Source organism: Pedobacter cryoconitis, assembly GCF_014200595.1.
In the GTDB taxonomy this organism is placed as follows: domain Bacteria; phylum Bacteroidota; class Bacteroidia; order Sphingobacteriales; family Sphingobacteriaceae; genus Pedobacter; species Pedobacter cryoconitis_C.
Window position 1 is genome coordinate 1 of record NZ_JACHCG010000001.1, and the last position, 57,671, is coordinate 57,671.

Below are 57,671 nucleotides of genomic sequence, written 5' to 3' on the forward strand. Positions count from 1 at the left end.
AGATCAGTAACTACGATACCCGTACCATCACTCGGGCCATTGTTAGTAGCCACCAGGGTAAACACGACGTTATTTCCAACAGCAGGGGTAGGATTGTCTACCGTTTTCACCAGTGCTAAATTGGTGGTTGCTGTAGGTGTTGGTGTCGAAGTTGAGGTATTGTTACCCGGGGTTGGATCATTCTCGTTACCGGTAATCGTTGCCGTATTGGCATAAGAACCAGCTGCATTTACCGTAGCGGTAATGGTCAGTGTCGAAGTAGCTGTGTTAACCAGTGTACCAATTGTCCATAGTCCGGTTGCAGGAGCGTAAGTCGTACCCGCTGGTGGCGTAGAACTTACGTAAGTATAACCAGCAGGAAGCAGGTCAGTAACCACGATACCTGTACCATCACTCGGGCCATTGTTAGTCGCAACGAGTGTAAAGACTACGTTGTTTCCAACAGCAGGGGTAGGATTGTCTACCGTTTTCACCAGTGCTAAATTGGTGGTTGCTGTAGGTACCGGAGTTACTGTAGCCGTATTATTTCCGGCAACAGGATCACTTTCTGTTCCTGTGATTGTTGCAGTATTTACATACGGTCCGGCAGCATTAACTGTAGCCGTAATCATCATGCTTTTTCCTGTACCTGTTGGCAGTGTACCAATAGTCCATAAACCAGTTCCAGGAGCATAAGTTGTACCTGCTGGCGGAGTTGAACTCACATAAGTATAACCTGCCGGAAGCAGATCTGTAACTGCGATACCTGTACCATCACTTGGCCCTTTGTTGTTGGCAACTAATGTAAAGACTACATTACTACCCACAGCAGGAGCAGAATTATCTACAGTTTTTAAAATTTCAAAATCTGCCTGTTTTCCTACAGAAGTTGAAGCTGTACTCGTATTATTGGCCAGATTGAAATCTACTACTGCACCAGAAGAGGTAACAGTTGCCGTGTTGTTTATTGTTGCTGCACTTGGTGAAGCACTTACAGTTCCATTCACTGTAACCAGAATATAATTTGCAGGATCAGCTGCAATATTTCCAGTTAGCGCGATATTACCCGATCCTGATAAAGGAGGAATAACGGTTGCAGTACCAGCAGTTGTCACAGCCCATGTCGGATTTTGTATATCTGCCGGAATTAAATCATTAATCGTTAATCCATTCACATCTCTCGGCCCGGCATTGCTTACTTTAATCGTGTAAGCAATAGGTGAACCTGCGGTGGCTGTCTGAGGCCCGCTTTTTTCAATAACCAAATCAGTAGACTGGTTAACAGCTGTAGTTACAGAACTTGTAGGTGCAGACGTCGGTGTGGTTACTGTAACCGTATTTGTAAATGAAGGTAACGCAGCTGAATTAACCGTGCCCTGAATAACAAGGGTTAAAGTTCCCGGTACTGGAATGTCTCCTGTAATATTTATAACAGGGCTTGTTCCCATATTCGGGCCCACAAATGTTGCTCCGCCTGCGGCAGTGATTGTCCAGTTGCTTACTGTTACAGAAGTTGGGACATTATCTGTAATCGTAGCACCAGTTATATTTCCCGCACCGCCATTGGAAACTACAATAGTATAAGTGATCGGATCACCAATATTAACAGTAGTGGGGCCATTTTTAGAGACCCTTACATCTGCTGAGTTGTTGACTGTTGTACCAACTGAACTGACATTTGAACTTCCGTCAGGATCGGTAACAGGGCTGCCCGCAGGGAAAACTGCGGTAGCTGTATTGGAGAACGTGGCCCCATCTGCTATGGCAGGGTTAACCGTTCCGCTAACCACAATATCAATGACACCAGTTCCAGATGGGATATCTCCGGTAATATTAATATTACCTGATCCGCTTGGAGCACTTACAGTAGCCAGATTTTGTGTAGTTGCTGTCCAGGTTGGCGTTAAGATTTGCGTAGGAATTACGTCTTGAATAATTACTCCCGGTGCATCACTCGGGCCATCATTGATAATATGCAACGTATAAGAAATGGCCTGACCAGCTGCAATATTTGCAGGGCCGGATTTAGTAATACGAACATTGGCCTGTCTGGAAACCGTTGAGGTAACCGTACTTGTTGCTGGTACTGGATTATTAACCCCAGGCTCAGGAGTTGCCGTTGCCGTATTGACCAGTGTAGTTCCAGTATAGGTAGAACTAAGCACACCAGTCACCGCTACCTGAACAGCAGCTGTTCCCGAAGGGATCTGGGCAAACAGATTCACATTTCCTGTTCCAGAAGCAGCACCATTAATTACCGCTCCGTTTGATACGGTGGCTGTCCAGGTTACGCCATTTAAGCCAGCCGGGATATTGTCAATGATATTGACATTGCTGACATCCGAAGGTCCGGTATTCGTTACATTAAGCAGGTAACTCACATTATTTCCTGCGGTTAACGTTGCAGGGCCTGTTTTTTGGATTTGTACATTAGCATCCTTAGTGATTGTGGTTGTTACCGTATTGGAATTGATAACAGGGCTTCCAGCAGTATTTACACTTGCCGTATTAGCTACCGAGGTTGCTGTAGATGAAGACAGGACAGTTCCTGTAATATTGATACGGATCTGGTTGCCGCCGCCAGCAGGGATATTACCTGTTACAGCGACATTGTTACTTGAGCCTGTTGCACCTGTAATTACAGTCGCAGCGCCCATTCCAGTCGCCGTCCAGCTTACACCTGTCAGCGTAGCTGATACATTATCAATAATAGATTGTGTCAATGCATCTCCCGTACCATTATTGCTCACAGTAACAACATAATTAACTACACCTCCTGCACTTACTGTGGCAGGTCCTGTTTTTGCAATTTGAAGACTTACCGGAGTTGTAATGGCAGTAGAAGTATTATTTCCTGTTACAGGATCACTCTGTCCACCGGTTATAGTTGCCGTATTCGCATAGTTTCCTGTTGGATTTACAGTAGCTGTAATCGCCAGAGAAGCATTGCCGCCATTGGCTAAATTACCAATATTCCATACCCCGGTTCCACTGTTATAGGTTCCGGTTGACGGAGCAGCAGAGACAAAAGTATATCCTGAAGGTACCAGGTCGTTAACAGTAACTCCTGTTGCATTACTTGGCCCTGCATTACTTGCTGCTAAAGTGAAAATAACCTGGTTTCCGGCATAAGGAGAAGGATTATTCACAGTTTTAACAATACTCAGGTTAGTAGTTGCAATTGGAACTGGTGTTACCGTTGCAATATTATTTCCGGGAACCCCATCAATTTCAAGACCAGTGATGACCGCAGTATTGCCGTAAGGACCAAACGGATTTACGGTAGCAGTAATAGTCATGGTCGCAGAGGCCCCACTGGCTAAAGTACCGATTGTCCATGAACCGGTTAGTGGAATATAAGTCGTGCCCGCTGGTGGGGTAGAGCTTACATAAGTATAACCAAGTGGCAGCAGGTCTGTCACTACAGTTGCTGTACTTGGACTTGGGCCATTGTTTGTCGCTACCAATGTAAATACGACATTGCTTCCGACTGCCGGAGCAGGGTTGTTTACTGTTTTAACAATTGATTTGTCCGCGTTCGGAACAGGTATTGGTAAAATTGTAGAAGTATTATTTAATGTAACCGGGTCAGTTTCTGTACCGGTAATGGTAGCCGTATTGGCATAAGGCCCGGTTGCATTCACTGTAGCAGTGATAGTCATTGTCGCATTCGCGCCACTGGCTAAAGCCCCAATTGTCCAGATACCGCTTGCAGGAACATAAGTCGTGCCCACAGGAGGAGTAGAACTCACATAAGTATAGCCTGCCGGAAGTAAATCAGTAACCGTAATTCCTGTACCCGGGCTTAACCCGTTATTAGTGGCAACCAATGTAAACACGACATTGCTGCCTACAGCTGGCGTTAAGTTATCTACTGTTTTAACAATAGCCCTGTCAGTAACAGCTACCGGTACTGGTGTATTTGTTGAAGTATTATTACCCGGAGCCGGATCATTTTCATTTCCTGTAATAGTTGCTGTATTGGCATAAGGGCCAGTCGCATTGACCGTAGCGGTAATTGCTAAGGTCGAACTCAGTCCTGCTGGTAAAGTACCAATTGTCCATAAACCTGTTGCCGGAACATAAGTTGTACCGATAGCAGGAAGAGAACTTACATAAGTATAACCTGCCGGAAGCAGATCAGTAACAGTAATTCCAGTACCAGCACTTGGCCCGTTGTTCGTTGCAACGAGTGTGAACACCACGTTGGTTCCTACTACAGGATTTGGATTGCTCACTGTTTTAACGATCGACCTGTCTGAGGTAGCTACAGGAACAGGGGTACTCGTTGAAGTATTGTTTCCAGGAACCCCATCAATTTCAAGACCAGTGATGACCGCAGTATTGGTATAAGGACCAACCGGGTTTACAGTAGCAGTAATGGTCATGGTAGTTGAAGCTCCACTGGCCAGAGCACCGATTGTCCATGAACCGGTTAGCGGTACATAAGCAGTACCAGCCGGAGGCGTAGAACTCACATAAGTATAACCGATCGGAAGCAGATCAGTAACCACAGTTGCGTTACTGGTACTCGGGCCATTGTTGGTCGCCACCAATGTAAACACGACATTGCTTCCAACTGCCGGAGCAGGGTTATCGACTGTTTTGACAACCGACCTGTCTGTAGTCGGAACAGGTATTGGTAAAATTGTAGACGTATTATTTAGTGTGATAGGATCACTTTCAGTTCCTGTAATGGTCGCTGTATTGGCATAAGGGCCAGTTGGATTAACTGTAGCAGTAATCGTTAAGGTAGAAGTATTACCTGCTGCTAAAGCTCCGATTGTCCATAAACCTGTTGCCGGAACATAAGTTGTACCAGCAGGAGGAGTTGAGCTCACATAGGTATAACCTGCCGGAAGTAAGTCTGTAACTGTGATTCCTGTACCATCACTTAACCCATTGTTTGCGGCAACCAATGTAAATACTACATTACTACCTACAGGAGGGGTTAAGTTGTCAACTGTTTTGACAATTGCTCTGTCTGTAACTGGTAACGGAACAGGGGTGACTGTTGAAATATTGTTTCCAGGAACTCCGTCTATCTCAAGACCTGTGATGACCGCAGTATTGATATAAGGGCCAACCGGGTTTACCGTAGCGGTAATAGTCATGGTCGCAGAAGCTCCGCTGGCCAAAGTACCGATTGCCCATGACCCGGTTAGCGGAACATAAGTTGTACCTGCTGGTGGAGTTGAACTTACATAGGTATAACCTATTGGAAGTAAGTCAGTCACTACAGTTGCTGTACTTGGACTCGGGCCATTATTGGTAGCCACTAATGTAAATACGACATTACTACCTACAGCAGGAGTTGGGTTGTTTACTGTTTTGACAACTGTTCTGTCCGTCGTCGGAACTGGTATTGGTAAAATAGTAGCTGTATTATTCAGTGTAACAGGATCAGTTTCCGTACCAGTAATGGTCGCTGTATTGGCATAAGGGCCTGTTGCATTGACTTTAGCGGTAATGGTCATGGTCGCATTCGCGCCATTTGCCAAAGCCCCGATTGTCCAGGTACCACTTGCAGGAACATAAGTTGTACCTACAGGAGGAGTTGAACTCACATAGGTATAACCTGCCGGAAGCAAATCAGTAACCGTAATTCCTGTACCCGCACTTAACCCGTTGTTGGCTGCAACAAGTGTAAACACCACGTTGCTACCTACTGGTGGCGTTAAATTGTCCACTGTTTTGACAATAGACCTGTCTGTAACAGCTACTGGTACTGGTGTATTTGTCGAGGTATTATTACCAGGAGCCGGGTCATTCTCATTTCCTGTAATGGTTGCTGTATTGGCATAAGGACCAGTTGCATTGACCGTAGCAGTAATCGCTAAGGTCGAACTCAGTCCTGCTGGTAAAGTACCAATTGTCCATAAACCTGTTGCCGGAACATAAGTTGTACCGATAGCAGGAAGAGAACTTACATAAGTATAACCTGCCGGAAGCAAATCAGTCACGGTAATTCCAGTACTGGTACTTGGCCCGTTGTTCGTTGCAATCAGTGTAAATATCACATTGGTTCCTACAACAGGATTTGGATTACTCACTGTTTTAACGATCGACCTGTCTGAGGTCGCTACCGGAACAGGCGTAATGGTTGACGTATTGTTTCCCGGGACCCCGTCAATTTCAAGTCCAGTGATAACCGCGCCATTTGTATAAGGGCCAACCGGGTTTACAGTAGCAGTAATGGTCATGGTAGTTGAAGCTCCACTGGCCAGAGCACCGATTGTCCATGAACCGGTTAGCGGTACATAAGCAGTACCTGCCGGAGGCGTAGAACTCACGTAAGTATATCCAATCGGAAGCAGATCAGTAACCACAGTTGCATTACTGGTACTCGGGCCATTGTTTGTCGCCACGAGCGTAAATACAACATTGCTTCCAACTGCCGGAGCAGGGTTATCGACTGTTTTGACAACTGACCTGTCCGTAGTCGGAACAGGGATTGGTAAAATTGTAGACGTATTATTTAGTGTGATAGGATCACTTTCAGTTCCTGTAATGGTCGCTATATTGGCATAAGGGCCAGTTGGATTAACTGTAGCAGTAATCGTTAAGGTAGAAGTATTACCTGCTGCTAAAGCTCCGATTGTCCATAAACCTGTTGCCGGAACATAAGTTGTACCAGCAGGAGGAGTTGAGCTCACATAGGTATAACCTGCCGGAAGTAAGTCTGTAACTGTGATTCCTGTACCATCACTTAACCCATTGTTTGCGGCAACCAATGTAAATACTACATTACTACCTACAGGAGGGGTTAAGTTGTCAACTGTTTTGACAATTGCTCTGTCTGTAACTGGTAACGGAACAGGGGTTACAGTTGAAATGTTATTTCCGGGAACCCCATCAATTTCAAGACCAGTGATAACCGCGCCATTTGTATAAGGGCCAACCGGATTTACAGTAGCAGTAATAGTCATGGTCGCAGAAGCTCCGCTGGCTAAAGTACCAATTGCCCATGATCCGGTTAGCGGAACATAAGTTGTACCTGCTGGTGGAGTTGAACTTACATAGGTATAACCTATTGGAAGTAAGTCAGTCACTACAGTTGCTGTACTTGGACTCGGGCCATTGTTTGTCGCTACCAATGTAAACACGACATTACTACCTACAGCAGGAGTTGGGTTGTTTACTGTTTTGACAACTGACCTGTCCGTATTAGGAACTGGTACCGGTAAAATTGTAGAAGTATTATTTAATGGAACCGGGTCGGTTTCTGTACCGGTAATGGTAGCTGTATTGGCATAAGGCCCGGTTGCATTCACTTTAGCAGTAATGGTCATGGTCGCATTCGCACCATTCGCCAAAGCCCCGATTGTCCATAAACCTGTACCAGGTGTATAAGTTGTCCCGGCAGGAGGAGTAGAACTCACATAAGTATAACCCGCAGGGAGCAAATCAGTAACCGTAATTCCAGTACCCGCACTTAACCCGTTATTAGCGGCAACCAGTGTAAATACTACGTTGCTGCCTACTGCTGGTGTTAGGTTATCGACAGTTTTGACAATTGCCCTATCGGTAACAGCTACCGGTACTGGTGTACTGGTTGCTGTATTATTACCAGCAGTAGGATCATTTTCATTTCCTGTAATGGTTGCTGTATTGGCATAAGGGCCGGTTGCATTGACCGTAGCGGTAATTGCTAAGGTCGAACTCAGTCCTGCTGGTAAAGTACCAATTGTCCATAAACCTGTTGCCGGAACATAGGTTGTACCGATAGCAGGAAGAGAACTTACATAAGTATAACCTGCCGGAAGCAGATCAGTAACAGTAATTCCAGTACCAGCACTTGGCCCGTTGTTCGTTGCAACGAGTGTGAACACCACGTTGGTTCCTACAACAGGATTTGGATTACTCACTGTTTTAACGATCGACCTGTCTGAGGTAGCTACAGGAACAGGGGTACTCGTTGACGTATTGTTTCCCGGGACCCCGTCAATTTCAAGACCTGTGATGACCGCAGTATTGGCATAAGGGCCAACCGGGTTTACAGTAGCGGTAATGGTCATAGTCGCAGAAGCTCCACTGGCTAAAGTACCGATTGCCCATGAGCCGGTTAGTGGTACATAAGCAGTACCAGCCGGAGGCGTAGAACTCACGTAAGTATATCCAATCGGAAGCAGATCAGTAACTACAGTTGCTGTACTCGGACTCGGGCCATTGTTAGTCGCCACCAATGTAAAGACCACATTGCTACCTACAGCAGGAGCGGGGTTGTTTACCGTTTTGACAATTGACCTGTCCGTAGTCGGAACGGGTACTGGTAAAATTGTAGCCGTATTATTCAGTGTAACCGGGTCAGTTTCCGTACCGGTAATGGTTGCTGTATTGGCATAAGGACCGGTTGGATTGACCGTTGCGGTAATGGTCATTGTCGCATTTGCGCCACTGGCTAAAGCTCCGATAGTCCATAAACCTGTACCAGGGATATAAGTTGTACCTGCTGGCGGAGTTGAACTCACATAGGTATAACCTGCCGGAAGTAAGTCTGTAACTGTAATTCCAGTACCCGGGCTTATCCCGTTATTGGTGGCAACGAGCGTAAACACCACATTACTGCCTACTGGCGGAGTTAAGTTATCCACCGTTTTTACAATTGCCCTGTCTGTAACAGCTACTGGTACTGGTGTACTCGTTGCACTGTTATTACCAGCAACCGGATCGGTTTCGGTTCCTGTAATAGTTGCAGTATTCGCATAAGGGCCAGTCGGATTTACCGTAGCAGTAATCGTGAGTACCGCAATGGCTCCATTGGGTAAAGTACCAATCGTCCATAAACCTGTTGCCGGAACATAAGTTGTTCCAAGGGATGGAAGTGAAGCTACGTAAGTATAACCAGCCGGAAGTAAATCAGTAACTGTAGTCCCTGTACTTGCACTTGGCCCGTTATTGGTCGCTGTCACTGTAAATATAACATTGGTTCCTACCGTTGGAGTTGGGTTACTGACTGTTTTTACTATAGCCCGGTCTGCCACAGCGGCGGGGACTATAGTGACCGAAGAAGTATTATTGGGGACTACAGGATCGGGTTCGACACCCGTAACTACAGCGGTGTTCGTATAAGGCCCCGTTGCATTAACTTTCGCCGTAATAGTCATCGATGCACCTGCCGTACTTGCCAGGTTTCCAATAGCCCATAAACCAGTCAGGTTCACATACGTACCCGCAGTAGGGGTTGTATTGCTGACATAGGTGAAACCTGCCGGAAGCAGATCTGTTACCACAACCCCTGTAGTCGGACTTGGGCCATTATTCAATGCATTTAAAGTGAAAACAACATTGCTGCCTACTGTTGGCGTTAAATTATCTACAGTTTTAGTGATTTGGCGATCCGTTACAAATACTGGTAATGGGTTCACCGTTGATGTATTGTTTGCAGTCACAGGATCATCCTGGTTTCCAGTAATCGTGGCTGTATTTGAATAAGGGCCAGTCAGGTTAACTTTGGCTACAATACTTAAAGTTGCTGTACCCGTACTGGCTGCTAGATTGCCTACATTCCAAACACCAGTGCCGGAATTATAGGTTCCGGCGGATGGTGTTGCACTTACAAACGTATAACCTGCGGGGAGTAAATCATTGACTGTAACTCCCGTTGCATTATTATTTCCCAGATTACTGGCAGTCAATGTGAAAGTCATATTGCTGCCAATTGCAGGTGTTGCACTGCTCTGCGTTTTAACAATAGACAGATCTACCGGTGAATCAAGGGAGACACCCAGTACAGCAGCATCACCCGCACTTTGTGGGTTACCTGCCCATATGACTCCGGGACCTGTTGACCTTAAGAATACCCTTAGAGTGATCGTGGTTATATTTCTACCACTAAATAATACACTTCCGCAGGCTCCTCCAGCCCCACAGGCGGCATTGGGAGCAGTTGAACCATTATTAATCTGATTTCCGCTTACCGTTAATTCTGTTGAGCCAGAAAGTTTAGACATGGTAATACCAGTAGTCAATAAATTATATTCCTGAGTTAGAGAAGTAACAGCAGTACCTGAAGTAACAGACCCTCCCATTCCTCCAATATGTATTACAGGATTACTAACTGGTCTGCTGAATGTAATCGTTAAATCTGCCATCTGAACTCTGCCCGGAACTGCTAAACCAGCATTTCTTATAACAGTGGAAGAAGCAAAAAGCGTTATACCATAGTTATTAGCTGCACTAATACCATTACCCGGTCCGCCAGTATTTAATGGACTTGAAGTAAAAGTGGCATCCGTTGAACCGCCAAAAGCCCCAATGTTCTGAAACAAGGGGCTCGCCGCATATTGGTCACTTCCGGTTGTTGTTGTCCCTCCAAAGAAAAGACCCGGGTTAACCGCTAATGGGACCAGAGGCCAGGATGCAGTGTTAAACTGCTGATTACTGAGACTATAGGTGACCGTGACGGGTGAACCGCCTGCATTATAAGCAGCAGAAGTTGTTCCGGTTGGATTATTCGTGTTTTCTAACAACGTAAACGTTTGTGGGAGAACAGAAGGGCCGGTCGTTGTGGTGCTGCCTGAGCCGGCAAACAACTCAAGTGTCTTCGGATTTTGAGCTAAACTCAAAAATGGGAAGAAGAAAAGAGAGAGCGCAAATAACTTTGCAGACAGAGGTAAGGATAGTAGTCTTTTCATCGCAGAAGAGCTTAAATACTTCTATGGCGGTATTACCATATAGTAATGACTACGCTGAACTTTATATCACCCTCCTGATTTTTAGAGAAAAATCTTCCTTACCGTAAAATTTCTTAACGTAGCTTTTTAATATTTAAAAGGAAATAAATTATGATTTGATGGTCCTGCTTTTTGAAAAAACAGAACTCAGACCTGAGGCAATTCGAATCGCAATCAGTTCATGAACAGTCTTCAGGTTTCTTTTTGGAAAGGAGAGTAGCGTTTTTTCATAGGTTCAGGTTTAAGATTTAATGTTAATACATGACTGTAACTCTAAATTTAGAAATAAATAATTAGTTGATTATCTGATATTTCTGTTCAGTTTGTTCATTATCGTTAATGTAAAACCTGTAGGAGTGAATAAACAAAAAAAGGGTGTCTTAATTTAAATTAAGACACCCTTTTTAAAGGAAGTTTTTTTAATACTATTTCTTAGCGTCAGCCAATAAAGCTGTGTTTAAACGTATGTATTCAGGGTTTTTAATTTCAGTAGCGATTTTAATACCCGCTGCTGCACTTTCCGCTGCACCTTTTTTATCGCCCATTTTAAGCTGAACACGGCCTTTCCATAATTTAATCCATGGACCTTTGCCACCATCGGCTGCGTCCGCTGCATTCATCCATTCCATTGCTTTGTTCAGATCTTTTCCATTTTCCAGATAGTAAATAGCTGACTGGAAGTATGGTTTCTTATCACCTTTCATCGCTTCGTCAATACTTGCCATCACTTTGGCATCAATATCTGTAGTCATATTGATCGGTACTATAACATTATCCCACGTTAATTGCAGCACTGCTTTTGTTGGCATTACCTCAGTAAATCCGATTGTAAATGTTTCCACTTTATCCTTTGCAGTACCTGGTTTAACTTTGAACCTTAAAAAATCTTCAGATTCTTTGTAATCATAAGCACCCCATTGTTTGGTATTTTTGTTTAGAATTACCGTCCATTCAGTTTTGCCTGGAATAGTAAATAAAGCATAGTCACCCGCAGGTACTGCCTGACCTTCTAAAGTCACATTATCAGTGAATGTAATTGTTGTTGCACTGTTTGCGCCAGTACGCCAAACTGATCCATAAGGTTCAAGTTCTCCGAATACTTTACGCCCTTTAGTATTTGGGCGGGAATATTTAACTGTTACTTTTCCAAGGCCGAAATCCTGTATTACAGTCTGACCAGAACTTGGCTGGGGAATATTAATTCCCTGTGCTTTCAGGTCTGCATTTAAGCTGATAGCCAGTGCAACCAAAAGCGTTGTTTTGAGTATTGTGTTCATTAGAATAAGTTTTGTTTACGCGAAATTACAGTTATGTTTTGATTTATAATAGAAACCTTTTCCAGCTATAACTGTTAATTGGTGTAAACAAAACTTATTTTAATAATACGATTATGAAGCAATTAAGTTTATTTGGCTTGTTAGTTATTGGTGCCTGTTCTATTCAGGCCTGTACAAGTCCGGAGAACCGTGGCACTAAAGGCGATTCTACCGCTATGGATTCCAGCAAATCAGATAGCTCGAAAATGGGCTCAAAAATGAGTGGTACAACACCATCCGATCCAACCAATCAATCCAAAGTTGACGGAGATGTAGCCACCTTTATGGAAAAAGCAGCTCTTGGTGGAATGATGGAAGTTGATTTAGGCAAGATTGCTCAGAAATCTACTAATCCGGATGTAAAATCTTTTGCAGAAGAAATGGTTAAAGACCACTCTAAAGCAAATGCAGAACTTAAAACAATAGCAGAAAAAGAGAAAATTATTTTGCCTTCAGCATTTCCGGCAGAAGATAAAGCACATATGGATATGATGAAAACCATGACAGGCTCTGCCTTTGATCATCACTATATTGATATGATGGTTACCGACCATGATAAAACCATTACCTTATTTAAAGGTGCTGCGGCTTCTACTTCAAAAGAAGTCAGTGAGTTTGCTAAAAAGATGCTGCCGATTATTACCGGCCATTATGAAAAAGCAAAAGCTATTCAGGCGAAGCTGAAATAATCCTGTTTAGATCTCTGCTTTGGCGGGATTAAAACAGCCGAAAATAAAAGGGCATTTTGTAATTCAACAAAATGCCCTTTCTTCTTAGCCCTGAACGCTGACAGGGTCAAGTACCTGTGTAATTAATCTTAACTTTTCTTCTGCCTTCTGTAACTGCTGATGCAGTTCTTGTGTGGCTATATCTGTCTGAAGCTTTAATTCTGGAATAAGCTTCTTGTAATAATCAATTCCTTTAAATAATTCTGCGCTGAACTTCTCAAAATACTTAGTCTTTTTCGCATTCAGATCATGCAGTTGCGCAGTCAGATCTTTCTTGAGATAATCAACGTATAAATGCAACTCATTGATAAATAAATTCGGGCGGTTGAATTTAAAAGTAATGGCCTCTCTTCCGTAAATATGACTGATCATTTCTTTCAGTGTATATTGTTTAGAAAAATAAGCAAGATTAGGGCCCGGGCAAATACTCACTGCTTTGTTTTCTCTTGGCTTTAACAAATCATTTTTTAAATAAGCAGAAGCACATAATCCTTCACACAAACATATTTTCTCTGTAATCGCTTCAAACTTCTCTGCAAAAAGTGCAGGATCTGGTTCTGTCGCTTCTAACTGTTTAATTTTCAGTCGCTGATATTCTCTGGATGCAGTACAGATAGGCAGTTCGGTAAACTCTGTATTTGTAGACAGGAACTTTTTGGTACAAGGGCTGCCCGGTCTTCCTTTTGCTATCCGCTGTAAACGCTGCTCTTCAATTGTGCTGTTTTTGAAATTGTTAAACAATACACCCAGAGGTGAAGAGTTGCTCACATAGAAATCATCTTGCTTTGCATTCGCCAGGGCGTCCAAAGTCTGTGCGTCCACATTAGTTGCTTCCGGAACCAGTAAAAACGGGCTTCCCCATCCTGTGGCATCCAATTGATAATAATTAAGCAGGAAATCATTTTCCCCTGCCGTACCAATGCCTCCCTGAGCGGTAAATTTTAATACAGGGGTTTCGGCCATTGAAATCCCTTTAGTCAATAACGCAGCCTGATAAATGCCAGATAATTCTTCACGCAGTTCATTCCGCTTTTGTTTGAATTCTTCTAATATTGGCCCCAATAATAAACCTTCGGTCGCAAAAGCATGACCTCCGCAATTCAAACCAGATTCTACCCGGAATTCCGTTACCCATAATCCTTTTTTGGCCAGCATTTTCGCCTGGATCAGCGCAGACCTGAAATCACTAACTTTCAGGATAATCTTCTTTTTAATCCTGCCGTTTGCATCCGGATAAAAATCAATGCAATTCTCCATATAAGTATATAGTCTTGGGTTCAGTCCCGCCGAGATTACTACAGCAGAAGATAAAGTACTGTTTCCAAAACCACGCATCGCTGCCAGTGCATCTGTATAATCGTTGCCCAGATTTTCCTGGTTAGCTGTGTAATTAGCTTTATCCACCTTTGACATGATATTCACATCAATATTTCCGGCTTTCATTTGCTGACGCAAGTTGTCTTGTAAACTTGCTTTTACTGTACCATCTTCCAACTGAAGCATTTCCAGATACTGACTTTTCAGTACAGAGTTCTCCGGAAGAAGTTCAAAATAAGTATGTATAGCTGCGCCTTCGTTAAAAGGTTCAGTTCTTAAGGTTTCAAACTGTTGCTCAACCAATTTGCCAATCAAATCAAGGTAGGCCGTAACCCGTCTTGCACGCCCATCTTCTTCTTCTTTTTTGATCAGGACATAATCAAGTTTATTTTCTTCGGAATGAAATTTTCTCATTCGCTCTGTCAATTCATCATCAACGATAGAAAGGACTGAAGAAATACCATATTTAGCTACTTTTAAAGGAGTGTCAATGGAGTAACCTAACCCCAGAACGGGTATATGAAAAGTGTGGTGCATGCAATTCTATTTTAGCTGTAGGACGGCAAAATAGCGGAGAAATCCGGGTATAAAATATGACATGGATCATTATTTTTTATGATTTGTAATGGTACCCTGCATGACAAAAGTCATAGATAAGACCAGCAGAGGTATAGATATTTGTGGTAAGAAAAACAACATATTATGGCAACTTTAACCTTAAACACCGCCCCATCTATCAGTCTATGGTCTAAATATTTAAACTTTGCTGATAGTCAGAAACCTAATCACTTAGGCTGGTTTTTAGTCTCTATCGTTTTACACGCTACGATCCTTGTTCCACTAACTTTTGTACTGGTTTATTCTTTAGGTGGCTATGTGATTCCATGTTTAGCAGTGAGTATGCTGATCTTCTTTGCGAACATCGTGGCAAATATGAGCAGTGCAAGCACCAGGGTAACCATAGGTGTATTTTACCTGAGCCTGTTGATCCATGCAGCGATCCTCTTAATTACGGTTGCCGGTCTCTAGCTTTAAATAATCTCTTAATAGATTTTCTATATTTGTAAAAATCGATTATGGAAAAAGCAAGGTTATTAGAGGCGATTATTGAGACAGCCATTGATGGGATTATTACCATTGATGAAAGAGGGAAAATAGAAAGCCTTAACCCTGCGGCACTCCGGCTTTTTGGGTATACCATTGAAGAAGTAATCGGACAAAATATCTCTAAACTCATGCCTGAACCAGATAAAGGCAGGCATGATGGCTATCTGGCCAATTACCATGATACCGGTGAAAAACATATCATTGGTAAAGGGAGAGAAGTTAAAGGATTGCGGAAAGATGGTACTACCTTTCCTTTCAGACTTGCAGTGAGTGAAGTGCAATATGAAAACCGTAAAATATATACCGGGTTCATCCATGATCTTTCCAAAGAAAAAGAAGCGGAAGAACGGTTACAGGAATATGCTGCTGAACTGGAGAACCTGGTAGAGGAACGGACTAAATCATTGAAAAAAACAGTAACTGCTTTAAGAGAAGCAAAAGAAGAGGTCAGCTTGTCGCTTGAAAAAGAAAAAGAGCTGAACCAGATGAAAAGCAGGTTTGTCTCTATGGCATCCCACGAATTCCGTACCCCGCTAAGTTCGGTGCAGCTTTCTGCTTCTCTCATTGAAAAATACGCACAGCCCTTCCAGAATGTAAATATTGAGAAACACGTACATAAAATAAAGAATGCGGTCGGTAACCTGACCACAATCCTCAACGATTTCCTGTCTCTGGAAAGACTGGAAGCCGGCAGGGTAGAACCTGCATTTCAACCCTTTGATCTGGTTAAGTTATCAGAAGAAATTACCGAAGAAATGCAGATGATCGCCAAGCAGGATCAGAATATTATTTATCAGCATACGGGACTTGAAAGTATGGTCTTACTCGACCAGAACCTGTTGAAAAACTGCATGATCAACCTGATCAATAATGCAATCAAGTACTCCGGGGAAAATACTTTTATAGAGTTTAACACGGAGATCAATGAAAATCAGTGTCTGGTTACCCTTAAGGATAACGGTATTGGTATTCCCGATACCGATCAGAGACATTTATTCCAGCCATTTTTCAGAGCACACAACACAGGAAGTATTCCAGGTACGGGCTTAGGCCTTAATATTGTACTCCGGTATGTGGGTTTAATGAATGGTGAGGTACAATTTGAAAGTAAAATCAACGAAGGAACTAAATTCACCCTATCTTTCAACAAATAGGCAGAATTCAAGCAGGATGGAAAATACAAAACAAAAGATATTAATTATTGAAGACAATGATGATATCAGAGAAAGCACAGCGGAAATACTAGAACTGGCCGATTACGAGGTTTTCCAGGCAGACAACGGTAAAACAGGAGTGGAAATGGCACATAGTCATTTGCCAGACCTGATTCTTTGCGATATTATGATGCCAGAACTGGACGGTTACGGTGTACTTTATCTCTTAAATAAAAGCCCGGAAACAGCCGCTACCCCTTTTATTTTCTTAACTGCAAAAGCCGAAAGAATGGACATGCGTAAAGGAATGGAAATGGGCGCAGATGATTACCTGGTGAAACCTTTTGACGATGTTGAATTGCTGAATGCGATAGAAAGCAGGTTTAGCAAAAGAGAAAAACAAGAACTTTATTATAGCAAATCAATTGATAAACTAAATACACTGGTTTCCGCTAGTCAGGGCGTGAAAGAACTTGACAAACTGATGCAGGACCGTAAAGTCCGCACCATTAAAAAGAAGCAGATCATTTATTACGAAGGAGACAATGTTTCGGGGATCTACCTGGTTTTAAGTGGAAAGGTGAAAACCATAAAACTTACCGAAGATGGAAGAGAACTTTTAACAGGAATGTATGGTGCTGATGAATACTTCGGTATCCCAGCTTTACTCTTGAACGAACCTTATGCCGAAACTGCTGAAGCTTTGGAAGATACAACGGTCTGCCAGCTTCCAAAAGAGATGCTTGAAGAATTACTGAACCGCTATCCTGATGTGGGCAGACAGTTTATTCACATCCTTTCCAATAACCTGCTGGATAAAGAAGAACAATTGCTGCAATTGGCCTATCACTCCGTTCGTAAAAGAATGTCAGAGGTCTTATTGCGCCTTTGTAAACTCGAAAAACAGGAAGGGCAGATTAACCTTAAGATCTCCAGAGATAATCTTGCAGCAATGGCAGGAATGGCTACCGAAACCGTCAGCCGTATTCTGAGTGATTTCAAAGATGAAGGTATTATAGAAAGAAAAGGAAGTCAGATCGGAATCCTCGATCAGACGAAACTTCAGCAGATGAAAAACTGATCCAGATCATATTTATGGCTGACTAGTCTCATTCTCTCTGACGTGTTTTCGGGTTAATTTTGCTCATTAACAAATCGATCCGAATGAGAGTAGTAGCCTATAGTATAAAATCTTTTGAAAAAGAGCCACTGGCAATAGCCAACCACAAGAAACATGATATTACATTAATATCGAATTCGCTAAGCCCGGATACGGTGAGCTATGCGGCAGGAAAAGAAGCTGTTATTGTCTTTACAGATGATGTAGTTTCTGAAGCTGTAATCAATAGCCTGGCTGATCTGGGCGTGAAGTATATCGCAACCCGGTCGACTTCTACCCAGCACATCGATCAGGAGACAGCAGCGCTGCGCAATATTAAAATCGCGAATGTTCCGGCAGTTTCTTTAATGGGAGATACTACTGATGAGTTATCCCTTGCTTTAGCCAGAGAAACGATCTTAAACCTTGATAAATGGCAGCAGAACCGTTGTTTAGGCTCTGCTTGTGTTTGTTCAAAAGCCTGTGATCAGGTTCACCCTAAAACACCTGATCATGAGCATTAAAACACTAATTGCGAAATACCACGTTGCCGCGCCCCGTTATACCAGTTACCCTACAGTTCCTTATTGGGATACAGCAGGATTTGACCAGGAAAAATGGGCCTGTGCAGTTCGCAAATCATTTACCCACAGCAATCAGCAGGACGGGATCAGTGTATATATCCATCTGCCTTTTTGTGAAAGTTTGTGTACCTATTGCGGATGTAATACCCGTATTACACGAAACCATAAAGTAGAACACCCATATATAGAAACCGTCTTAAAAGAATGGAAATTATATCAGAAATTATTTGATAGTAAACCTGTGATCCGGGAGTTACATTTAGGAGGGGGGACACCTACATTCTTTAGCCCTGAAAACCTGAAATTGCTGATTGATGGAATCCTTGATCAGGCAATTATTCATGACGATGCAGAATTCAGCTTTGAGGCGCATCCAGGTAATACTACGCAGGCACATTTAGATACGCTTTATCAATTGGGGTTTGGCCGTCTGAGCTTAGGTATTCAGGATTTCGATCCTAAAGTACAGCTTGCAATTAACAGAATACAGGGCGTCGAAGAGGTTGCTTTAGTTACGCAGCAAGCCAGGGATGCAGGTTATCATTCTATCAACTATGATCTGATTTACGGACTTCCGCTGCAAAATATCGAAGGATTGTCTGATACTATTTCTTCAGTACTGACCTTACGTCCGGACAGGATCGCATTTTACAGTTATGCACATGTGCCATGGGTGAAGCCCGGACAGCGCAGGTATACAGAAATGGATCTTCCTTCTGCTGCACTAAAGCAGGAGCTATATGAATTGGGACGCGAAATGCTGAAAGCAGGTGGTTATATAGAGATTGGAATGGATCACTTTACACTGGCCACCGATAGTTTATATAAAGCTGAAAAAGAAGGGAAATTACACCGCAATTTTATGGGATATACCCATCAATACAGTAAACTGATGATCGGATTAGGTGTTTCTTCTATCAGCGATAGCTGGACGGGTTTTGCGCAGAATGTGAAAAAAGTAGAGGATTATATCAGTTTAGTCAATGTGGGGGAAATACCTGTTTTTAAAGGGCATATCCTGGATCAGGAAGACCTGGTGATCAGAAGACATATTCTAAACCTGATGTGTAAAGGGGAGACCTCATGGGCCAAACCAGAGGAGCAAAGTACGGGCTTCAGTGAAGGTCTGGAAAGAATGGCTTTAATTACTGATGATGGTCTGGTGATGATCAGAGGCACCGAATTAAAAGTAACCGTATTAGGTAAAAGATTCTTAAGAAATATCTGTATGGCACTGGATTCAAGACTTTATGCCAATCAACCACAGACCCGGTTATTTAGTATGGCCGGGTAAGAATATCAATTCCGGATCAGTTACATATAGCAGTTCCGGCTCCGGCCGGGCTCAAATATGGGATATTCAATTCCATTCCCCGAAGGATAAACCAGATGCCCAGCATAACCATTAAATAGGGAATCATTTGATTCAGCTTTCTTCTGAAAATCGCAGAAGTAAAACCAGCACTTATCCCGGCGATAAACATCAGCGGGACTGTCCCCATTCCATACCAGAACATATACACAACAGCTGTATTCACGCCTCCGGTATTCAAGGCTCCGGTCAAAGCCAGGTAAACTAAACCACAAGGCAGAAAACCGTTCACGATCCCAATAATCAGGTGATTCGCTTTATGCTTTAATGCGTAACCAAATAACTGGTTAAAGGGTTGCAGCAACTTCCCATTCATCCTTCCGGCAGAGAAGTTAAATAGTCTTAAAGCTGCGGCAATCAAAATCAATATACCACTAAAAATACTGATATATTGCTGTGCCCCGGCCAGCCAGATTTGCCGGCCAATGAGGCCGGTCACAGCGCCTAAAATACAATAGGAGATTATTCTGCCACCCTGATAACTTAACTTATCCAGCACCAGGAACCCCCAGCCTTTTTTTAAGGTGGGGACTGCAAAAGCCAGTGGGCCGCACATCCCTAAACAATGCACACTGCCCATCAAACCTATCAGAAATGCTAGATACTGATCACTCATTTGATATTAATTTCCTGTTCGGCGAGATATTTTTTAGACTGGCTTTCCCATTCCACAATCAACCGCCACGATCCTTTCGGTAAATGTTGCGCAGGAATCAATACCTGTCTGTTTTGATCTGTTTCAAAATTCATTGCCCTGTCCAATCTTTTATCTGAGGTACGCATCAGGCGTAAATTCCCTTTAGCTTGTTCCTTAAAAACAAGGCTGATTGTTTCTTTGCTTACCACTATTTCTGGCTTTGCATGATCAATATTTACCTGTTCTTTCAGGTTATAGACTTTGTCGTAATTGATCCCTTTCTCATAATAATCATTGTCTACCAGTGCATCAGTTTTACTGTTAAACATAATAACAACCAGTACGATAATGAAACTCATGAAAGTGCCCATGCCGAGCAGTACTTTTATTCCCCAATTCATAATTTATTCGTTTGCAGGTGCAATAAATGTGGTCTTAAACTGTCCGGCAACTTTATGTTCAGACATCAGTTTAAAACTTATAGCTGTTTTATATTTCTGAATAGATTTTTGCGGAAGGATCACAAAAAAAGTAAGCTTGATTGTTTCCCCGGGTTTCACCATGTTCTCCTTCTGGATATACTGTAATTTAGCTTCCTTGTTATCGGGAACAATCTCAAATTTTATTGGACGGGTCGTTTTATTCATCAGCTCTGAATTGTACAGATTGCTGACGGTTTTATCTTTGTCCCGGAGCTGATATAGAGTTCCGCTTGCTCTGAGAATCGTTGTTTCCACATCACTGCGGCTGATCAGCAAATAAGCAAGCACCGCCATTAGCAGAAACAACACCCCAGCATAACCATAAATCCGTTTATTCAGGTGAAAAGGTTTGTTTGTTGCAATTTCATCTTCAGACTTAAACCCTATTAAACGCAGCGGACGGTCAATTTTCTCCATCACCATATCACAAGCATCAATACAAGCGGTACAGTTCACACATTCCATTTGAGTACCATTCCTGATATCTATTCCTGTAGGACAAACCTGTACACATAACTTACAATCGATGCAGTCTCCCTCTGGTTGTTCCACCTCTTTAACCCTTTTTCCACGAGGCTCACCACGTTGGTAATCATAGGCTACAATGATACTTTGATTGTCCAGCAATACCCCTTGTAAACGGCCATATGGACAAGCTACCGTACAAACCAGTTCCCTCATTCTTGAAAACACAAGGTAAAAAGCCATTGTAAATATGCAGATCGCAATAAATCCGGAGATATGCAGCGAGACTGGTTCCGTTATTATTTTCCACAATACTTCTGTGCTGATCAGATAGGAAAGAAAGATATTCGCGATCAGAAAAGAGATGGCCAGAAACACACCATGTTTAGTTGTTTTCTTCCAGAATTTATCAAAGTTCAACGGGCCTTCGTCCAGTTTCCTCTGTTTCAGATGATCACCCTCTATCCAGTTCTCAATTTTGCGGAAAACCATTTCCAGGAAGATAGTTTGTGGGCAGGCCCATCCGCAGAAGACCCTGCCAAAAACTACCGTAAACAACACCACACCTATTATAAATATCAGTAAAGCCAGTACAAAGAGATAAAAATCCTGTGGCCAGAAAATTATTCCAAAGAAGACAAACTTCCTTTCCAGTACATTCAGCAAGATCAGCTGTTCTCCATTTAACTTTAGAAACGGAGCAGAAAACAGCACGGCCAGAAAAAAGTAACTGACCGCAGCGCGGTACTGATAGACCTTTCCTTTGATAATTTTAGGATAGATCCACTTTCTCTTTTTCCCGTCATCGGTAATCGTACCGGGCTGATCTCTGAAATGTGCAGGACTTTGTGACATAGCTTATTCTTTGTTCCCTTGTGGGGCTTTCGCTCCCGCAGGTTTTGTTCCCTGGAGTGACAAAACGTAATTCGTTAAGTCGGATATCTGTTGCGCACTGAGTGATTTCTCCCAGGCAATCATTCCTTTTTCAGGAACACCATACTTGATCGTTTTGAAAACATCTTTTGCTTTTCCACCATGTAACCAATATTCATCAGTCAGGTTAGGGCCTACAATACCTTCTCCATGTTCTCCATGGCAAGGTGTACAGCGGTTGGCAAATAGAGAGGCACCATTTTTAATGATGGCTTCATCCTTACTTTGTTCCATATTGTTTTCATTAACTGCATTCTTCACATTTGCCGGATTAGCCAGGAAAGCAACTTTCGACTCTGCTGCCTGTTCTATTTCTGCGATATATTCTTCTTCTTGTGATTTACCGAAACCCAGTACATCATAGGTCAGTAAATAACCGATTGCGAAAATGATCGTCCCATAAAACAAGATCATAAACCAGGCAGGCGTAGGGTTATTCAATTCTGCGATCCCGTCGAATTTATGTTCCATAACCAGGTTTTTCTCTTCTTCCATCGGTTTCAACTGCATCAGCTTAGTCCAGATAGAAGGTTTTTTATCCTTGATTACTTGTAATGCTTCCTGTTCCAGTCTTCTTTTTTCTTTCTCCTGCGGCGTAGCAAAAGGAGTTGGATTAATGGATTCCTTCACATAAAACTTAATCACTTTGAGCATTAATAAGGTTACGCAAAGGATCATAATCGCAGTAATCAGCATTAAACCGATCACAATGTCAGCCGATGTACTTCCAGTAGACCAGTTGCTGTTAATTACCTCTTTCATCCTGATCGTCTTTTATAGGGAGTTCGCTCATATATTTTATATCGTCTTTTTTCATGGTCAGCAATAAGATGCCGACCAGTAAGAAAAATAGCATGAAGATGCCGAGTGAGCTGAGCAGATACCCTTGGTTTCCATCAACCTTATCTAAAAATTGCTTAAACATGTTTTGCTTTATTTGGCTTTAATATCAGTTCCAAGGCGTTGCAGATAAGCGATGATCGCGATGATCTCTTTATCACTTTTCACCTTAATATTGTTCTGTTGTAAATCCGCAGCTATTGCTTTGGCTTGTTTATCTAAATCTGAATTGGCCTGATGCTCATAACCTTTTTCATAAGGGACACCTAAAGTGCGCATCGCATTGATTTTTACGCGGGTTGTAGTGGTATCGAGCTGCTGTTCTGCCAGCCATTCGTATGGAGGCATAATACTGCCCGGAGACATAGTTTGCGGATCATACAAGTGATTGTAATGCCATGCGTTACCATATTTTCCACCCTCACGTTGCAGATCCGGCCCTGTACGTTTTGAACCCCATAGAAACGGATGGTCATAAACGAATTCTCCGGCTTTACTGTATTCTCCGTAGCGTTCAGTTTCAGAGCGGAACGGACGGATCATCTGAGAGTGACAGTTCACACAACCTTCTCTGATATAAACATCGCGTCCTTGTAATTCCAGTGGCGTATATGGTTTTACACTTGCTATGGTCGGGATGTTGGATTTAATCGTAAAAGTTGGCATCATCTCAATCATTCCGCCAATTAAAATCACAATCAAAGAAAGCACCATAAAGATCATTGGTTTGCGTTCCAGCATGCGGTGTAATTTCTTGTCATCGCCCTGCGCCACATAAACAGGAGGTAATGGCTGTGCTTCGGCAGCTTCATTCGCTACCAGCTTACCAGCTTTCATCGTTTTGATCAGGTTATAAGTCATCACGATCACACCTGTCAGATATAAGGCACCACCAATGGCCCTCATTACATACATTGGTATAATCTGGAGAACTGTTTCCAGGAAATTAGGATATTTCAACAAGCCTTCTGGTGTAAACTCTTTCCACATTAAACCCTGTGTAAATCCAGAGAAGTATAATGGGACAGCATAGAATATAATTCCCAGTGTACCGATCCAGAAGTGGAAAGAAGCTAGCTTTACCGAGTATAAAGTTGTATTGTAAATTCTTGGGATCAGCCAGTATAAAATAGCGAAGGTTAAGAATCCATTCCAGCCTAAAGCACCAACGTGAACGTGTGCAACTATCCAGTCGGTATAGTGAGCAATTGCATTAATCTGTTTAAAGGCTAACAAAGGCCCTTCAAATGTTGCCATACCGTAGGCTGTTAAACCTACAACCATGAATTTAAGTTTTGGATCTTCTCTTACTTTGTCCCACGCACCACGTAAAGTCAGCAGTCCGTTAATCATACCACCCCAGCTTGGAGCGATCAGCATCACTGAAAAAGCAACCCCTAAAGATTGTGCCCACGAAGGCAGGGAAGTATATAATAGATGGTGAGGGCCTGCCCAGATGTAGATGAAAATAAGTGACCAGAAATGCAGGATACTTAATTTATAAGAATAAACAGGGCGGTTTGCCATTTTAGGCAAAAAGTAATACATCATACCCAGGTAAGGAGTAGTCAGGAAGAATGCCACCGCATTATGTCCGTACCACCATTGTACCAGCGCATCTTGTACACCTGCGTAAACATAATAACTTTTAAAAGCAGAGACTGGTAACTGGATAGAGTTAACGATATGGAGTACAGCTACTGTAACAAAGGTTGCGATATAGAACCAGATCGCCACATACATGTGTTTCTCCCGTCTTTTAATAATCGTACCAAACATGTTATAACCGAATACTACCCAGATGATGGTAATGGCAATATCAATCGGCCATTCCATTTCTGCGTATTCATGCGAACTGGTTAATCCTAAAGGAAGGGTTATTACAGTCGCAATGATGATCAGCTGCCAGCCCCAGAAATGTATTTTGCTGAGTATATCGCTGTACATCCTGGCTTTAAGGAGTCGTTGCAGGGAATAATAAACGCCCATGAAAATCGCATTACCTACAAATGCAAAAATTACCGCATTGGTATGTAATGGCCTGATCCGGCCGAAAGTTGTGTATTGGGAACCCATGTTCATGGCAGGCTTGAACAGCTGCATGGCAATCAGAAGTCCAATCGTCATTCCCACTATGCCCCAGATGATGGTGGCTAATGCGAAGTTTCTGACGATCTTGTTGTCGTAGTGGAATTTTTCAGTCATGAGAAAAACTTGTAGTTGTTTATGGGGGTAAAATTAGCTGCTGGCGTTATCCCGGGGAGTGACAGGAGTTATCTTGTGGAATGATCTTCATCACTTTTTTCTTCGTTTCCGGTTTCCTGGGGTTCTTCTTCTTCAAAAAGCACTCTTACGCCAGGTGTAAAAAGATCATCGTGCTGACCGGATTTACTGGCCCAGAAAAAGGCGAGCAGAAATAGCAATGCCAGCAGGATACTGAAGCCAATCAGCATAAAGATCATGTTCATAATAATTTGTTTTTACGGGCGTAAAACCGGGCAGTTAAACTGGTGAACAGAATAATGGTGATTGTACTCATCGGCATAAGTATCGCGGCCATCAAAGGAGAGAGCAGGCCTTGTACGGCAAAGAATAAACCCACCACATTATAAAGCAGAGAAATAGCAAAACTCATATGGATGACCTTTACTGCATCTTTTGCCTGTTTGATGAACTGTGGGATTTTTTGAAAAGCAGCGCCATCCAGTATGGCATCGCAGCCTGGTGAAAAATTATTAATATCGTCTGTGACTGCTACGCCTAAATTACTTTGTTTTAAGGCTCCGGCATCATTTAAACCATCACCTAGCATCATTACTTTAGCGTTGTTTTGTTGCAGCTGAAGAATATAATCCAGCTTTTGCTGCGGGCTTTGCCGGAAATGTAATTGTTGTACTCTTGGAAAAAATGGGGTTAGTGAGTTCCGGTCGTGATCCTGATCTCCTGATAATAAGTGGAGGTCAGCAGTCTGGCTTAATTTTAAAGCTAAAGGTTTAAATCCTGCTCTCCATTGCTGGGCAGAGCGGAAATAGCCGCAATAATGTTTTTCAATCAGGATATGTACCACACTGCCCTGATCCTCTGCTTTGAGACCCAGGTAGGCAGCACTGCCTAGTTTGACCTCATGGCCATCTACACAGCCGCTAATGCCGCGGCCTACTTTTTCCATATAATGTTCTACTTGAAATAGTGGAGTTTCTGCTAGCCATTTTACGAGTTCACGGCTTAAGGGATGTCCTGAATTTCTGGCCAGATCAAAGACCAACTGACGCTCGTACGGATCAAGTTTTCCATTAAACTCAAAACCTTTAGCTTCCGGGTTGGTAATCGTTCCTGTTTTATCAAACACGATCGTATCTACGCGGGCAAGTTCTTCTATGACCGATGTGTTTTTTAAATAGAACTTATTTTTATCAAAAATGCTGAGTACCGCGGCCAAAGTAAAAGGGGAGCTTAATGCCAATGCACAGGGACAGGCAATAATCAGTACTGCTGTAAATGCGGCTACAGCCTTGTTGATGTCTGTATTTACCCAATACAGACCTGCTGAAAGGGCTATAGCTACCAGAACAATACTAAAATGCCTGCTGGCGGTATCACTGAAAGTTTTGATCGGATCTCTTTCTCCCGAAAAGGCCTCATTGTTCCATAATTTGGTCAGGTAACTTTGAGAAACGGGTTTAACTACTTCTAGTTCAATTGCGCCATGAAGTTGTCTTCCTCCTGCATAAACGATCTCTCCTAAAACTTTTTCTACCGGAATAGATTCTCCGGTTACAAAACTGAAATCAAGTTTGGCTTCTCCTTTTAATAGAATGGCATCAGCGGGAATAATTTCGTTGCTGCGGATCAGAATGCGGTCACCGGTTTTCAATTCATTTAAAGGAAGGGGCTTTTCTTTGCCATCTTTTAATTGTGTCACGGCAACGGGAAAATAAGAACGGAAATCGCGTTCAAAAGAAAGATAGTGATAGGTGCGTTTCTGCATCCATTTACCAATCAGCAGAAAAAATACGAGTGAGCATAAGGTATCTACAAAGCCGGCGCCTGTTTGGGTAATAATTTCATAAGCAGAGCGGATAAACATGACTGCTATACCCAGCGCGAGTGGGAAATCGAGGTTCAGAATGCCGTTTCTAAGGTTTGTCCAGGCAGATATGAAATAATCTCTGGCACTATAAAGCAGTACTGGAATGGCAAAGGCAAGATTGATCCAGCCGAAGAAGTTTTTGAAATCTTGTTCCAGGCTGTTTAAACCAAAATAGTCTGGAAAGCTTAACAACATTACATTGCCAAAACAGAATCCTGCTACTGCGATTTTGGTAAAAAGATTACGTTCGGAATGATCGGTTTGCTGTTTTTTGATCATATCCTGTAAGCTAATCAGGGGTTCATAGCCAATTGCGCTTAAGTTTTCTACAACTTCACGGAGTGAAATTTCCTGATTTCTGAAAGTAATACTGACTTGCTTTTTTAGAAAATCTACGCGGGATTGTGCAATAGCAGGATTGATTTTATGTAGATGTTCGAGCAGCCAGATGCAGGAACTGCAATGGATCACCGGAATAAAAAGTGTAATTACGGTAACTTTTGCATCGGTATAATCTACCAGTTCAGCAGCAATTCCGGGTTCATCGAGATAGTCAAAATGTAAGGTTTTCTGCTTCTGAGAGCTTCCAGGTACGTCATTATAGAGATAATAGCTGGAAAGGTTATGGTTGGAAAGAATTTGATAAACGCCTTTACAGCCCAGGCAGCAAAATTGTTTATCGTCTGCTGGGTAGGGCTTTTCTGGAAGTTGATCACCACAGTGAAAGCAATGTGTTTCCACGGTTAAGCTATTTGTTTCTTTCATGCTGAAAATTCTTTCCTCCAAAAATGAGGTCATAATCTCAATTGTAAAATGATTGCAGAAACCTTAAAAAGTGACGCATGTCACTTTTATTTCCATAACTTTATATTTTATTTCGTGAAATTAAAAACTATTGCCCACCTCAGACTCTTATTACAGGGGAGTCTGTCATTTGCAGCAGAATATATTCCGAAATGAGCAAATGATAGCTTCATCACAACCGAGAAACAATTTTATTATTGATGAAAAAAGATAAAATGCAGTTATGGTCACAACTTATGGGAAGTCCTGATACCCATACGCTGGAAGCAATCATATTTCATACTGCCTGCATTTTTACTGGCTTGCTTTTTATTTGCAGCATCATTTTTAATTATCTGATAGGTTTATATACTTTATCAATCTTGCTGGTACCGGCTGTGTTTGCTGTTGGTTTTGTTTACTATTTATCAAAGTTCAGGTACAAGCTCAATCTTGCAGTCATTATCTTTTGTGTACTGGGTAATTTGCTGTTTATTGCTTTTTTCCTGAAAAACTCTGGGATCAATGGCCCGGGGTTAATAATTTACTTGCTTTTTTTCTTTTTGGTCATCAGTATTGTGCCTAAGAACCAGCGTTTTGCATGGATGGCTGTGAATATCATGGTGGCGGTTAGTCTTATTTTTTTTCAATATCGTTATCCGGAGTGGGTGCCTGTTAATTATGAGGATAACCGGAGCAGACATATGGATTTTGGTTATGTCTATTTTTTCACTTTAATTATCATTTATTTCATTCTGACGAGTATTATCACGAGTTATAACCGGGAGAGGTTACTGGCAGAAAAAAGGGCTGAGCAGCTGGAAATTGCTAATCAGTCGAAGAATAAGTTGTTTTCTATCCTGGCGCACGATCTCAGGTCACCGCTAAATTCTATCCAGAGTTTCCTGGAGATTTCTATGGAGGTTGAGATTGAGGAGGAGGAGAAACGAAGTATAAATTCGAGTTTGCTGAAAGAAACGAAATATACGGGGCAGATGTTGATTAATTTACTTTCGTGGAGTAAAACACAGATGGAGGGGGCGAGTGTGAAATTGCTTGTACTTAATTTGGAGTGGGCGCTGGAAACGACATTACTTTTACAGACGAGTTTGGCAGAGGAGAAGGGGCTGATTCTGAATAATAAGCTGCTGCCGAATTTATATGTGATTGCGGATAGTGATATGCTGGAGCTGATTGTGCGCAATTTGCTGAATAATGCAATTAAATTTACGCCGCCGGGTGGACAAATTACGATTTCTTCTGAGGTGCATGGTAAGGAGTGCTGGATTAAGATACAGGATACTGGAATCGGAATTGATAAGGTTGATTTTGGTCATATCTTTTCGCTGAATTCTCAGAGTACTTATGGAACGAATCAGGAGAAGGGTGTAGGTTTGGGTTTGGTTTTGTGTAAGGAGTTTATTGAGTTACAGGAGGGGAGAATCTGGGTGGAGAGTACGTTGAATGTTGGGACTACTTTTTTTATAAGTCTCCAGATTTCTTCGCAGAATGATTTGTTTGCTTTGCATTTGAATTGAAAGTTTAATTAGTCACCTTTGCACGGTCAAAAAAATTATAATATATGGAAGATCATTATGAGCTGTCCCGTTTCGGAAAAGGGTTTAAGGAAAGAGTTGAAAATGCGCTGGCCTGCCTGAAAAAGGGTAAAGGGGTATTGGTTGTGGATGATGAGAGCAGAGAGAATGAGGGTGATCTGATTTTTCCTGCGGAGTCTATGACGGTGTCGGATATGGCTTTAATGATCAGGGAGTGCAGTGGTATTATTTGTCTTTGTTTGAAGCCTGATCAGGTTGATGCTTTGGAGTTGCAGCCTATGGTACAGGTGAATACGAGTAAGTATCATACGCCGTTTACGGTTTCTATTGAGGCTAAGGAGGGGGTAACTACCGGGGTTTCTGCGGCGGATCGTTTACAGACGATCAGAACGGCTATTGCTGATCAGGCTAAGCCTGGGGATCTTTCCAGACCTGGCCATGTTTTTCCTTTAAGGGCTAATGAGGATGGGGTTTTCGGCAGACGTGGTCATACTGAAGGGAGCATTGATTTAGTGGTTCTGGCTGGGTTCAGACCTGTGGCTGTGCTTTGTGAGCTGACTAATGAGGATGGTACGATGGCAAGGCTGGCTGAGATTTCTGTTTTTGCGGATAAGTATGAGTCTACTGTAGTTTCTATCGAAGATATTTTTCAATATCGTTTATCGCTGTCGAAGTAATTTTCTGCGCGTTCTTCGAATGTAAAAAAAGGGGTATGCTATGTTCGGCGACATTGCCTTCGCCGAAGAGGCTCGGAATGAATGCCTTCACATTAGCACACTCCTTTTTTTACAGTTTCTCCTGTTGCTGGATGCATAGCTGGAGAGGGTGCATAACCTTGGTGGATAACTTTTTCATAGCTGGGTTCATAACCTGGTGGATAGCTTTTTCATAGCTGAATTCATAACCTGGTGGATAGTTTTTTACATCCGCAATTACTAGACTACTTTCATGAATTCTTCGACAAATAACATCGCTGATTTTTTACGGTATACTCCTTTTTGCCAGAGGATGAAAGCTTGTTTGTAAAGCTTTTTGTCTGAGATAGGTACGGCAGCAATATTTTCCCAGGTGCTTATTGCCTTTTCGTTAATGATGGTTGCCCAGTTCCCGGATTCAACCATGGAGAGCAAGGAATGTACATCGTTCATTTCGATTCTTGTATTGGGGATGATATTATTTTTTCTAAAGATTTCATCGAACAAATCACGCGAGCTAAAGCCTTTGCTTGGGAGAATTAAGTCTAGTTTTCCAAGTTCTTTCAAGGAGATTTTAGGAAGTTTGGCCAAAGGGTTTTCTTTGGAAATAGCCATAATGATTTTGGAAGAGAATACCGGTTGCATCTCAAAGCCACTACTGTCCCGCTGTTCATGGAAGGCCAGAATGATATCCAGGTCAGCCATTTTTAGTTTATTTTCCAGTTCACCCGCTGTTCCGTATTCAATATGGATCATGATACCGGGGTATTTTTCGGAGAACGGGGTTAAGGCTGGTAATAGCAGGGAACTGAAGGCATAGGTTACCCCGATTTTCAGTTCTCCGTTCACCATATTGGCGAGCTCAAAGATGGCTTGCCGGGATTTCTTAATGTCCAGCATGATTTGATGGGCGTGCGTCAGAAATACATTACCGGCTTCTGTTAACTTTACTTGTTTACCCATCCGGTCGAACAGCAACATACCTAAGTCTTCCTCGAGTTGTTTGATTTGCTGGGACAAAGTAGATTGGGTAACGAAGCAGGCTGCCGCGGCATCTGTAAAGTGCAGGAGTTCTGCGGCTTTAATGAAGTAGTTGAGTTGTCTGATTTCCATAATCGATCGTTAAAACTAATCAATATCATTAAAACTATCAATTTTATAAATAGATAGTTTATGCCGAAATTTGTAATAGCCTTTCTGAGGAAGCTGCTAATGAGAAAATTAAACACAACGTTTGCAGACAGGCTCTTCAAAATAGTAAAATAATATCATGAATGTTTTTCGGTCATTAAAATCACGTAATTTCAAACTCTTCTTTTATGGACAATCAATTTCCCTTGTAGGCACATGGATGCAAAAGACGGCGGTCAGCTGGCTGGTTTATCAGCTTACAGGATCGGCAGTTTTATTAGGGGTAGTTGGTTTTGTAAGTTTAATTCCTTCGTTGATTTTATCACCTTATGCAGGTAGTCTGGTAGACAGACATAACCGGTATCGTATTCTGGTGATTACACAGGTAGTCTCCATGATCCAGGCAGGAGCACTGGCAGCAATTATCTATTTTGGATATAATAATATTCTCTTTATTATCGGATTGAGCCTGGTACAGGGGATTGTCAATGCTTTTGATGTAACCTGTAGACAGTCACTCATGGTAGAGATGGTGAATGATAAAAATGATTTACCTAATGCGATTGCATTGAACTCTTCTATGGCCAATTTTGCACGTATTGCAGGCCCCGCAGTTGCAGGGATCATCCTGAGTACTTTTGGTACAGATATTTGTTTTCTGGGTAACTTCTTAAGCTATATTCCGGTACTGATCTGTTTATTCATGATGCGTTTACCAGTGCAGATTATTACTAAATCAACTAAAAGCATTTGGGTTGAACTGGAAGAAGGTTTCAGGTATGTAGCGGGAGATAAAGAATTGAGCAGCATGATCATGATGATCGGGGTCAGCAGTCTTTTTGTAATCCCTTTCAATACGCTGATGCCGATTTTTGCTAAAGATATTTTTAATGGAGATGCCAAAACCTTCAGCTGGTTTGAAAGTGCAGCAGGATTAGGTTCTATTATCAGTGCGATTTATCTGGCCAATTTAAAAGATAGCAGCACCATGATTAAACTAACAACTATTGCTGGGGCTGTAATGGGAGGTAGTTTATTATTCCTTGCTTATGCACCGCAATTGCCTATCGCATTATTGTTTATGGGATTGTCGGGAGTGGGTATGATGGCGCAATCCTCAGCTATTAATACTTACATTCAAACACATGCGGTTCCCGAAATGCGCGGACGTGCAATCAGTTATTATGTGATGGCTTATCAAGGATTGATTCCAGTTGGTAGTTTGCTGATTGGCTGGGTTGCTCATTTGATTGGCCCAAGACCAGCGGTATTAATCGAAGGATTAATAGGAATAACTGCTACGGGTATCTTTGCCTATTACAAAAGCAGACAGGCAGCAGTTAAAACTATATAAGTAAACAAAAAGCGGGTATCAACGATACCCGCTTTTTGTTTTAAATACTCAATCCCCCGAAGGTACTGAACAGGATAATTGATAGTACAATCAGCGTGATTAATACATACAACTTATCTTTTTCTAGTCCGAAGGCAACCAGTGAAAATACAATTCTTATAATCGGGGTCGCAATCAGAATAACTACACCTAGCTGGATGATTTCTTTTGCACTTCCTTGCCCTAATCCGTTAATGATTCCCGTCAGGCTGGTATAACCTTCGCCTTCTCCATGGAATGTGCTGTAGTCAGGAAGACCCGATCCTTGTTGGAACAAGTACCAGATTCCTCCGATAATGGCAACAACTCCTGAAATTAATACACCGTATCTTAAAACCTGACCGATCAGCTGCTGCATATCGTAGTCGGTTACTCTTTTAGTTTCTTTATTGTTAGTCATGTTTCCTAGAATTTATGATTAAAACCATTGTAGATCATGTTGAGGGCGATGGCTGTGATCGCAAAACTGAAGATGATCTTCAACCATTTGACGTCTATCTTCATCAATAGTTTTGAACCTGTAAAAGCACCCGCCAGTACCCCGATAATTACTGGAAAAGCAATTCCCGGATCAATATAGCCTCTTTGTAAATACACCACGGCGCTCGCAGCAGCAGTTACCCCAACCATGAAATTACTGGTTGTCGTACTTACCCGGAAAGGAACACGCATGGCACTATCCATTGCCAATACTTTTAAAGCACCGGAGCCTATTCCTAGTAATCCTGAAAGCATCCCCGCAAGGGTCATGATAGAGAATCCACCACCTATGTTTTTTAGTTTATAATCGACTACGCCATCTTTTGCAGGATAACTGCTGTTTAATTTGAGCAGATAGGAAAGCTTACTGCCTTCTGCCAAAGCGCCTTCATGTTTCTTTCTTAAGGTCATTGCCGCAGAAAAAATTAAGGTAACACCAAATAAGATCGCCACAATGTTAACAGGGGTGTAGATCGCCAGAATGGCCCCCATAACGGCACCTGCTGTCGTCGCTATCTCCAGAAACATCCCGAGACGGATATTAGTAATACCTTCTTTGACATAAGCACTTGCAGAGCCGGAAGAAGTGGCGATCGAAGCGACCAGTGCCGCACCGATTGCGTAACGGATGTCAACGTGAAAAAACAAGGTCAGCAAGGGTATAATTACCACGCCGCCGCCAAGACCAGTGAGTGAACCAGCAAGTCCTGCAAGATAAGCCCCCAATAACAGGATCAGGGTAAAGGTTAAAATTGTCATGAGTTGTATGATTAATGATAGTTTTTAGTAATTGTTGTCTAGTAAAGTTTTGATGAGCTGTTCTGCCGCAGCCTGATCTCTGTTCACAATCGCAGTTGCCAGTTCTTCATGCCATGCATGGCTTCTGGAAAAATAGGCCATATTTTGCTCTTTACGCTTGGTAAAGAAATCGCGGATTACTGAAGTGAAGTTTTGATACAGGTCGATTAGTACTTTGTTTTTTGAAGCTTTCGCAATGCTGACGTGAAAAGCTATATCAGCATCAGTGCATTTTTGCTGCTGATCGGTATCGATAGCTTTTTTTCGCTGTAAAAGGTGATTTTGCATCGCGGCCAGATCTTCTTCAGTTCTGTTCAGACACGCAAGTTTTACAATTTCTTTTTCGAGTAAAGAACGGACAGTATTGATTTCTTCGAAATCTGCCCGGCGCAAACGCTGAGCAAGAGTTTCTTCTTTTATTTTTGAGGCAACAAAAGTGCCTGAACCTTGCTGTACTTTAAGGATGCCGGAGATAGCAAGGGTTTTTATCGCTTCCCTGATAGTAGAACGGCCAACTTCATAACGCCCCATCAGTTCAGGTTCTGATGGGATTTTTGTGCCTTTTTTTAGTTTTCCAGAGGCAATATCGCTTTTGAGGGCAGCGATTACTTTGTCTGATAAATTGATTCTCTTCATGATTTAAACATCTGATGTTTCAAAGGTATGTAATCGTAGCATACGTCTGATGTTTGTAATGTAAAAGTGACAGGAGTAACTGTGTTTTTTGATGTTGATTTTTTAATAAATTTCTTTTCTTATTAAAAATGTTATAGGTTTACAAAAAACTTTAGGGGTGCCTTGTGCTGAGATATACCCTTTGAACCTGATGCAGTTAGTACTGCCGAAGGGAAAAGTAAGGCCACAACTATGTTGTTGGTTTTCCATTCCTTATACAGGTCATTCCTATCGTTATTAAAAATGAAAAGAATGGAAATTACTGTAAATCATCAAACTTATTCTATTGCCGGTCCATGCTCTGTAGTACAGCTGTTAACTGCTGTTTTGCAGGTTTCAGGGAGCGGTATTGCGGTGGCTGTTAATCAGTCGGTCGTGTCTAAATCTGACTGGTCTGTATACCTTCTTCAACCCGGAGATCAGGTCATGCTGATCAAAGCAACTCAAGGGGGATAATCCATTAATTTCTGTTGTAACCTAACAAAATCACATAACGATGAAAGTAGAAAAAATTCCAGATGGCCAGGTCATCAGCAGGACGCCCTTCCCGGCTTCCCGTAAAGTTTTTGTAAAAGGTGAACTTCATGATATTGAAGTAGCCATGCGTGAAATCAGCCTTAGTGAAACCAAAATACATAATGGTTTTGGCCTGACAGAGAAAAATCCATCCGTAACAGTTTATGATACCAGCGGGCCTTATACAGATCCGAATGCGCATATTGATGTAAAAGCGGGCTTGCCACGTATCCGGGAACGTTGGGTGACCGATAGAGGTGATGTAGAAAAACTGGATCAGATTACCTCTGCTTATGGTGCACAGCGGTTGGCAGATCCTTCATTGGATCAGTTACGTTTCGCTTTTCAGCATCAGCCATATCGTGCAAAAGCAGGGCAGAATGTATCTCAGATGCATTATGCCAGAAAAGGGATCATTACTCCTGAAATGGAATATATAGCCATCAGAGAGAATCAAAGAATAGAACTTTGGAATAATGAAAAGGGAGAGCAGGCCGAAGCCATGAGTCATCAGCATGCAGGAAATAGCTTCGGTGCAAATACACCTAAGGGATTTATTACACCGGAATTTGTACGTCAGGAAGTCGCTTGCGGCAGAGCAGTTATTCCATCAAATATCAATCACCCGGAGTCTGAACCCATGATTATAGGCCGGAATTTCCTGGTTAAGATTAACGCGAACATTGGTAATTCGGCAGTAACTTCCAGTATTGAAGAAGAAGTTGAGAAAGCAGTATGGGCATGCCGCTGGGGTGCAGATACGATTATGGATTTATCAACAGGTAAGAATATCCACGAAACAAGAGAATGGATTATACGGAATTCACCAGTTCCAATTGGGACTGTCCCAATCTACCAGGCGCTTGAAAAAGTGAATGGCAAAGCAGAAGACCTGACCTGGGAGCTGTTTAGAGATACATTAATTGAGCAGGCTGAGCAAGGTGTTGATTACTTTACCATCCATGCAGGAGTGTTGTTAAGATATATCCCGTTAACTGCTAAAAGAATTACGGGTATAGTTTCAAGAGGTGGATCGATCATGGCAAAATGGTGTTTAGCGCACCATCAGGAAAGTTTCCTGTATACACATTTTGAAGAAATCTGTGAGATCATGAAAGCTTATGATGTTGCCTTTTCATTAGGTGACGGACTAAGACCGGGATGTCTGGCTGATGCAAATGATGCTGCGCAGTTTGCAGAGCTGGAAACATTAGGTGAACTGACTAAAATTGCCTGGAAGCATGATGTGCAGACCATTATTGAAGGGCCGGGTCACGTACCGATGCACATGATTAAGGAAAATATGGAGAAACAGCTGGAACATTGCGGTGAAGCTCCATTCTATACTTTGGGCCCCCTGACTACAGATATTGCACCTGGATATGATCATATCACTTCAGCAATTGGTGCGGCTATGATTGGCTGGTACGGAACTGCGATGTTGTGTTATGTGACGCCAAAAGAACATTTGGGTTTACCAAATAAGAAAGATGTAAAGGACGGTGTGATTACATATAAAATTGCTGCACATGCGGCAGATCTGGCAAAAGGGCATCCCGGTGCGCAATACCGTGACAATGCTTTGAGTAAAGCCAGGTTTGAATTCAGATGGGAAGATCAGTTTAATCTTTCACTTGATCCGGATACCGCAAAAGAGTTTCATGATGAGACACTTCCTGCGGATGGGGCTAAAATCGCTCACTTCTGTTCGATGTGCGGCCCGAATTTCTGTTCGATGAAAATCACACAGGATGTAAGGGAATATGCTGCTAAACAAGGTTTGGATGAAGCTGCGGCACTGGCGAAAGGTATGGAGGATAAATCGCGCGAATTCACGGAAAAAGGTAGTGAAATATACTTGTAAATGGAACTCATAGCCGTCACACGTCCGGATTATTTCCAGGGAGAAGGCGAATTAATTAATGCTTTGTTTGGTGCGGGGCTTCAATTGTTGCATCTCCGGAAACCGGAAAGTGGGGAGGCTGGATTTATGAAGCTGATGAAGGAGATCAATCCGGATTATTACCGGTTAATTTCCATTCATCAGCATCATGAACTGGCAAACAGGTTTTCCATCCGCAGGCTTCATTATCCCGAAAAACTATGGAAACTTACTGGCGCACAAAAAAGAATAGAACTTTTTACGGATGGCTTTCATTTAAGCCGTTCTGTTCATGAGTGGGGCCCGCCAGAGGGTACGGCCTTTCTGGATTATGTTTTTTTTGGGCCAGTATTTAATAGTATTTCTAAAGTAGGTTATCAAAGTATAGTGAATAGGGATTTTAGTTTGTCTGCTGTTCCGGAAGGGCTAAAGGTATTTGGTATTGGAGGGGTTACAGCAGCGCTGTTTCAAGAATTGCAGCGGATGAAGTTTGACGGTGCTGTTGTTCTTGGGGCGCTTTGGAATCATCCGTCCGGTGCAGTAAAAGAATTTGAAAAAATGGTTAAATCATTATAAGATATGTTAATTGATCAGTTACATTATATATCACAGCCTCCGGAAAATGGGACACATCTTACTGCTATTGAGCAGGTGTTACAGGCAGGTGGTCAATGGATACAACTGCGGGTTAAGGAGCAACCGGAAGATGTTGTACTTGAACTTGCTATTCAGGCCAGCCTTTTATGCGAAAAGTATGGTGCAAAATTAATTGTAAATGACTATCCTGAACTGGCTTTAAAATCTGGTGCTTATGGAGTACATCTGGGTTTAAATGATATGCCTGTAGCGCAGGCAAGAGCTATTCTGGGAAAGGATAAGTGTATTGGCGGAACGGCAAATACTTTTGCAGATATATGCAGAAGGGTGGAGGAAGGTGCAGATTATATAGGCCTGGGACCTTTCCGTTTTACCACGACCAAGCAAAATTTAAGCCCGGTACTTGGCCTTGAAGGTTATCAAAAACTGATGGAACAAGTGCGTGAGGCTGGTATTCAATTGCCCATTATTGCCATTGGTGGTATCACAACTCAGGATATCAGAAGTATTCTTCAAACGGGGATTTATGGGGTTGCAGTCTCTGGTTTACTCACACAAGGTGTTGATCTGGCTGGAAATGTCAGCTTGATCTATCAGAAATTAAACCTTAATTCAAAACAAACGATATGTTAACTATTGCAGATAAAGTATTTAACTCCCGTTTATTTACAGGAACGGGAAAGTTCAGTTCAGCAGATATTATGGAGCAGGCATTGCTGGCTTCTGGTTCGGAACTGGTTACTGTAGCCTTAAAAAGAGTTGATCTGAAGGATAAGGAAGATGATATTTTAAGCCGGTTAAATTATCCGCAGCTTAATTTGTTACCGAATACTTCGGGCGTAAGGAATGCGAAGGAAGCTGTTTTTGCAGCACAGATGGCCAGAGAAGCTTTAGAAACCAACTGGATTAAACTGGAGATCCACCCTGATCCTAAATATTTAATGCCTGATCCGATTGAAACGTTAAAGGCAACTGAAGAATTGGCGAAATTGGGTTTTATTGTCTTGCCGTATATTCATGCTGATCCGGTATTGTGCAAGCATTTAGAAAATGCAGGGACGGCTGCGGTTATGCCTCTAGGTTCACCAATCGGGAGTAATAAGGGGCTGAAGACTATCGATTTTCTGGAAATTATTATCAGTCAGAGTAATGTTCCTGTCATTGTGGATGCTGGAATTGGTGCGCCTTCGGACGCTGCAAAAGCTATGGAAATTGGCGCGGACGCGGTATTGGTGAATACAGCAATTGCGGTTTCCAGAGATCCTGTTAAAATGGCCGAAGCATTTAAGATAGCCGTTATTGCCGGAAGGATGGCTTTTGAAGCTAAATTAGGATCTATCAATTCATATGCTGTGTCAAGCAGCCCTTTAACTTCTTTTTTGGATGACTGATAATTTCACTACACTTTTTAATACTTATAATTGGGAACAGACTAAGCAAAGTATATACGAAAAGACAGCGGAGGATGTAGTGCGTGCTTTGGGGAATAACAAACGGACTTTGGAAGATTTCAAAGCGTTAATTTCTCCTGCGGCAGCTCCGTACCTGGAACAAATGGCACAGTTGAGCAGACAGGCTACTTTGAAACGTTTTGGTAAAGTGATGCAGTTATATGTGCCGCTTTATCTTTCTAATGAGTGTAATAATATTTGTACTTATTGTGGGTTTAGCCTGGATAACAAGGTGAGACGCAAAACGTTGTCTCCTATAGAGATTATGCAGGAGGTTGCAGTGCTGAAAGAGATGGGGTATGATCATGTACTGCTGGTTACTGGTGAGGCGAATCAAACGGTGCATACGGAATATTTTAAAGCGGTGCTGGAACTTTTGCGTCCGCATTTTGCCTTGATTTCAATGGAGGTACAGCCGCTGGATACGGAGGATTATGAGGTTCTGATTCCTTTGGGGTTAAATACGGTATTGGTTTATCAGGAGACGTATCACCGGGAGGATTATAAGAAGCATCATCCGAAAGGGAAGAAATCGAATTTTGAGTATAGGCTGGAAACGCCCGACCGGCTGGGAAAGGCGGGAGTGCATAAGATGGGGTTGGGAGTATTGATTGGGTTAGAGGATTGGCGCACGGATTCTTTTTTTACGGCAGTTCATCTGGGTTATCTGGAAAAGAAGTATTGGCAGACGAAGTATAGTTTGTCTTTTCCCCGGTTAAGGCCGTTTAGTGGAGGGCTAGAGCCTAAGGTTGAAATGTCGGACAGGGAGTTGGTGCAACTGATTTGTGCGTACAGGTTGCTGAATGAGGAGGTGGAGCTTTCTATTTCTACAAGGGAGTCGGTTGTTTTCCGGGATCATGTGATTGGTTTAGGGATCACTTCTATGAGCGCAGGGTCTAAGACGAATCCGGGTGGGTATGCGGTGGAACCGGAGTCGCTGGAACAATTCGAGATTTGTGATGAAAGAACGCCGGAAGAGATTAAGGATATGTTGAAAGAGAAGGGGTATGAGGCGGTGTGGAAGGATTGGGATAGGCTTCTCCAATAAAAAAAACACTTATACTATGTTCGGGCGACATTGCCGTCGCCGAAGAGGCTCGGAATGAATGCCCTTTACATTAGTATAAGTGTTTTTTTTATCGGCTCACTGAGGGGAGTAGTTGGGAAGGTTAGAAAGAAAGAAAGAAAGAAAGAAAGAAAGAAAGAAAGAAAGAAAGAAAGAAAGAAAGAAAGAAAGAAAGAAAGAAAGAAAGAAAGAAAGAAAGAAATACTGAGCAGAGGTGTACGGGGTTGTTCTTCCTTTTCGATGAACTTACTGAGGTAGGTAAACAATAGCTCAATTTTCTGATCATGTTTCATTAACTGGAAAGTAGTAATACACCATGTTCAGTAAAGGCATAAGGTTGCTTTCTTCGCGCACCCCAACTTGATGTCGCATTTTGCGACATCAAGTCTGCAAATTCCTGCTCACTCAGAACAAAGATAAAGTCTTCGGGGAACCGCTCTATATTACGTTTCACTTGCTCATTTAAACGGCGGGTTTCAATGCTGTATAAGGTTGCCAAATCCTCGTCCAGCATTACCTTATGGCCACGGATCACATAGATCTTACTCATCATAACCTCATCCGGTATACTTACGGTATTTTGTTCGCTCATTGTATAAATGTATTCAGGTATGTATTCAACTTGGTTATTTATTTTAGTGGATGGTGTTTTGTCTTGGAAAGATCTTTTCGAGGGTATATTGGGCAGTTTTTTAGAAGAATTGTTATCTTGCTTTTATGTTGGTAAAGAAAGATGTTGAAGAGTTGTTTGGGGTTTTTGAGGGAAGAAAAATCAGGGTTAGTGAGAATGAAACTGGTGTTAATGATTCTTATTATGAGCGTTATATTTTAGGATATGAGGGAATAGAGATTACTCCTGATATTAAGTTGTTTAGTTATGAAGAGGCTTTAGTTGAGAATCGGTATATAGCTGAAAATTATCCGGATTTACATTTGAATGTTTGGATGATTGGCGAGTCTGGTCAGGGGGATGGATGGTTTTTGAATAGGGAATCCGGGCTTGTTCTATTTTTTGATCATGATCGGGGTGAGTATGAGACTATGGCAGATCTCCTGGATTTTAAACTTAATTTTTCTGAATTTATTCAATGTGCTTTCTTACTTCAGGAGTTGGAATCACTCCTTGATGAAGGGAAAAACAGTGAGGAATTAGAGGGACCTGTTAAAAGGGGGATGGATTCTATTAATCCGCTGATTTTTGCGCTTTATCCATACGAATTATTCTAATACTATAGGTTGTTTTATCTCTTGGACGTATTGATCATAATCACCATTGTAATACCCAGTATCAGGACAATAATAATAAATATCCACATGGCTATGGCATCATTTCTGGTGTTTTTTCCTCTAATGTGATCTTTAGACCAATCGAAAAAATCTCCTTTTGATTTTTTGTCTTCTTTAATTGATTCATTGTCCATATTCAAAGCTATAAGAATAAATTCAAAGGAGTATGATAAAAGCCTTTTAAGGGAGTTGTCTGATTAGTTTTTTGTAACGTAAAATTCTTAGATTCGCGGCATGAATTTAATAGACTTTACACTTCCGGAAATAGTTTTTTTAGAGCCAAGTGAACATCTTGAAGATGAAATGGGTGGACGCACAGTGATACAGCATACGGGCTCCCATACGATCATGGAAGTTATAGCAACGGATGAGGTTGAGGGACTTAATTTTAAGGCTGGAACTCAGACTTATGAGTTTGAATACCTGAATCTTTATGGGGTTGTGGAAAATCATATATTCGCAGTACATTTTACTTTGAATGAGGGGGATTTGACTGAGGTATTTAAGCAGTGTGCGGAGTGGTATAGAGCGTATTTAAGCTGGGAGGATAGAAACATCCTGGAAGATGAAGAGTAAGAACTGATTTTATATATATCCTTATGGCGAATTTTTTATTCAAAGTTCCTTTAGATTTTAGCTGGCCCATCGGTAAAATATGGGAGGGGCATATTTGCCCTTATACTTGTGAATTTGATGGTGAACGCTATAGCTGGGAAAGTGATGAAATCAAAATGCTGCATTATGCATGGACACCGGTTAACCCATCGCCAGGTGAGGGGTTTCAGGCTTGGGAAATTAATGTATTTGATGATCGCGGAGAAAACTATGGGGGTTATCCTGAATCTCCGGTATTTAGTACTTTGACTGAACTTTGCGAGTGGTGTGAATTGCATGGAGTCACCTATGTGGATAGCCAATTGTCTAAAGAAAAATGGATGGAAATATTATCAGGTAAGCCTTTCAATTTAGAGACAGGATCATAATTCATAGGTTCATTCGGTGCTCATCGGTTTTTAAATGATAATTTTGTGGGCATAATGAATAAACTTTTTGTTATTGCGATTTTCCCGTTCTCTTTTATGGCCGCTATGGCCCAGAAGCCTATGAACAATATATATCAGTCTGACGCCTATACCTTATCAAAAGATAGAGTTACACAGGGAGCATTCCAGGCCATTGCACTTTCTCCGACAGCTTTACATTCTAATTATCAAAGTCCGGTTAACCTGGATATCAGTCCGGACTTGTCTTTCAAGTTCAGTATCAATGGTAAGGATAATGAAATGGCTTCAGGAAAAAATCATGAGGTTAGTATCATTGCTGTCAATGGGAAATTTGAAACTCCTGTTATTCGTTTTGGTCAGCAGTTAAAACAGCCGCAATCAAAAGGTGTATTTCTTAGGCCAGATACCAAATTCACCATTAAACTTGATATGCGTGATGTACTGGCTGCTTTTGCTTCCAAAGGTTTTTATACTGCTTATGATGGGACAAAGGTTTACAAAGCAGACTTTAAAGGTGTTTTTGTAGCCGGGAGTATCAGCCCGCTGATCTGGGATTTTGATAACCTGAGTAATCATAAAGAGCTGGAATTAAAAGATAATGATGGCGACGGTATTTATACGGTTACGCTGGAAATGAATAAGGCCCAGGAGAAAAAAACTACAGCTTCTTCGTGGAAGTTATCAAAAGATGTTTCCGCTTTCCCTCAGTATAAATCAGCTGTTCCAATTATGGATGCACTCTATAATCTCGGTTTAGAAGAAATGGAGAATGCAATAGAGCCGGACAGTACTTTCAGAACTGGGAAAGAATGGGCAGGTGTATGGACAAGGGATATTAGTTATAGTATTATACTTTCTATGGCGACATTGCAACCCAAAGTTGCGCAGTATAGTTTGCTGAAAAAAGTTAAAAATAATCGTGTCATTCAGGATACAGGGACAGGAGGTTCTTGGCCGGTCTCTTCTGACCGGATGATCTGGGCGGTTGCAGCCTGGGAAGTCTATAAAACCACAGGTGATCAGACATGGCTTACCAAAGCTTATACGATCATTCGGAATTCAGTTGACGATGATCTTAAAAACGTCTATGACCCCCAAACAGGTATGGTCAGAGGTGAATCTTCCTTCTTAGACTGGAGAGATCAGACCTACCCTAAATGGATGCAATCTGCGGATATATATGCTTCGGAAAATCTAGGCACTAATGCTGTTCACTATCAAACCAATAAAGTTCTTGCCGAAATGGCGGTGCTGCTGAAAGACAAAGAGGCAGCTGAAAAGTATAATGGTATTGCCAGTCAAATAAAAGATGGGATCAATAAATATTTATGGATGCCGGAAAAAGGATATTATGGACAATACTTATACGGCAGACAGTTTAAACTTTTATCTCCACGCTCCGAAGCGTTGGGAGAAGCACTTGCTGTATTATTCGATATTGCTGATGCAGGACAGCAGAAATCCATCATTGCAAAAACACCAGTCACTAAGTTTGGTATTCCATGTATCTATCCTCAGATTCCGAATATTCCACCTTACCATAACAATGCAGTGTGGCCTTTTGTACAGTCCTACTGGTCGCTGGCTGCGGCAAAAACGGGAAATGCAGAAGCACTTGTACAGAGCATGAGTGCAATTTATCGTCCTGCGGCATTATTCCTGACCAATAAAGAGAATTTTGTTTCTACTTCTGGTGACTTCGCAGGTACGCAAGTCAATTCAAGTAATATGTTATGGAGCCTGGCCGGAAATATCAGCCTGGTTTATAAAGTATTATTTGGGATGGATATGCAAGCAGATGCACTGATCTTTAAGCCATTTATTCCTGAAGTGCTCAAAGGTGAACGGACGCTGACCAATTTTAAATACCGCAATGCAGTACTGGATATTAAATTGAACGGATATGGGAAGAAGATAAAATTAATCACGATTGACGGTAAACCTTTGCCACAGGCTATGGTTCCTGCGACGCTAAAAGGAAGACATCAAATTGATATTGTGCTGGCTGATGATAAACCAAACAGAGGTGAAGTTGCAAAATCTGAAGACTATTTTTCTATCGTTGCACCTGTTTTGAAAAAAGAGAACAACCTGATCAATTGGGGAAAGGTAGAAGGAGCTGAAGTTTACCAGGTGATCCGCAACGGCAAAGAAATTGCTAAAACTCAGGAATTGAACTATACCGTAACAAAAAGTGGAGAATACCAGGTAATTGCTGTAGATAAAAATGGGATTACCTCATTTGCAAGTGAACCTGTTTTAATCACGGAAACCAGAGAAATACAGGCCGTTGCTATGGAAACCGTAGCTGCTAAATCAACGCTGCCTTATCAGGGATATACGACTAATGGCTTTATTGAAATCAGTAAAACAAAGAATAAGAAAGTAACGCTTAAGATTAATATAGCTGAGGCAGGTACTTACGCCATTGACCTCAGATATGCCAATGGAAATGGCCCAACCAATACGGAGAACAAATGCGCTATCAGAACATTTAATGTCGATGGCCAGTTTGCTGGAACCTTTGTATTTCCGCAACGCGGAAAAGAAGAATGGTCTGACTGGGGCTTCAGTAATGTAAACACAGTGAAACTGACTAAGGGAATACATGAATTCCAACTTTCATTGGAAAACTGGAATGAGAATATGAATGGTGAAATTAACCAGGCTATGCTCGATTACCTGAGACTGATCAGGATAAACTAATTAGAAAAGGCCCTTTTAAAGGGCCTTTTCTAATTGTAAAGAAAAACTTGAATTTCCATTGCGTTTATCAAAAAGCTGACCGTAGTTAAAAGCCTGCTGCGCATAGAAATCATATAAGTCTTTTACTTTGTAGTGATTGGAAGAATTGTAAAGTGAATGTACATCAGGTAATTTAAGAACAATTGTCTTTTCCTGATCTTCCAGTTTTAAAGCTTCAGCTATATGCATGGAGAAGAAAAACTTAAGATTTGCTTCACATTCGAGCGCCCATGGCAGATATCTTTCCAGATAATTCCAGCCAGCAGGCTTATCCGTATGAAAAAGATACACTATCAGCAGCCCCATGGAAGTAACCAGCGAAGAATCAGACTCATTTCCCTGTAATTCTTCCTCCGCTTTCAGGAACAGCGCAGCAGCTTCCTCAATTCTGTTATCCTTAATCGCCATATAACATAAATTGCAAAGCGTGATGAAAGGTACATGCGCACAGCTATACTGCTTTTGAATTAGCGGAAGAGCTCTGGTATAAGCTGCTTTAAAATCGCCTTCATTAATTAAAAATGAAACTTCATTATCCATTTCACAAGCACTGCAATCGCTCATTCCATCAGTAGGCAGAGCATTCATTAAGTTGAGATATTTTTTACTTTCTGCCTGGTCTTTTTGACTAAGCGCTTCATGAAGATGTTTCGTATAATAAGACCGGAGGTTATAACCTTGTTCCAGTATTCTGCGCTTATAATCTTCCAGGACTACTTTAATCTGTTCCAGAGGGACTTCAGGATTGGAAAATAACTCACCAATGATCCATTTATATCTCCATAATAAGGTACTGGCAGCGTAACTTTCAGGATCTGCATCAAAAGCATTGAGCATCCAGCTAAAAGCACTCACAAAATAGGGACGGTCTGCCAGGCCCCATTGTTTATTCAGTAAATTTAATCTCAATTCATAACCTAAGGCAGTGTCTTCATGCGCATCTGCAAGCTGAATTGCTGCGATTAATAACTTTTGAGCGTCCTTTGGATTTGTGCTATCCTGATTCGCATTGTCTGTTAATTCTTGTACTTCTAAAGTATAACTCATTGTATTTATAGATTGATAAAATTCTCCATACCCATGATTACAAGGTTATGAAGTGCTTCATTAAATAAGTTCATTTCTCTGTCACTCACAGGATATTTTCCTAACATCAATGCCTGAACATATAAAATGTGAATAATAGAAGGAAATAAATAAGGGTCTTTGATGCCTGTGATGCTTTTAACCAGTTTATTATCTACATTAAAACATAGCATCGGCTGAATGACCTTCGTTTTTTTAGTAAACATGCCAAGGGTAGCTTCCAAAGGATTCAGACTGGAAGAACCCTGAGTGCTTTTAGCGTTAATATCTTCGTAGGCACCAATATAAATCGCTGGTGTGTCAACAGGATTGAAATGCTTAAGACTACAACTGCAATTTAGTGGCTGAAGTACTGCTGCCGCTCTGTTCTCAAAATCTACTAATTCTGCTGAATTCTGCACATCAACGGAATGAAAGGTATTCAACAGGCTTTCTGGTGATATTTGTTCTATCTTCAGCTCAGGATGAAGCTGACTAATCTTTTTCAATAGCTCTTCTTCAAATGTATAACCCGCATTAATGACCAGAATGCCCTGCGAGCCCGCAATCCGGTGGATCTGTTTGAAATCATTAACATTAGGCGTATAATAAATGGTCTGTTCTAAGTGCCTGATGCTCCTGTAACTCTTTGGCCCTTTATTGGTTTCAAAAAGCAGGTCATCCATAAATACCAAAAGCAACTCATGATCTTCTGCGGCAATAGCTTTAAGGTGCAGATAATGTGTACTTACCAGTCTTTGATAGATATCCGGATCTATCATATCTATGGTTTTCAGATAAGACTTGATCGCTTGTGAAATCTCAGCCTTAGCTTCTTTAAGTGTATCATTATATACCAGTGATTCTCTGGAAGCAGTAGCGTCCAGGCCATCTGCATTGAAGATACAGCGGATAAAAAACGCCCATTTAGGTAAAAGATGACAGTCATCCTCACTCATAAACATGCGTTTTAAATAGAGTTTATGGCTTTGCTTTCCAGAAAACTGTGTTTTATACAGCGACACAAATGCTACTCCTTTGACACCTCCACTTGAAGTTGAAATAGGAAATGCATCCAGAAAACCAGTATTAAATGTCTTTTGACCAATCGCAAGCAATTCTTCTTTAGTAGTGTTTGGATCAAGCCAGCGTGCTCCGGATTCGTTTATCCAGTTTACATTTTCATTGTAATGCAGGTAAACAGGCATTGGCAAAGCATCTCCGTAATATTCTAAATTTCTTCTAAAAACATCTGGTTCGAACAAATGTCTGAATTCATCTTTAGGCAGCAGAATTACTTTAGTCCCAATTGGTCTGGATTCTTCAATTTCAGTAATTTGATAAGTTCCATCAGATTTTCCTGTCCATCTCACGGCTTTTTCGCTCAAAGCCGATCTTGATTCTACAATGATCTCATTGCTTACCACAAAACAGGAAAGTAAGCCAATACCAAACTTCCCGATATAATCTTTAGCCTCAAATGACTCCCGTTTGGAACTTTCTCCGATCACTGCCAGAAATTTATGGATCTCTTCTTCTTTCAGTCCGATGCCATTGTCTTTGAAGATCATTTCTGCGTTTTCGCTATCTGGCAAATAAATGCGCAGATAACCTTCATGGTCTTCATGAAGCGTTCTGAAAGCTGTTATTGCGTCCACACCATTTTGTAAAAGCTCTCTTACAAAAGTACTGGGGTTACTGTATAAATGTTCTGACAAGAGGGAAATCATTCCCTTCAGGTTTACCTGAAATAAATAGTGTTGATTTTCATTCATGTTCATAAATAATTCTGTGCATAGTCAGGGCCATGCCTGCATTTCAAAATGACAGAGAAAGAGGGGAATAAGGATTGAACCGTTATTTTGGCACGTTCAAAGGACGGCGCAAAAAGAAGTATTCACTTTGATGCGCTGCATACTCCTGGAAGCTGGAAGAAGCCTCAATACTTTCAGGGATCTTTTTGAAATTTTCAGGGGTGATATATTTCCAGGTTACCCCATTTGATTCCTCTAAAGAAATAATTGCAATAGGGAAGTTCATGACAAATTCATTCAGGAATTCAATTTTGTTTGCTGTCCATTCCTTTGTGCTCCCTAAATTACGCGGCCATACATATAACTTGTGTGCTTCTACAGCCTTTCCGTTATCATCGATAAAGGTTGATTGTTTCAGGATCAGGTCACTGATTTTTACAGTGGCAATATCACCTTTAAAAGAATTCTCTTCCGCTGTGATCAGGATTGCCTTTGCGGTCAAAAAAGGAACACTTGCCCCCTCAGGATGTACTTCTTCTAAATGGTCAGTAAATACATACTGGCCTTTTTTGAATGTTAAAACATTTGCTGATGGTTGATCTTTGCTGCTCATTTTGAATTTTTTGTAAACTTAAACCTTTAACGTCAGTAATAGTAATAAAATTCTATTCAGAAGAATTTTTAAACTGCTTTGGTTACCAATTTATTTGACCCTTCGCCCACAAAATATTATTCTGTTAAGGGAAGATATATGAAATTCATCTGGTAATTTGTTTCTGCTTTTTTTTAGCTGTAACTGCGTCAAATCAACTTCTGGTAGGAAAACTACCAGAAGTGAATTTGACTTGTTTCGCTTAAAAAAAAACTATAAACAATTTTACCATCTAAATTTAAATAACTTCAAACATAGCACGTTTGTTGTTGTTCTAAGGCTAGTAAACATATTGTTTAGAATTGATCTGATCTTTTAAATCTCAATCATATGCCAAAGAAAGTAGTCATTATAGGTGGTGGATTTGCAGGAGTTAACCTTGCTAAAAAACTAGCAGCTAATGAATCATTTGATATAACACTCGTAGATAAAAATAATTATAACTTTTTTCCGCCGCTGCTTTACCAGGTAGCTACCGGTTATCTGGAAACCTCTAACATCACTTATCCGTTTCGTAAGCTTTTCCGGGGAAAGAAGAACTTTATGTTCAGACTTGGAGAACTGGAAGAAGTTTTGCCGGAACAAAAGCAAGTTATCCTTTCCACAGGCCCTGTCAATTACGATTACCTGGTTTTTGCCACAGGTTGTGAAACCAACTATTTCGGAATGGACAATGTAGCAAAACATGCTATCCCCATGAAGACAGTTGCTGATGCGCTGCAAATGCGGAATACCTTATTAGAACGTTTAGAAGAAGCTTCCCGGTCAGCAGATCCTGTGGAGCGTAAAAAACTGCTGACTGTAGTTGTTGCAGGTGGTGGCCCCACTGGAGTTGAAATCTCTGGAATGTTTGCCGAAATGAAAAGGACGATCCTGGCTAAGGATTATCCTGAACTTAAAGGCGCAGGCGGTGAAATCCATCTTGTAGACGGCCTGAAATCAGTACTTGCACCAATGAGTGAAAAGTCACAACAATACACCTATGATACCCTGACTAAAATGGGCGTTAAAGTAAAGCTGAATGTGATGGTGAAAGATTTCGTAAACGATACCGTTCATTTTGCTGACGGAAGTACAATCGAAGCTAAAAACCTGATCTGGGCAGCAGGAGTAACTGCAATGACTTTTAAAGGTATGCCAGAAGAAGCTTACGGAAAAGGTAAAAGACTACAAGTTGATGAATTCAACAAAGTAAAAGGACTGGAAGATATTTATGCTATCGGTGATACCTGTATCCAGTTAACCGACCCCGGATTTCCGCAGGGACATCCGCAATTAGCACAAGTCGCACTTCAACAAGGAGACAATGTAGGTAAAAACATGGTCCGGGTAGAAGAAAATCAATTTCCTAAAGCATTCAGTTATGTAGATAAAGGTACGATGGCGATTATTGGTAGAAATAAAGCCGTAGCCGATCTGCCGAAGCCCAGGCTGTTTTTCAGTGGATTTATTGCGTGGGTAATGTGGTTGTTTATCCATTTGATCTCCCTGATTAATTCAGGAAACAGGATCAAAACTTTATATAACTGGATGATTGCTTACTTTACCAGAGACCAATCCTTACGAATGATCGTCAGACCGGCAAGCAAGAAGCTATAAAGCTGCTAATATTACAATTATAAGGCAATTCTAGCCCGCTGATTTATGGCTTCATAAGCCATAACTATTACATTTGCTACATGGATGATTTCTTAGCCGCACGACTCCAAATGGCCTTTTCATTAGGCTTTCATATCGTTTTCTCCTGTATCGGAATGGTGATGCCATTTTTCATGTGTACCGCCCATTATCTTTGGTTAAAAAGAAAAAAAGCAGTATACCTCGATGTCACTAAAGCATGGAGCAAAGGAGTAGCAATTTTCTTCGCTACCGGTGCAGTTTCAGGAACTGTATTGTCTTTTGAACTCGGCCTGCTCTGGCCTAAATTTATGGAACATGCAGGCCCGATCTTCGGGATGCCATTTTCATTGGAAGGGACAGCTTTTTTTATCGAAGCCATTGCACTCGGATTTTACCTGTATGGATGGAACCGTTTTCATCCCTGGTTTCACTGGTTTACCGGGGTAATTGTTGGAATCAGCGGATTACTTTCCGGTATTCTCGTTGTTGCGGCCAATGCCTGGATGAACAGTCCTGCGGGATTTGATTTCGTTAACGGACAATACCTGAATATCGATCCGATGAAAGCCATGTTTAATGAAGCCTGGTTTTCACAAGCACTCCACATGTGTGTGGCCGCTTTTGTATCCACAGGTTTTGCCGTTGCAGGAGTTCATGCCCTGATGATTTTAAAAGGTAAAAACGTAAATTTTCACCGTAAAGCATTTCAGATCGCAGCTATATTCGGGACTGTAGCCGCTTGTCTTCAACCCATTAGCGGTGATATTTCAGCGAAGGATGTCGCACAGCGCCAACCTGCAAAACTTGCCGCAATGGAAGCTCATTTCCATACCGAAAAAGGGGCTGGATTAATTATTGGGGGAATCCCGGATACAGCGACTAAAACTGTCAAGTACGCATTAAAAATACCCAAAGCACTGAGTTTTATGGCTACCGGTGACTTTAATGCAGAAGTCAAAGGACTGGATCAGTTCGCTAAAAAAGATCAGCCACCAGTTGCAGTTGTACATTATGCCTTCCAGATTATGGTGGGACTGGGGATGGCCATGTTAGGCTTAGCTGTTATTTATTTTATTGCCCTGATCAAAAAGAAAAACTGGGCCGAAAGTAAATGGATGCTCAAACTCTTTGTTATTGCGACCCCAATGGGTTTTCTTGCGCTGGAAGCAGGATGGACAGTTACAGAAGTAGGCCGCCAGCCATGGATAATTTATGGCGTCATGCGTACTGCCGATGCGGTTACCCCAATGCCCGGAATTGCTTACTCATTTTATCTGTTTACAGCCGTTTACATTTCACTCGCCATTATTGTGAGTCTGCTGCTATTCCGCCAGATCACGATGGTCGATAAACTTTATGATTCTTCCACTGATAAAAAAATACAATAACATATGGTATACGTCGTAATAATTTTCCTGTGGACTGCCATTCTGTTATATATTTTATTGGGAGGAGCTGATTTTGGTGCTGGAATTATAGAACTATTTACTTCCAGGGCTAACAGACCAAGGATGCGTAAAAAGATGTATGAAGCCATCGGCCCTGTTTGGGAAGCCAATCACATGTGGCTGATCATTGTAATTGTTATCCTTTTTGTTGGTTTTCCTAAAATCTATACAACTGTTTCCATTTATCTGCACATTCCATTGGTTTGTATGCTAATGGGGATTATTGCCCGGGGTACAGCTTTTGTTTTCAGAAATTACGATGCCGTAAAAGATGATATGCAAAAAGTATATACCCCAATATTTGTTATTTCGAGCGTAGTAACCCCTTTCTTTTTAGGGATTATCGCTGCAAGTGCCGTATCAGGACAGATCGATCTGCAAGCCAGAGATTTCCTCTCAGCCTATGTTTTTAGCTGGTTAAGCTGGTTTTCAGTCACTGTAGGCATCTTTACGGTTACTATCTGCGCTTATCTGGCTAATGTATTTATCATCGGTGAAGCAGAAGACGAACAGGACAGACAATTGTTCACCCGTAAAGCAAGACGTACCATCTTCGTGGTTATGGCAGCAGGCGGATTAGTGTTTTTAGCTGCACATTCCGAAGGAATCCCTTTATTAAACTGGATTTTTAGTGATGTTCCAGGCATTATAGCACTGATTATGGCGACCATTTCACTCGTTATTACTTTTGTCCTGCTAAACAGGAATAAACCGGTTATGTTACGGTTATTGGCTGGTTTTCAGGTAACCATGATCCTTTTTGCCGCCACTTATAGTCATTTTCCGGATATTATCCTGCTTAAAGGCGGAGACAATCTTTCCTTACTAACCCACCAGGGACAATTCAAAACAATAGAAACTTTAGGTTATGCACTGCTGATTGGCAGTATTTTTATTATACCAGCATTGGTTTACCTTATTTATAGCTTTCAGCAGAAAAAGGGAAATACCAGCGCACATTAAACCTGTTTAAACAGGCGTTAAATATTATTTTATGGAAGAGACTAATTTTTCAAGGCTCAGTAAGCTAACAGCGGGAGATTACGAGGCATTTTTATACGATTGTGATGGTACATTAGCCGACAATATGCCTGCACATACGGAGACTTATGTAGCTATAGCTAAACAATATAACGTGGATATGGACCCTGCAATTATAGATGAACTTGCAGGCTGGCCAATTTTCAATGTTGTAGAAGAACTGAATCTGCGTTACCAGGCTGATATGGATCCGGCAGAATTTACTGCCAGAAAAGCGAAGCTTTATTTTGAAGAATACCTTCAGAAAGCATTGCCGATCACCTATGTCGTTGAACATTTAAAAGCGAATGCAGATAAAGTGCGTATTGCTGTAGTTTCGGGTGGAGATCGCAGAGCAGTACAGCATACGCTGGATGTAATTGGCGTAAGTGATTATGTAGAGGCTATGGTTTGCGCCGGAGAAACACCAAGAGGTAAACCTTTCGCTGACCCATTTCTTAAAGCCGCAGAACTATTGGGTGTTGACCCGAAAAAATGCCTGGTATTTGAAGACGGAAAGCCGGGGACGGATGCTGCTGAAGCTGCTGGAATGCACTGGGTAAGGATCGATCAATTTAAATTCGGGTAAATAACAGATGAAAAGGTCAGGGACAGCAGATTTACCGCTTCACTATGGCCATATTCCGAAATGGCTTTCTCTGCGGATGTCACGTCTTGGACTGGCTATTACGGAAGCTATTATTACAGAATATGGTACTGCCGAAGTATTGCGCAGGTTAAGTGACCCGTTTTGGTTTCAAAGCCTGGGCGCGGTAATGGGAATGGACTGGCATTCTTCAGGGATTACGACCTCGGTCATGGGCGCTTTGAAAAGTGCAATTAACCCGCTTTCCAAAGAACTGGGAATATATATCTGCGGAGGAAAGGGTAAATCTTCCCGTCAAACCCCGCAGGAACTTCTGCACTACAGTGAGCGCAACGGACTTAATGGAACAGACCTGGTGCGTTGCAGTAAACTGAGTGCGAAAGTAGATAATACAGCTATACAGGACGGTTTTCAATTGTACATGCATAGCTTTATTGTCAATACGGACGGTTTGTGGACAGTTGTTCAGCAAGGGATGCAGGACGGAAGTTCTACCGCCCGCCGTTACCACTGGCATTCGGCAGAAATGAAGTCTTTCGTTGATGATCCGCACACGGCAATTTGCGGGGTTAACCAGGGAACAATTATGAACATGGTTACTCAGGCAGCTCAGCCTGCGCGTTTATCCATGCTGTCTATGACTACAGAGCATCCTTCGCGGATGATTGCTGAAATACAACAGCTGGTTTTACCAAACCACCACGAGGTAAAAGCCAAAGATGTAGATTTGAAGCGTCTGGGGGCAATGTTATGGCTGACCCATGAAAGACAGCCTGCCGATTTTGAAGAATTACTGTTACTGGAAGGAATGGGGCCAAGAACTTTACAGTCTATGGCTTTAGTGAGTGAGGTAATTTATGGTACACCTTCCCGTTTTAAAGATCCTGCCCGTTTTTCTTTCGCACATGGAGGTAAAGACGGACATCCTTTTCCAGTACCACTGAAAGTCTATGACGAGACCATCAGTATTTTAACAAAGGCGGTCAACAAGGCTAAAATCGGAGAATCTGATAAATTGCAGGCCATTCAAAAGCTGGGTGAATTGTCAAGACAGGCAGAGAAAGATTTTATTCCAAATGATAATTTTGAAGAACTTCTGGAAAGAGAACGGAATAACTCCTGGAAATATGGAGGGAAAACGATTTTTGGCGATGCAAAACCGCCTGAAGGGGGCCAATTAGACCTGTTTTAGACATTATTTCTCTATATTTAAGCGAGTCCGGTTTAATTTTGAAAAACCGTTAAACTATAATTGACGTTTGTTGTCATAAATGCGTCGTATAAACTGAATCTATATTATTTTTGAAGCTACAATGAGTTACTGGCAACGAGGTTTATGCCTTCTTTACATTTTTCTTTTTTCCGGATGCGGAATCCTGGTAAAAACCAGGGCAACAAATCACCATGGGGTTGAAACTGACGATTTTAATCTCCCGGTAATTAACTATTCAAGTGCTATTCCATCATCCAAAAGATTACTCCTTCTGTTCTCCGGAGACGGGGGCTGGCTGGACTTTGAAGACCAGTTGGCTACAGGTTTTGCACAAAAAGGATTTCATACTATTGGCTTTAATTCCAGAAGCTATTTCTGGGACGGTAAAACACCGCAGCAAACGGCAGATGATATCGCCTTATTAATTTACAAATATTCCACGCTCTACAATACCAGGGTAATTTATCTGGCAGGTTATTCTTTTGGCGCAGACGTTGTCCCTTTCATTTATAACCGCTTACCAGAGGCGATGAAAAACAAAGTTGTCGCATTGGAGCTGATGTCTCCTTATTTTACGTCAGATTTTAAGGTACATACATCTGATCTGCTGAATTTAGCAGGAGATGACAGGCAATATAAGGTTCAACCTGAAATTGAAGCTGTAAACGTCCCGATTTTTTGTTTTTACGGAGAGAAGGAAGATCCAAAGCCGATGGAGAAATTACAGAAGAAGAATTTTACCTTAAAGATCTTACCGGGTGATCATCATTACGATGTTTCCTCTCATCAGGAAATTTTTAAAGCATTACGCGGATTGAGAAGAAATCAATTTTTTAGAGAACACGGATTATGGATGCTATAGTAATTACAGAAAAAGGTGGGCCTGAAGTCCTTAAATTAGAACAAGTAGCTAACCCTGTACCCCAGGGAAACGAGGTTTTGATTAAAATACATGCTGCGGGGTTAAACCGGAGCGATATCATGTCCAGAAAGAGCAATCCCTATGGAACAGACACAGCCAGGGAAATTCCCGGACTGGAAATATCGGGTGTGGTGGAAGCTATCGGCCCACAGGTGAAGCGCTGGAAAACTGGTGATCGTGTTTGTGCACTGATTGCTGGCGGAGGATATGCCCAGTACAGAGCTGTAGATGAACGATTATGTCTTCCTGTGCCAGATGGTCTGTCTTTTGAAGAGGCTGCAACTTTACCTGAAACCATTTTTACAATCTGGTCTAATGTATTTAAAGATGCTGCTTTTAAAGCCGGTGAAAACTTTCTGATACATGGCGGAACCAGTGGAATAGGGGTAACCGCGATACAAATGATTGTGGCTATGGGTGGAAAAGCTTATGCAACTGCTGGTACAGTAGAGAAGTGCCAGTTTTGTGAAGACCTTGGGGCAACTATAGCTGTGAACTATAAAACAGAAGACTTTGTATCTCTGCTTAAGCCTATTGGGATTGATGTGATCCTGGATATGACAGGAGGGGACAATACTTTGAAAAATATGGATATTCTGAACCCTGATGGACGGATTACTTTCATTAATGCGATGAATGGGGCGAAATCAGAGATCGATATTTTGCAGATGATGAGTAAACGGATAATGCTTACCGGAAGCATGCTTAAGCCCAGAACAAACGACTATAAAGCAATGTTGGCAGAGGAAATTGAGCAAACGATCTGGCCGCTGATTGCAGCAGGAAAAATAAAACCAGTCATTTATAAAGTGTTTCTACTGGCAGAGGCCGGGGATGCACAGCAATTAATGGAAAGCAGTGCACATATTGGCAAAATCGTATTAAAAATAGAATAACCGGTAGTTATCCTCTGTGAAAAGTAATTTATTATATAGGGTCTGAAAAAAAACAATTGGTAGGTGTAAAAACATATCAATTACTAATTACATTTGTGACTGGATCATCATAAAAAACAGCAATGAATCATCATATCGCAAGAATACAGCAGGTAATAGAACCTTTAAGACAAGAGATTATCAACCATAAAGTTTATTCAGTAATCAATAATCTGGATGACTTAAAAGTTTTTATGCAATACCATGTTTATGCGGTATGGGACTTTATGTCATTGCTTAAATCTTTGCAAATCGGTTTAACCTGTACGACTACGCCATGGTTTCCTGTCGGAAATGCAAACACAAGATATCTGATCAATGAAATCGTTGCTGGTGAAGAATCAGATGTAGATGGAGCGGGTATCCGTAAGAGCCATTATGAAATGTACCTGGAAGCGATGGCACAATGTGGTGCTGACATTACAGCGATCCATAAATTTGTAGAGAATTTAAAAGAAACAGGATCACTGGCTACTGCTTATGAAGCAGCAGGAGTACCGCAGGAAGCCCGTCAGTTTGTGGACTTTACTTTCAAGGTTATTGATAGTGGAAAATCTCATTTGCAATCTGCCGCTTTTACTTTTGGCAGAGAAGATCTGATTCCACATATGTTTATCTCTATTGTAGGCGATTTAAATAAGAAATTCCCTGATCAGTTATCCCTGATCAAATATTATCTGGACAGACATATTGAGGTGGATGGGGATCACCATAGTCATTTGGCACTGGAAATGACTGCTGAGCTTTGCGGAGATGATGAAGCAGCGTGGAAAGCCGCAGAAGAGGTTACAGTAGCTTCCTTACAGCAGCGTATCAACCTATGGAACGGTGTTTATAACGAGATAACAGGGGCTAGATAATTAATATTGAATAAAGTGTGCTTTCATAGCTGTATTTACAAGCCATTTTTCTTCATCAGTAAATGGAATCATTTGTAAAATGATATCAATATAAGAATTGTATAAAAAGGCATTTTTGGGACTATTAAATTCTAGTTTTTCAATTATAATTTTCAACAGTAACTGATCCTCTGATTCTTTTTCTTCAAAATACTGATCTTTTATAAAAACGAGGACTTTTTCTAATTCAAATGGATTATTTTTATAGTCTGATTTTTCAGAAGCGAGTGCTCCCTGAGTTATTAGCAGGTCAATAATCTGTTGATGTTCTTTGTAGAAATTATTACCAAATATGTTTTTCTTTTTTTGAAGCACCAAGAGGTCTTTAGTCTCATTGTTTTCCTCTTGTTCTTTTTTGTTTGTCACCCATTTTTGGGAAATTGCTTCATGTATTTTGATGGAATCTTTAATTGAAAGACCAAAATGATTTGAGATAAAACCACATATAAAATAGAAAATATGAATATAATAAGGTTTCTCTAGCTGTTTATTACGAGTAAAAGCATTGACAATATTTTGTGATAATAGTATACTTAAGTTGTGTTTAATGCTATTATTGTTTCTCTTCTCCAGAAATAGTTCATAATTAAACCTAATATGATATTCTCCATTAATTAGCTTCAATAAGCGTTGTAGTAAAGCTATAACATTATCTCTGGTGTCCAGATCAAAGCATAAAGTAATATTATTTTTATATT

The 57,671-nt window shown here is 41.5% G+C and carries 48 protein-coding genes, 1 pseudogene and 1 riboswitch (1 of these 50 running past the window's edge); of the genes and pseudogenes, 27 read left to right on the plus strand and 22 right to left on the minus strand.

Annotated elements, in window-relative coordinates; genetic code table 11:
* Positions 1 to 10,616: pseudogene (locus tag HDE70_RS00005) on the minus strand (DUF11 domain-containing protein); the annotation flags it as partial.
* Between the two features lie 464 nt (positions 10,617 to 11,080).
* Complete coding sequence (locus tag HDE70_RS00010) at positions 11,081 to 11,932, minus strand: DUF2911 domain-containing protein (RefSeq protein WP_183867364.1); 852 nt, start codon at positions 11,930 to 11,932, stop codon at positions 11,081 to 11,083.
* Between the two features lie 113 nt (positions 11,933 to 12,045).
* On the opposite strand from HDE70_RS00010, the gene HDE70_RS00015 reads away from it, so the two are divergent.
* Positions 12,046 to 12,660, plus strand: a complete 615-nt coding sequence (locus tag HDE70_RS00015) for a DUF4142 domain-containing protein (RefSeq protein ID WP_183887288.1) — start codon at positions 12,046 to 12,048, stop codon at positions 12,658 to 12,660.
* Positions 12,661 to 12,744: 84 nt separating this feature from the next.
* Here the strand turns inward: HDE70_RS00015 and HDE70_RS00020 are convergent, their stop codons facing one another.
* The gene (locus HDE70_RS00020; RefSeq protein ID WP_183887289.1) at positions 12,745 to 14,553 is read right to left on the minus strand and encodes a hypothetical protein; all 1,809 of its coding nucleotides are present in this window, start codon (positions 14,551 to 14,553) and stop codon (positions 12,745 to 12,747) included.
* Positions 14,554 to 14,718: 165 nt separating this feature from the next.
* Between HDE70_RS00020 and HDE70_RS00025 the strand changes: the two genes are divergently transcribed.
* From HDE70_RS00025 to hemN, 5 genes are all read left to right on the plus strand, one after another.
* Complete coding sequence (locus HDE70_RS00025; RefSeq protein ID WP_068402742.1) at positions 14,719 to 15,045, plus strand: hypothetical protein; 327 nt, start codon at positions 14,719 to 14,721, stop codon at positions 15,043 to 15,045.
* Positions 15,046 to 15,092: 47 nt separating this feature from the next.
* Positions 15,093 to 16,277 carry a PAS domain-containing sensor histidine kinase gene (locus HDE70_RS00030; RefSeq protein ID WP_183867367.1) on the plus strand — a complete coding sequence of 395 codons (1,185 nt, stop codon included), beginning with the start codon at positions 15,093 to 15,095 and terminating at the stop codon, positions 16,275 to 16,277.
* A 16-nt stretch (positions 16,278 to 16,293) separates the two neighbouring features.
* Positions 16,294 to 17,358, plus strand: a complete 1,065-nt coding sequence (locus tag HDE70_RS00035; RefSeq protein WP_183887290.1) for a response regulator — start codon at positions 16,294 to 16,296, stop codon at positions 17,356 to 17,358.
* An 83-nt stretch (positions 17,359 to 17,441) separates the two neighbouring features.
* Complete coding sequence (locus HDE70_RS00040) at positions 17,442 to 17,900, plus strand: lactate dehydrogenase (RefSeq protein ID WP_183867369.1); 459 nt, start codon at positions 17,442 to 17,444, stop codon at positions 17,898 to 17,900.
* On the plus strand, positions 17,890 to 19,254 hold the full coding sequence (gene hemN / locus HDE70_RS00045; RefSeq protein WP_183887291.1) for an oxygen-independent coproporphyrinogen III oxidase: 1,365 nt from the start codon (positions 17,890 to 17,892) through the stop codon (positions 19,252 to 19,254). The genes HDE70_RS00040 and hemN overlap by 11 nt, the downstream gene beginning before the upstream one ends.
* 16 nt (positions 19,255 to 19,270) lie before the next feature.
* On the opposite strand, the gene HDE70_RS00050 is transcribed toward hemN, so the two are convergent.
* From HDE70_RS00050 to HDE70_RS00085, 8 genes are all read right to left on the minus strand, one after another.
* Positions 19,271 to 19,948, minus strand: a complete 678-nt coding sequence (locus tag HDE70_RS00050) for a sulfite exporter TauE/SafE family protein (RefSeq protein WP_183887292.1) — start codon at positions 19,946 to 19,948, stop codon at positions 19,271 to 19,273.
* Positions 19,945 to 20,370, minus strand: a complete 426-nt coding sequence (locus HDE70_RS00055; protein ID WP_111634312.1) for a FixH family protein — start codon at positions 20,368 to 20,370, stop codon at positions 19,945 to 19,947. The genes HDE70_RS00050 and HDE70_RS00055 overlap by 4 nt, the downstream gene beginning before the upstream one ends.
* Before the next feature lie 3 nt (positions 20,371 to 20,373).
* On the minus strand, positions 20,374 to 21,771 hold the full coding sequence (ccoG, locus tag HDE70_RS00060) for a cytochrome c oxidase accessory protein CcoG (RefSeq protein ID WP_183887293.1): 1,398 nt from the start codon (positions 21,769 to 21,771) through the stop codon (positions 20,374 to 20,376).
* Positions 21,772 to 21,774: 3 nt separating this feature from the next.
* Complete coding sequence (locus tag HDE70_RS00065) at positions 21,775 to 22,611, minus strand: cbb3-type cytochrome c oxidase N-terminal domain-containing protein (RefSeq protein ID WP_183867374.1); 837 nt, start codon at positions 22,609 to 22,611, stop codon at positions 21,775 to 21,777.
* Entirely contained in the window at positions 22,595 to 22,774 is a 180-nt protein-coding gene (locus tag HDE70_RS00070) for a hypothetical protein (protein WP_183867375.1), read from the minus strand. The genes HDE70_RS00065 and HDE70_RS00070 overlap by 17 nt, the downstream gene beginning before the upstream one ends.
* An 8-nt stretch (positions 22,775 to 22,782) precedes the next feature.
* On the minus strand, positions 22,783 to 24,894 hold the full coding sequence (ccoN, locus tag HDE70_RS00075) for a cytochrome-c oxidase, cbb3-type subunit I (RefSeq protein WP_183887294.1): 2,112 nt from the start codon (positions 24,892 to 24,894) through the stop codon (positions 22,783 to 22,785).
* A gap of 68 nt (positions 24,895 to 24,962) precedes the next feature.
* The gene (ccoS, locus tag HDE70_RS00080) at positions 24,963 to 25,157 is read right to left on the minus strand and encodes a cbb3-type cytochrome oxidase assembly protein CcoS (protein ID WP_183867377.1); all 195 of its coding nucleotides are present in this window, start codon (positions 25,155 to 25,157) and stop codon (positions 24,963 to 24,965) included.
* On the minus strand, positions 25,154 to 27,544 hold the full coding sequence (locus tag HDE70_RS00085) for a heavy metal translocating P-type ATPase (RefSeq protein WP_183867563.1): 2,391 nt from the start codon (positions 27,542 to 27,544) through the stop codon (positions 25,154 to 25,156). Before HDE70_RS00085 ends, ccoS begins: the two co-directional genes overlap by 4 nt.
* 239 nt (positions 27,545 to 27,783) lie before the next feature.
* Here HDE70_RS00085 and HDE70_RS00090 point away from each other — a divergent pair, with 239 nt between their 5' ends.
* Entirely contained in the window at positions 27,784 to 29,100 is a 1,317-nt protein-coding gene (locus HDE70_RS00090; protein ID WP_183887296.1) for a sensor histidine kinase, read from the plus strand.
* Positions 29,101 to 29,144: 44 nt separating this feature from the next.
* Positions 29,145 to 29,795: a 3,4-dihydroxy-2-butanone-4-phosphate synthase gene (ribB, locus tag HDE70_RS00095; RefSeq protein WP_183867379.1), complete on the plus strand. Its 651-nt coding sequence runs from the start codon at positions 29,145 to 29,147 to the stop codon at positions 29,793 to 29,795.
* Between the two features lie 258 nt (positions 29,796 to 30,053).
* On the opposite strand, the gene HDE70_RS00100 is transcribed toward ribB, so the two are convergent.
* On the minus strand, positions 30,054 to 30,926 hold the full coding sequence (locus HDE70_RS00100; protein ID WP_183867380.1) for a LysR substrate-binding domain-containing protein: 873 nt from the start codon (positions 30,924 to 30,926) through the stop codon (positions 30,054 to 30,056).
* Between the two features lie 157 nt (positions 30,927 to 31,083).
* Between HDE70_RS00100 and HDE70_RS00105 the strand changes: the two genes are divergently transcribed.
* Positions 31,084 to 32,298, plus strand: a complete 1,215-nt coding sequence (locus HDE70_RS00105; RefSeq protein ID WP_183887298.1) for an MFS transporter — start codon at positions 31,084 to 31,086, stop codon at positions 32,296 to 32,298.
* 40 nt (positions 32,299 to 32,338) lie between these two features.
* On the opposite strand, the gene HDE70_RS00110 is transcribed toward HDE70_RS00105, so the two are convergent.
* Genes HDE70_RS00110 through HDE70_RS00120 form a run of 3 tightly spaced genes read right to left on the minus strand, consistent with a single transcriptional unit; the run spans position 32,339 to position 34,251 of the window.
* Positions 32,339 to 32,737, minus strand: a complete 399-nt coding sequence (locus tag HDE70_RS00110; RefSeq protein ID WP_183887300.1) for a DUF1634 domain-containing protein — start codon at positions 32,735 to 32,737, stop codon at positions 32,339 to 32,341.
* Between the two features lie 5 nt (positions 32,738 to 32,742).
* A complete protein-coding gene (locus tag HDE70_RS00115) occupies positions 32,743 to 33,576 on the minus strand; it encodes a sulfite exporter TauE/SafE family protein (RefSeq protein ID WP_183887302.1) in 834 nt (277 codons plus the stop codon).
* A 24-nt stretch (positions 33,577 to 33,600) separates the two neighbouring features.
* On the minus strand, positions 33,601 to 34,251 hold the full coding sequence (locus HDE70_RS00120) for a FadR/GntR family transcriptional regulator (protein ID WP_183867384.1): 651 nt from the start codon (positions 34,249 to 34,251) through the stop codon (positions 33,601 to 33,603).
* Positions 34,252 to 34,394: 143 nt separating this feature from the next.
* A riboswitch (TPP riboswitch) is annotated at positions 34,395 to 34,482 on the plus strand.
* A 51-nt stretch (positions 34,483 to 34,533) separates the two neighbouring features.
* Between HDE70_RS00120 and thiS the strand changes: the two genes are divergently transcribed.
* Genes thiS through thiH form a run of 6 tightly spaced genes read left to right on the plus strand, consistent with a single transcriptional unit; the run spans position 34,534 to position 39,784 of the window.
* A complete protein-coding gene (gene thiS, locus HDE70_RS00125) occupies positions 34,534 to 34,746 on the plus strand; it encodes a sulfur carrier protein ThiS (protein ID WP_260159828.1) in 213 nt (70 codons plus the stop codon).
* Between the two features lie 40 nt (positions 34,747 to 34,786).
* Entirely contained in the window at positions 34,787 to 36,670 is a 1,884-nt protein-coding gene (thiC, locus tag HDE70_RS00130) for a phosphomethylpyrimidine synthase ThiC (protein WP_183867385.1), read from the plus strand.
* Positions 36,671 to 37,264, plus strand: a complete 594-nt coding sequence (locus tag HDE70_RS00135) for a thiamine phosphate synthase (RefSeq protein ID WP_183887304.1) — start codon at positions 36,671 to 36,673, stop codon at positions 37,262 to 37,264.
* 3 nt (positions 37,265 to 37,267) lie between these two features.
* Positions 37,268 to 37,918, plus strand: a complete 651-nt coding sequence (locus HDE70_RS00140; RefSeq protein ID WP_183867387.1) for a thiamine phosphate synthase — start codon at positions 37,268 to 37,270, stop codon at positions 37,916 to 37,918.
* On the plus strand, positions 37,912 to 38,676 hold the full coding sequence (locus HDE70_RS00145) for a thiazole synthase (RefSeq protein WP_183887306.1): 765 nt from the start codon (positions 37,912 to 37,914) through the stop codon (positions 38,674 to 38,676). Before HDE70_RS00140 ends, HDE70_RS00145 begins: the two co-directional genes overlap by 7 nt.
* Positions 38,669 to 39,784, plus strand: a complete 1,116-nt coding sequence (gene thiH, locus HDE70_RS00150) for a 2-iminoacetate synthase ThiH (protein WP_183887308.1) — start codon at positions 38,669 to 38,671, stop codon at positions 39,782 to 39,784. Before HDE70_RS00145 ends, thiH begins: the two co-directional genes overlap by 8 nt.
* A gap of 65 nt (positions 39,785 to 39,849) precedes the next feature.
* Here the strand turns inward: thiH and HDE70_RS27190 are convergent, their stop codons facing one another.
* Positions 39,850 to 40,095, minus strand: coding sequence for a hypothetical protein (locus HDE70_RS27190; protein ID WP_183887309.1), 246 nt, complete (start codon positions 40,093 to 40,095; stop codon positions 39,850 to 39,852).
* On the minus strand, positions 40,095 to 40,394 hold the full coding sequence (locus HDE70_RS27195) for an ORF6N domain-containing protein (RefSeq protein WP_260159830.1): 300 nt from the start codon (positions 40,392 to 40,394) through the stop codon (positions 40,095 to 40,097). Before HDE70_RS27195 ends, HDE70_RS27190 begins: the two co-directional genes overlap by 1 nt.
* 125 nt (positions 40,395 to 40,519) lie before the next feature.
* On the opposite strand from HDE70_RS27195, the gene HDE70_RS00165 reads away from it, so the two are divergent.
* Positions 40,520 to 41,029 (plus strand): SMI1/KNR4 family protein, encoded by a 510-nt coding sequence (locus tag HDE70_RS00165; protein ID WP_183887311.1) that lies wholly within the window; start codon positions 40,520 to 40,522, stop codon positions 41,027 to 41,029.
* Positions 41,030 to 41,043: 14 nt separating this feature from the next.
* On the opposite strand, the gene HDE70_RS00170 is transcribed toward HDE70_RS00165, so the two are convergent.
* On the minus strand, positions 41,044 to 41,223 hold the full coding sequence (locus tag HDE70_RS00170; protein ID WP_183887314.1) for a hypothetical protein: 180 nt from the start codon (positions 41,221 to 41,223) through the stop codon (positions 41,044 to 41,046).
* A 100-nt stretch (positions 41,224 to 41,323) separates the two neighbouring features.
* Between HDE70_RS00170 and HDE70_RS00175 the strand changes: the two genes are divergently transcribed.
* From HDE70_RS00175 to HDE70_RS00185, 3 genes are read left to right on the plus strand one after another with little or no spacing between them, the layout of a single operon-like run.
* The gene (locus HDE70_RS00175) at positions 41,324 to 41,665 is read left to right on the plus strand and encodes a hypothetical protein (protein WP_183867393.1); all 342 of its coding nucleotides are present in this window, start codon (positions 41,324 to 41,326) and stop codon (positions 41,663 to 41,665) included.
* Between the two features lie 23 nt (positions 41,666 to 41,688).
* A complete protein-coding gene (locus tag HDE70_RS00180; RefSeq protein ID WP_183887315.1) occupies positions 41,689 to 42,072 on the plus strand; it encodes a hypothetical protein in 384 nt (127 codons plus the stop codon).
* Between the two features lie 54 nt (positions 42,073 to 42,126).
* The gene (locus tag HDE70_RS00185) at positions 42,127 to 44,799 is read left to right on the plus strand and encodes an MGH1-like glycoside hydrolase domain-containing protein (RefSeq protein ID WP_183887317.1); all 2,673 of its coding nucleotides are present in this window, start codon (positions 42,127 to 42,129) and stop codon (positions 44,797 to 44,799) included.
* 15 nt (positions 44,800 to 44,814) lie between these two features.
* Here HDE70_RS00185 and HDE70_RS00190 read toward each other — a convergent pair whose 3' ends face one another.
* The 3 genes from HDE70_RS00190 to HDE70_RS00200 form a co-directional block, all read right to left on the minus strand.
* Complete coding sequence (locus HDE70_RS00190) at positions 44,815 to 45,885, minus strand: hypothetical protein (RefSeq protein WP_183887319.1); 1,071 nt, start codon at positions 45,883 to 45,885, stop codon at positions 44,815 to 44,817.
* A gap of 5 nt (positions 45,886 to 45,890) precedes the next feature.
* Positions 45,891 to 47,678, minus strand: a complete 1,788-nt coding sequence (locus tag HDE70_RS00195; protein WP_183887321.1) for an HSP90 family protein — start codon at positions 47,676 to 47,678, stop codon at positions 45,891 to 45,893.
* 82 nt (positions 47,679 to 47,760) lie between these two features.
* Positions 47,761 to 48,270 carry a hypothetical protein gene (locus tag HDE70_RS00200; RefSeq protein ID WP_183887322.1) on the minus strand — a complete coding sequence of 170 codons (510 nt, stop codon included), beginning with the start codon at positions 48,268 to 48,270 and terminating at the stop codon, positions 47,761 to 47,763.
* Positions 48,271 to 48,639: 369 nt separating this feature from the next.
* Between HDE70_RS00200 and HDE70_RS00205 the strand changes: the two genes are divergently transcribed.
* The 8 genes from HDE70_RS00205 (at position 48,640) to HDE70_RS00240 (ending at position 56,934) form a co-directional block, all read left to right on the plus strand.
* Entirely contained in the window at positions 48,640 to 49,908 is a 1,269-nt protein-coding gene (locus HDE70_RS00205; protein ID WP_183887324.1) for an NAD(P)/FAD-dependent oxidoreductase, read from the plus strand.
* An 80-nt stretch (positions 49,909 to 49,988) separates the two neighbouring features.
* Positions 49,989 to 51,317 (plus strand): cytochrome ubiquinol oxidase subunit I, encoded by a 1,329-nt coding sequence (locus HDE70_RS00210; protein WP_183887326.1) that lies wholly within the window; start codon positions 49,989 to 49,991, stop codon positions 51,315 to 51,317.
* Positions 51,318 to 51,320: 3 nt separating this feature from the next.
* Positions 51,321 to 52,340: a cytochrome d ubiquinol oxidase subunit II gene (locus tag HDE70_RS00215; protein WP_183887328.1), complete on the plus strand. Its 1,020-nt coding sequence runs from the start codon at positions 51,321 to 51,323 to the stop codon at positions 52,338 to 52,340.
* Between the two features lie 31 nt (positions 52,341 to 52,371).
* Positions 52,372 to 52,986 carry an HAD family hydrolase gene (locus HDE70_RS00220; RefSeq protein WP_183887330.1) on the plus strand — a complete coding sequence of 205 codons (615 nt, stop codon included), beginning with the start codon at positions 52,372 to 52,374 and terminating at the stop codon, positions 52,984 to 52,986.
* A gap of 7 nt (positions 52,987 to 52,993) precedes the next feature.
* Entirely contained in the window at positions 52,994 to 54,196 is a 1,203-nt protein-coding gene (locus tag HDE70_RS00225; protein WP_183867404.1) for a DUF763 domain-containing protein, read from the plus strand.
* Positions 54,197 to 54,317: 121 nt separating this feature from the next.
* Positions 54,318 to 55,079, plus strand: a complete 762-nt coding sequence (locus HDE70_RS00230; RefSeq protein WP_183887332.1) for an AcvB/VirJ family lysyl-phosphatidylglycerol hydrolase — start codon at positions 54,318 to 54,320, stop codon at positions 55,077 to 55,079.
* Positions 55,067 to 56,035, plus strand: coding sequence for an NAD(P)H-quinone oxidoreductase (locus HDE70_RS00235; protein WP_183887334.1), 969 nt, complete (start codon positions 55,067 to 55,069; stop codon positions 56,033 to 56,035). The genes HDE70_RS00230 and HDE70_RS00235 overlap by 13 nt, the downstream gene beginning before the upstream one ends.
* A 122-nt stretch (positions 56,036 to 56,157) precedes the next feature.
* Entirely contained in the window at positions 56,158 to 56,934 is a 777-nt protein-coding gene (locus tag HDE70_RS00240) for a DUF3050 domain-containing protein (RefSeq protein WP_183887336.1), read from the plus strand.
* Here the strand turns inward: HDE70_RS00240 and HDE70_RS00245 are convergent, their stop codons facing one another.
* A protein-coding gene (locus HDE70_RS00245; RefSeq protein ID WP_183887338.1) for a hypothetical protein crosses the window boundary here: on the minus strand, positions 56,935 to 57,671 show its 3' end. The gene runs 832 nt beyond the window's last position; the window shows 737 of its 1,569 coding nt (coding positions 833-1,569); its start codon lies off the right edge, out of view; its stop codon occupies positions 56,935 to 56,937. It lies immediately after the preceding gene.

Coding starts and splice junctions, on each gene's coding strand:
- HDE70_RS00010 (WP_183867364.1), bottom strand. CDS start 11,932: ATGAACACAATACTCAAAACAACGCTTTTGGTTGCACTGGCTATCAGC.
- HDE70_RS00015 (WP_183887288.1), top strand. CDS start 12,046: ATGAAGCAATTAAGTTTATTTGGCTTGTTAGTTATTGGTGCCTGTTCT.
- HDE70_RS00020 (WP_183887289.1), bottom strand. CDS start 14,553: ATGCACCACACTTTTCATATACCCGTTCTGGGGTTAGGTTACTCCATT.
- HDE70_RS00025 (WP_068402742.1), top strand. CDS start 14,719: ATGGCAACTTTAACCTTAAACACCGCCCCATCTATCAGTCTATGGTCT.
- HDE70_RS00030 (WP_183867367.1), top strand. CDS start 15,093: ATGGAAAAAGCAAGGTTATTAGAGGCGATTATTGAGACAGCCATTGAT.
- HDE70_RS00035 (WP_183887290.1), top strand. CDS start 16,294: ATGGAAAATACAAAACAAAAGATATTAATTATTGAAGACAATGATGAT.
- HDE70_RS00040 (WP_183867369.1), top strand. CDS start 17,442: ATGAGAGTAGTAGCCTATAGTATAAAATCTTTTGAAAAAGAGCCACTG.
- hemN (WP_183887291.1), top strand. CDS start 17,890: ATGAGCATTAAAACACTAATTGCGAAATACCACGTTGCCGCGCCCCGT.
- HDE70_RS00050 (WP_183887292.1), bottom strand. CDS start 19,948: ATGAGTGATCAGTATCTAGCATTTCTGATAGGTTTGATGGGCAGTGTG.
- HDE70_RS00055 (WP_111634312.1), bottom strand. CDS start 20,370: ATGAATTGGGGAATAAAAGTACTGCTCGGCATGGGCACTTTCATGAGT.
- ccoG (WP_183887293.1), bottom strand. CDS start 21,771: ATGTCACAAAGTCCTGCACATTTCAGAGATCAGCCCGGTACGATTACC.
- HDE70_RS00065 (WP_183867374.1), bottom strand. CDS start 22,611: ATGAAAGAGGTAATTAACAGCAACTGGTCTACTGGAAGTACATCGGCT.
- HDE70_RS00070 (WP_183867375.1), bottom strand. CDS start 22,774: ATGTTTAAGCAATTTTTAGATAAGGTTGATGGAAACCAAGGGTATCTG.
- ccoN (WP_183887294.1), bottom strand. CDS start 24,894: ATGACTGAAAAATTCCACTACGACAACAAGATCGTCAGAAACTTCGCA.
- ccoS (WP_183867377.1), bottom strand. CDS start 25,157: ATGAACATGATCTTTATGCTGATTGGCTTCAGTATCCTGCTGGCATTG.
- HDE70_RS00085 (WP_183867563.1), bottom strand. CDS start 27,544: ATGAAAGAAACAAATAGCTTAACCGTGGAAACACATTGCTTTCACTGT.
- HDE70_RS00090 (WP_183887296.1), top strand. CDS start 27,784: ATGAAAAAAGATAAAATGCAGTTATGGTCACAACTTATGGGAAGTCCT.
- ribB (WP_183867379.1), top strand. CDS start 29,145: ATGGAAGATCATTATGAGCTGTCCCGTTTCGGAAAAGGGTTTAAGGAA.
- HDE70_RS00100 (WP_183867380.1), bottom strand. CDS start 30,926: ATGGAAATCAGACAACTCAACTACTTCATTAAAGCCGCAGAACTCCTG.
- HDE70_RS00105 (WP_183887298.1), top strand. CDS start 31,084: ATGAATGTTTTTCGGTCATTAAAATCACGTAATTTCAAACTCTTCTTT.
- HDE70_RS00110 (WP_183887300.1), bottom strand. CDS start 32,737: ATGACTAACAATAAAGAAACTAAAAGAGTAACCGACTACGATATGCAG.
- HDE70_RS00115 (WP_183887302.1), bottom strand. CDS start 33,576: ATGACAATTTTAACCTTTACCCTGATCCTGTTATTGGGGGCTTATCTT.
- HDE70_RS00120 (WP_183867384.1), bottom strand. CDS start 34,251: ATGAAGAGAATCAATTTATCAGACAAAGTAATCGCTGCCCTCAAAAGC.
- thiS (WP_260159828.1), top strand. CDS start 34,534: ATGAAAAGAATGGAAATTACTGTAAATCATCAAACTTATTCTATTGCC.
- thiC (WP_183867385.1), top strand. CDS start 34,787: ATGAAAGTAGAAAAAATTCCAGATGGCCAGGTCATCAGCAGGACGCCC.
- HDE70_RS00135 (WP_183887304.1), top strand. CDS start 36,671: ATGGAACTCATAGCCGTCACACGTCCGGATTATTTCCAGGGAGAAGGC.
- HDE70_RS00140 (WP_183867387.1), top strand. CDS start 37,268: ATGTTAATTGATCAGTTACATTATATATCACAGCCTCCGGAAAATGGG.
- HDE70_RS00145 (WP_183887306.1), top strand. CDS start 37,912: ATGTTAACTATTGCAGATAAAGTATTTAACTCCCGTTTATTTACAGGA.
- thiH (WP_183887308.1), top strand. CDS start 38,669: ATGACTGATAATTTCACTACACTTTTTAATACTTATAATTGGGAACAG.
- HDE70_RS27190 (WP_183887309.1), bottom strand. CDS start 40,095: ATGAAACATGATCAGAAAATTGAGCTATTGTTTACCTACCTCAGTAAG.
- HDE70_RS27195 (WP_260159830.1), bottom strand. CDS start 40,394: ATGAGCGAACAAAATACCGTAAGTATACCGGATGAGGTTATGATGAGT.
- HDE70_RS00165 (WP_183887311.1), top strand. CDS start 40,520: ATGTTGGTAAAGAAAGATGTTGAAGAGTTGTTTGGGGTTTTTGAGGGA.
- HDE70_RS00170 (WP_183887314.1), bottom strand. CDS start 41,223: ATGGACAATGAATCAATTAAAGAAGACAAAAAATCAAAAGGAGATTTT.
- HDE70_RS00175 (WP_183867393.1), top strand. CDS start 41,324: ATGAATTTAATAGACTTTACACTTCCGGAAATAGTTTTTTTAGAGCCA.
- HDE70_RS00180 (WP_183887315.1), top strand. CDS start 41,689: ATGGCGAATTTTTTATTCAAAGTTCCTTTAGATTTTAGCTGGCCCATC.
- HDE70_RS00185 (WP_183887317.1), top strand. CDS start 42,127: ATGAATAAACTTTTTGTTATTGCGATTTTCCCGTTCTCTTTTATGGCC.
- HDE70_RS00190 (WP_183887319.1), bottom strand. CDS start 45,885: ATGAGTTATACTTTAGAAGTACAAGAATTAACAGACAATGCGAATCAG.
- HDE70_RS00195 (WP_183887321.1), bottom strand. CDS start 47,678: ATGAATGAAAATCAACACTATTTATTTCAGGTAAACCTGAAGGGAATG.
- HDE70_RS00200 (WP_183887322.1), bottom strand. CDS start 48,270: ATGAGCAGCAAAGATCAACCATCAGCAAATGTTTTAACATTCAAAAAA.
- HDE70_RS00205 (WP_183887324.1), top strand. CDS start 48,640: ATGCCAAAGAAAGTAGTCATTATAGGTGGTGGATTTGCAGGAGTTAAC.
- HDE70_RS00210 (WP_183887326.1), top strand. CDS start 49,989: ATGGATGATTTCTTAGCCGCACGACTCCAAATGGCCTTTTCATTAGGC.
- HDE70_RS00215 (WP_183887328.1), top strand. CDS start 51,321: ATGGTATACGTCGTAATAATTTTCCTGTGGACTGCCATTCTGTTATAT.
- HDE70_RS00220 (WP_183887330.1), top strand. CDS start 52,372: ATGGAAGAGACTAATTTTTCAAGGCTCAGTAAGCTAACAGCGGGAGAT.
- HDE70_RS00225 (WP_183867404.1), top strand. CDS start 52,994: ATGAAAAGGTCAGGGACAGCAGATTTACCGCTTCACTATGGCCATATT.
- HDE70_RS00230 (WP_183887332.1), top strand. CDS start 54,318: ATGAGTTACTGGCAACGAGGTTTATGCCTTCTTTACATTTTTCTTTTT.
- HDE70_RS00235 (WP_183887334.1), top strand. CDS start 55,067: ATGGATGCTATAGTAATTACAGAAAAAGGTGGGCCTGAAGTCCTTAAA.
- HDE70_RS00240 (WP_183887336.1), top strand. CDS start 56,158: ATGAATCATCATATCGCAAGAATACAGCAGGTAATAGAACCTTTAAGA.